Annotated in this window: 53 protein-coding genes and 1 pseudogene (1 of these 54 running past the window's edge); 39 read left to right on the top strand and 15 right to left on the bottom strand. The window is 61.0% G+C overall.

The genetic code is table 11. The features are described 5' to 3' along the window. The 3 genes from HJ536_RS17770 to HJ536_RS17760 all read left to right on the top strand — a co-directional run. Positions 1-432: the 3' end of a GumC family protein gene (locus tag HJ536_RS17770; RefSeq protein WP_177158763.1), read on the top strand. It extends 1,731 nt beyond the left edge of the window; the window shows 432 of its 2,163 coding nt (coding positions 1,732-2,163); the start codon falls outside the window, past its left edge; its stop codon occupies positions 430-432. Positions 433-690: 258 nt separating this feature from the next. Beyond that, the gene (locus tag HJ536_RS17765) at positions 691-1,371 is read left to right on the top strand and encodes a sugar transferase (RefSeq protein ID WP_177158762.1); all 681 of its coding nucleotides are present in this window, start codon (positions 691-693) and stop codon (positions 1,369-1,371) included. A gap of 87 nt (positions 1,372-1,458) precedes the next feature. Then, positions 1,459-2,361 carry a glycosyltransferase family 2 protein gene (locus tag HJ536_RS17760; RefSeq protein ID WP_176854482.1) on the top strand — a complete coding sequence of 301 codons (903 nt, stop codon included), beginning with the start codon at positions 1,459-1,461 and terminating at the stop codon, positions 2,359-2,361. Positions 2,362-2,417: 56 nt separating this feature from the next. Here HJ536_RS17760 and HJ536_RS17755 read toward each other — a convergent pair whose 3' ends face one another. After that, positions 2,418-4,214, bottom strand: a complete 1,797-nt coding sequence (locus HJ536_RS17755; protein ID WP_177158761.1) for a glycoside hydrolase 5 family protein — start codon at positions 4,212-4,214, stop codon at positions 2,418-2,420. Positions 4,215-4,468: 254 nt separating this feature from the next. Here HJ536_RS17755 and HJ536_RS17750 point away from each other — a divergent pair, with 254 nt between their 5' ends. The 10 genes from HJ536_RS17750 to HJ536_RS17705 all read left to right on the top strand — a co-directional run bounded on the left by HJ536_RS17750 (position 4,469) and on the right by HJ536_RS17705 (position 18,408). Further along, positions 4,469-5,893: a hypothetical protein gene (locus HJ536_RS17750; protein WP_177158760.1), complete on the top strand. Its 1,425-nt coding sequence runs from the start codon at positions 4,469-4,471 to the stop codon at positions 5,891-5,893. Between the two features lie 105 nt (positions 5,894-5,998). Beyond that, positions 5,999-7,609: an FMN-binding glutamate synthase family protein gene (locus HJ536_RS17745; protein ID WP_177158759.1), complete on the top strand. Its 1,611-nt coding sequence runs from the start codon at positions 5,999-6,001 to the stop codon at positions 7,607-7,609. A gap of 224 nt (positions 7,610-7,833) precedes the next feature. Next, complete coding sequence (locus tag HJ536_RS21240) at positions 7,834-10,416, top strand: ATP-binding protein (RefSeq protein ID WP_177158758.1); 2,583 nt, start codon at positions 7,834-7,836, stop codon at positions 10,414-10,416. Positions 10,417-10,628: 212 nt separating this feature from the next. Continuing rightward, positions 10,629-11,096 carry a hypothetical protein gene (locus HJ536_RS17735; RefSeq protein WP_177158757.1) on the top strand — a complete coding sequence of 156 codons (468 nt, stop codon included), beginning with the start codon at positions 10,629-10,631 and terminating at the stop codon, positions 11,094-11,096. An 81-nt stretch (positions 11,097-11,177) separates the two neighbouring features. Continuing rightward, complete coding sequence (locus tag HJ536_RS17730) at positions 11,178-12,122, top strand: NAD(P)-dependent oxidoreductase (RefSeq protein WP_177158756.1); 945 nt, start codon at positions 11,178-11,180, stop codon at positions 12,120-12,122. Positions 12,123-12,257: 135 nt separating this feature from the next. Next, positions 12,258-14,834 (top strand): calcium-binding protein, encoded by a 2,577-nt coding sequence (locus HJ536_RS17725; RefSeq protein WP_177158755.1) that lies wholly within the window; start codon positions 12,258-12,260, stop codon positions 14,832-14,834. A 405-nt stretch (positions 14,835-15,239) separates the two neighbouring features. Beyond that, positions 15,240-16,700 carry a calcium-binding protein gene (locus tag HJ536_RS17720; protein WP_177158754.1) on the top strand — a complete coding sequence of 487 codons (1,461 nt, stop codon included), beginning with the start codon at positions 15,240-15,242 and terminating at the stop codon, positions 16,698-16,700. Positions 16,701-17,039: 339 nt separating this feature from the next. Then, entirely contained in the window at positions 17,040-17,288 is a 249-nt protein-coding gene (locus tag HJ536_RS17715) for a PepSY domain-containing protein (RefSeq protein ID WP_228028448.1), read from the top strand. 56 nt (positions 17,289-17,344) lie between these two features. Next, positions 17,345-17,881, top strand: a complete 537-nt coding sequence (locus tag HJ536_RS17710) for a cytochrome b/b6 domain-containing protein (protein WP_176854468.1) — start codon at positions 17,345-17,347, stop codon at positions 17,879-17,881. Next, on the top strand, positions 17,881-18,408 hold the full coding sequence (locus tag HJ536_RS17705; RefSeq protein ID WP_177158753.1) for a helix-turn-helix transcriptional regulator: 528 nt from the start codon (positions 17,881-17,883) through the stop codon (positions 18,406-18,408). Before HJ536_RS17710 ends, HJ536_RS17705 begins: the two co-directional genes overlap by 1 nt. 156 nt (positions 18,409-18,564) lie before the next feature. On the opposite strand, the gene HJ536_RS17700 is transcribed toward HJ536_RS17705, so the two are convergent. Further along, the gene (locus tag HJ536_RS17700; protein WP_177158752.1) at positions 18,565-19,899 is read right to left on the bottom strand and encodes a calcium-binding protein; all 1,335 of its coding nucleotides are present in this window, start codon (positions 19,897-19,899) and stop codon (positions 18,565-18,567) included. Between the two features lie 354 nt (positions 19,900-20,253). Here HJ536_RS17700 and acuR point away from each other — a divergent pair, with 354 nt between their 5' ends. Then, positions 20,254-20,916: an acrylate utilization transcriptional regulator AcuR gene (acuR, locus tag HJ536_RS17695; protein ID WP_177158751.1), complete on the top strand. Its 663-nt coding sequence runs from the start codon at positions 20,254-20,256 to the stop codon at positions 20,914-20,916. After that, positions 20,913-21,908, top strand: a complete 996-nt coding sequence (acuI, locus tag HJ536_RS17690) for an acrylyl-CoA reductase (NADPH) (protein WP_177158750.1) — start codon at positions 20,913-20,915, stop codon at positions 21,906-21,908. The genes acuR and acuI overlap by 4 nt, the downstream gene beginning before the upstream one ends. Before the next feature lie 56 nt (positions 21,909-21,964). On the opposite strand, the gene HJ536_RS17685 is transcribed toward acuI, so the two are convergent. Then, positions 21,965-22,861 carry a LysR family transcriptional regulator gene (locus HJ536_RS17685; RefSeq protein WP_177158749.1) on the bottom strand — a complete coding sequence of 299 codons (897 nt, stop codon included), beginning with the start codon at positions 22,859-22,861 and terminating at the stop codon, positions 21,965-21,967. A gap of 135 nt (positions 22,862-22,996) precedes the next feature. On the opposite strand from HJ536_RS17685, the gene HJ536_RS17680 reads away from it, so the two are divergent. The 3 genes from HJ536_RS17680 to HJ536_RS17670 all read left to right on the top strand — a co-directional run bounded on the left by HJ536_RS17680 (position 22,997) and on the right by HJ536_RS17670 (position 25,285). Next, positions 22,997-23,419 (top strand): DoxX family protein, encoded by a 423-nt coding sequence (locus HJ536_RS17680; protein WP_177158748.1) that lies wholly within the window; start codon positions 22,997-22,999, stop codon positions 23,417-23,419. A 63-nt stretch (positions 23,420-23,482) separates the two neighbouring features. Then, positions 23,483-24,304: a 4,5-DOPA-extradiol-dioxygenase gene (gene ygiD, locus HJ536_RS17675; RefSeq protein WP_177158747.1), complete on the top strand. Its 822-nt coding sequence runs from the start codon at positions 23,483-23,485 to the stop codon at positions 24,302-24,304. 12 nt (positions 24,305-24,316) lie between these two features. Further along, entirely contained in the window at positions 24,317-25,285 is a 969-nt protein-coding gene (locus tag HJ536_RS17670) for a glutathione S-transferase family protein (protein ID WP_177158746.1), read from the top strand. Here HJ536_RS17670 and HJ536_RS17665 read toward each other — a convergent pair whose 3' ends face one another. Next, positions 25,286-25,837, bottom strand: coding sequence for an exonuclease domain-containing protein (locus HJ536_RS17665; RefSeq protein ID WP_228028788.1), 552 nt, complete (start codon positions 25,835-25,837; stop codon positions 25,286-25,288). It lies immediately after the preceding gene. Between the two features lie 175 nt (positions 25,838-26,012). Between HJ536_RS17665 and HJ536_RS17660 the strand changes: the two genes are divergently transcribed. From HJ536_RS17660 to HJ536_RS17635, 6 genes and pseudogenes are all read left to right on the top strand, one after another. Next, the gene (locus tag HJ536_RS17660; RefSeq protein WP_177158744.1) at positions 26,013-26,456 is read left to right on the top strand and encodes a rhodanese-like domain-containing protein; all 444 of its coding nucleotides are present in this window, start codon (positions 26,013-26,015) and stop codon (positions 26,454-26,456) included. Positions 26,457-26,887: 431 nt separating this feature from the next. Beyond that, positions 26,888-27,100 carry a hypothetical protein gene (locus HJ536_RS17655; protein ID WP_176854449.1) on the top strand — a complete coding sequence of 71 codons (213 nt, stop codon included), beginning with the start codon at positions 26,888-26,890 and terminating at the stop codon, positions 27,098-27,100. A 121-nt stretch (positions 27,101-27,221) separates the two neighbouring features. Continuing rightward, positions 27,222-27,419, top strand: a complete 198-nt coding sequence (locus HJ536_RS17650) for a heavy-metal-associated domain-containing protein (RefSeq protein WP_177158743.1) — start codon at positions 27,222-27,224, stop codon at positions 27,417-27,419. A 217-nt stretch (positions 27,420-27,636) separates the two neighbouring features. Then, positions 27,637-28,248, top strand: a pseudogene (locus tag HJ536_RS17645) (MotA/TolQ/ExbB proton channel family protein); the annotation flags it as partial. Beyond that, on the top strand, positions 28,249-28,632 hold the full coding sequence (locus tag HJ536_RS17640; protein WP_177158741.1) for an ExbD/TolR family protein: 384 nt from the start codon (positions 28,249-28,251) through the stop codon (positions 28,630-28,632). A 3-nt stretch (positions 28,633-28,635) separates the two neighbouring features. Next, positions 28,636-29,052, top strand: coding sequence for an ExbD/TolR family protein (locus tag HJ536_RS17635; protein ID WP_177158740.1), 417 nt, complete (start codon positions 28,636-28,638; stop codon positions 29,050-29,052). On the opposite strand, the gene ybaK is transcribed toward HJ536_RS17635, so the two are convergent. Beyond that, positions 29,049-29,516 (bottom strand): Cys-tRNA(Pro) deacylase, encoded by a 468-nt coding sequence (gene ybaK, locus HJ536_RS17630; protein WP_194245726.1) that lies wholly within the window; start codon positions 29,514-29,516, stop codon positions 29,049-29,051. The genes HJ536_RS17635 and ybaK overlap by 4 nt on opposite strands. A 170-nt stretch (positions 29,517-29,686) precedes the next feature. On the opposite strand from ybaK, the gene HJ536_RS17625 reads away from it, so the two are divergent. Beyond that, positions 29,687-30,028, top strand: a complete 342-nt coding sequence (locus tag HJ536_RS17625; protein ID WP_177158739.1) for a hypothetical protein — start codon at positions 29,687-29,689, stop codon at positions 30,026-30,028. Between the two features lie 126 nt (positions 30,029-30,154). Next, positions 30,155-30,886 (top strand): Crp/Fnr family transcriptional regulator, encoded by a 732-nt coding sequence (locus tag HJ536_RS17620; protein WP_177158738.1) that lies wholly within the window; start codon positions 30,155-30,157, stop codon positions 30,884-30,886. Here HJ536_RS17620 and HJ536_RS17615 read toward each other — a convergent pair whose 3' ends face one another. Then, complete coding sequence (locus HJ536_RS17615; protein WP_177158737.1) at positions 30,887-31,513, bottom strand: LysE family translocator; 627 nt, start codon at positions 31,511-31,513, stop codon at positions 30,887-30,889. Positions 31,514-32,161: 648 nt separating this feature from the next. Here HJ536_RS17615 and HJ536_RS17610 point away from each other — a divergent pair. Further along, positions 32,162-32,854, top strand: coding sequence for a metal-dependent hydrolase (locus HJ536_RS17610; RefSeq protein ID WP_177158736.1), 693 nt, complete (start codon positions 32,162-32,164; stop codon positions 32,852-32,854). Between the two features lie 3 nt (positions 32,855-32,857). Here HJ536_RS17610 and HJ536_RS17605 read toward each other — a convergent pair whose 3' ends face one another. Then, positions 32,858-33,754: a LysR family transcriptional regulator gene (locus HJ536_RS17605; RefSeq protein WP_177158735.1), complete on the bottom strand. Its 897-nt coding sequence runs from the start codon at positions 33,752-33,754 to the stop codon at positions 32,858-32,860. Positions 33,755-33,939: 185 nt separating this feature from the next. Between HJ536_RS17605 and HJ536_RS17600 the strand changes: the two genes are divergently transcribed. Then, positions 33,940-34,956, top strand: a complete 1,017-nt coding sequence (locus HJ536_RS17600; protein ID WP_177158734.1) for a zinc-dependent alcohol dehydrogenase family protein — start codon at positions 33,940-33,942, stop codon at positions 34,954-34,956. Between the two features lie 3 nt (positions 34,957-34,959). Here HJ536_RS17600 and HJ536_RS17595 read toward each other — a convergent pair whose 3' ends face one another. Further along, positions 34,960-35,961, bottom strand: a complete 1,002-nt coding sequence (locus HJ536_RS17595; RefSeq protein WP_177158733.1) for an FUSC family protein — start codon at positions 35,959-35,961, stop codon at positions 34,960-34,962. A gap of 236 nt (positions 35,962-36,197) precedes the next feature. On the opposite strand from HJ536_RS17595, the gene HJ536_RS17590 reads away from it, so the two are divergent. Next, the gene (locus HJ536_RS17590) at positions 36,198-37,505 is read left to right on the top strand and encodes a methyltransferase domain-containing protein (protein ID WP_177158732.1); all 1,308 of its coding nucleotides are present in this window, start codon (positions 36,198-36,200) and stop codon (positions 37,503-37,505) included. A gap of 34 nt (positions 37,506-37,539) precedes the next feature. Here the strand turns inward: HJ536_RS17590 and HJ536_RS17585 are convergent, their stop codons facing one another. Further along, entirely contained in the window at positions 37,540-39,498 is a 1,959-nt protein-coding gene (locus tag HJ536_RS17585; RefSeq protein WP_228028787.1) for a YgiQ family radical SAM protein, read from the bottom strand. 314 nt (positions 39,499-39,812) lie between these two features. On the opposite strand from HJ536_RS17585, the gene HJ536_RS17580 reads away from it, so the two are divergent. Both HJ536_RS17580 and HJ536_RS17575 read left to right on the top strand, forming a co-directional pair. Next, the gene (locus HJ536_RS17580; RefSeq protein ID WP_177158730.1) at positions 39,813-40,844 is read left to right on the top strand and encodes a DUF475 domain-containing protein; all 1,032 of its coding nucleotides are present in this window, start codon (positions 39,813-39,815) and stop codon (positions 40,842-40,844) included. 118 nt (positions 40,845-40,962) lie between these two features. Then, entirely contained in the window at positions 40,963-42,141 is a 1,179-nt protein-coding gene (locus HJ536_RS17575) for a calcium-binding protein (RefSeq protein WP_177158729.1), read from the top strand. Between the two features lie 90 nt (positions 42,142-42,231). On the opposite strand, the gene HJ536_RS17570 is transcribed toward HJ536_RS17575, so the two are convergent. The 3 genes from HJ536_RS17570 to cysD all read right to left on the bottom strand — a co-directional run bounded on the left by HJ536_RS17570 (position 42,232) and on the right by cysD (position 45,556). Continuing rightward, on the bottom strand, positions 42,232-42,438 hold the full coding sequence (locus HJ536_RS17570) for a cold-shock protein (RefSeq protein WP_176854423.1): 207 nt from the start codon (positions 42,436-42,438) through the stop codon (positions 42,232-42,234). Positions 42,439-42,706: 268 nt separating this feature from the next. After that, positions 42,707-44,608, bottom strand: a complete 1,902-nt coding sequence (cysN, locus tag HJ536_RS17565) for a sulfate adenylyltransferase subunit CysN (protein WP_177158728.1) — start codon at positions 44,606-44,608, stop codon at positions 42,707-42,709. Positions 44,609-44,650: 42 nt separating this feature from the next. Continuing rightward, positions 44,651-45,556, bottom strand: coding sequence for a sulfate adenylyltransferase subunit CysD (gene cysD, locus HJ536_RS17560; protein ID WP_176854419.1), 906 nt, complete (start codon positions 45,554-45,556; stop codon positions 44,651-44,653). Between the two features lie 86 nt (positions 45,557-45,642). Between cysD and HJ536_RS17555 the strand changes: the two genes are divergently transcribed. Beyond that, positions 45,643-46,698, top strand: coding sequence for a helix-turn-helix transcriptional regulator (locus tag HJ536_RS17555; RefSeq protein ID WP_177158727.1), 1,056 nt, complete (start codon positions 45,643-45,645; stop codon positions 46,696-46,698). Beyond that, a complete protein-coding gene (locus HJ536_RS17550; protein ID WP_177158726.1) occupies positions 46,695-47,741 on the top strand; it encodes an NAD(P)H-dependent flavin oxidoreductase in 1,047 nt (348 codons plus the stop codon). The genes HJ536_RS17555 and HJ536_RS17550 overlap by 4 nt, the downstream gene beginning before the upstream one ends. Here HJ536_RS17550 and HJ536_RS17545 read toward each other — a convergent pair. Continuing rightward, positions 47,738-48,490, bottom strand: a complete 753-nt coding sequence (locus HJ536_RS17545) for a class I SAM-dependent methyltransferase (protein WP_177158725.1) — start codon at positions 48,488-48,490, stop codon at positions 47,738-47,740. The genes HJ536_RS17550 and HJ536_RS17545 overlap by 4 nt on opposite strands. Positions 48,491-48,533: 43 nt before the next feature. Next, positions 48,534-49,409, bottom strand: a complete 876-nt coding sequence (locus HJ536_RS17540) for a LysR substrate-binding domain-containing protein (protein WP_177158724.1) — start codon at positions 49,407-49,409, stop codon at positions 48,534-48,536. A gap of 135 nt (positions 49,410-49,544) precedes the next feature. On the opposite strand from HJ536_RS17540, the gene HJ536_RS17535 reads away from it, so the two are divergent. Next, positions 49,545-50,906, top strand: coding sequence for an NAD(P)H-dependent oxidoreductase (locus HJ536_RS17535; protein ID WP_177158723.1), 1,362 nt, complete (start codon positions 49,545-49,547; stop codon positions 50,904-50,906). Here HJ536_RS17535 and HJ536_RS17530 read toward each other — a convergent pair whose 3' ends face one another. Then, positions 50,907-51,929, bottom strand: coding sequence for a LacI family DNA-binding transcriptional regulator (locus HJ536_RS17530; protein ID WP_176854408.1), 1,023 nt, complete (start codon positions 51,927-51,929; stop codon positions 50,907-50,909). A 176-nt stretch (positions 51,930-52,105) separates the two neighbouring features. Between HJ536_RS17530 and iolG the strand changes: the two genes are divergently transcribed. The 5 genes from iolG (at position 52,106) to HJ536_RS17505 (ending at position 57,284) form a co-directional block, all read left to right on the top strand. Then, positions 52,106-53,098 carry an inositol 2-dehydrogenase gene (gene iolG / locus HJ536_RS17525; RefSeq protein WP_176854406.1) on the top strand — a complete coding sequence of 331 codons (993 nt, stop codon included), beginning with the start codon at positions 52,106-52,108 and terminating at the stop codon, positions 53,096-53,098. Positions 53,099-53,237: 139 nt separating this feature from the next. Then, on the top strand, positions 53,238-54,161 hold the full coding sequence (locus tag HJ536_RS17520) for a sugar ABC transporter substrate-binding protein (protein ID WP_176854404.1): 924 nt from the start codon (positions 53,238-53,240) through the stop codon (positions 54,159-54,161). 64 nt (positions 54,162-54,225) lie between these two features. Then, on the top strand, positions 54,226-55,332 hold the full coding sequence (locus HJ536_RS17515) for an ABC transporter permease (protein WP_176854402.1): 1,107 nt from the start codon (positions 54,226-54,228) through the stop codon (positions 55,330-55,332). A gap of 1 nt (position 55,333) precedes the next feature. Further along, complete coding sequence (locus tag HJ536_RS17510) at positions 55,334-56,113, top strand: ATP-binding cassette domain-containing protein (RefSeq protein ID WP_177158722.1); 780 nt, start codon at positions 55,334-55,336, stop codon at positions 56,111-56,113. 55 nt (positions 56,114-56,168) lie between these two features. After that, positions 56,169-57,284, top strand: coding sequence for a Gfo/Idh/MocA family protein (locus HJ536_RS17505; RefSeq protein ID WP_177158721.1), 1,116 nt, complete (start codon positions 56,169-56,171; stop codon positions 57,282-57,284). Positions 57,285-57,290: the final 6 nt, after the last annotated feature.

Genomic DNA, 57,290 nt, shown 5'->3' with positions numbered 1-57,290 from the left:
GCAGAATTCACTGATGGGCAGCTAGTGGACCTTTCAAATTATTTTAACGGTGAAGTGCCCATTGATGAGGCAATCATCAAAGGTCAGCAAACCCTGTTCGACATTACAGGTGCCAGCCACCAGCATGCTATGATCGCAGACAGCGTGAGCGGCGAACAGTTACGCAAAATGGTCGAGGAGCTGAAGGCCCGCTACGACGTGGTGGTGATCGATGCTCCGCCGATCCTGGCGGTGTCCGATGGTCTTCAGATCGCGCCTGTTGTGGACTGGGTGCTGTATCTGGTGCGCTGGCGGTTCACCTCTGAAAAGTCGGTGAAATACGGTCTTGATACCCTGCAAAACGTGGGTGTTCGGAACATCGGTCTGGTTCTGACGATGGTCGATGTTCGCGAAGATCCTGATGGATATGCGCAGAAATACGATTATCACTGAGCGGAATTCATTTGTGCAAAGTTTTGCGGCATTGAAGTATTGTTGCAGTGCCGCAAATGCAAAAACATTTCTGAAAGATTGCGAATTAATTAATCAAATCGGTGGAAATTTGGTGGAGTTTTTTTCGTAAATATGTAAATTTGTACGCGAAATATCGCTCATACATATTAGTTAACGTATTATTAAGTGACTTGAGTGTGGGTTTGGGCGCTGTTGCCCTGAATTTATTGAACACGACATTCTTTACCGGGGGCCGTTGTGACGAATACTTCTACTTCCGCTAGCAATAACGGTGGCCCTGCACAGCGCTCTAGCGCTGGTGATCTCCTCAGCTATGAGGGTGCTCTTAAGCGGGTCGCAGACATTGTTCTGGCCATTCTCCTTCTTCCGATCCTTTTACCGATTATCGGCGTCTTTTATCTGATCGTCCGTATGGATGGCGGGCCCGGCTTTTACGGCCACACGCGTGTAGGTCGCGAGGGCAAGCCCTTTAAATGCTGGAAACTGCGCAGCATGGTGACCGACTCGCAGACCCGTCTGGCCGAATATCTGGCCAGCAACCCCGAGGCTGCCGCCGAGTGGGAGCGCGACTTCAAACTGCGCAACGATCCCCGCATCACCCGCATCGGGAACTTCCTGCGCAAGTCCAGCCTCGACGAGCTGCCCCAGATCTGGAACGTCCTGAAGGGCGAGATGAGCCTGGTTGGTCCCCGTCCCGTGACCAAAGAAGAGCTGGTCCGTTACGGTGCGCAGCAGTGGGCCTATCTGATGATGCGTCCGGGTGTGACCGGTCTGTGGCAGGTCTCTGGCCGCAACGACATCAGCTATGATGAACGTGTGGCTCTGGATGCGCGCTACTGCCGCGAAGTGTCGCCGGTCAAGGACATCGTGATCCTGTTCAGCACCATCGGCGCGATCACCAATCGCACCGGCGTCTGATCGACGAACACGCCTTTCAAAGCCGGAACAGCGCGGGCGGCTCTTTGCTCGCTCGCGCATACTACATGAGTATGGACCCGCAGTACTATGCGCATTTCAGTCATCATTTGCTCGGTCGGTCGCCCCGAAGCCATCGAGGCCGTGCTGCCCTTTATCGCTCGTCAGACCAAGCGTCCCAGCCATGTTCTGCTGGTGGTCACCAAGCCCGAAGATCTGCCGGACGCCAGCGCGCTGGAACACGATCTGCCGATACAGGTGCTTTACTCTCCCAAAGGTCTGACCAAACAACGCAACACCGGTCTGGATGCCATCCAGAACGAATGTGATGCGGTTTTCTTTATCGACGACGATTATCTGCCCGCCCGTAACGCCCTTGAGGCGATCGAGGCCGGGATGAACGCGTTTCCCTCGGCGGCGGGTGTCACAGGGCGCCTTTTGGCTGACGGGATCAACTCCTCGGGGGTCGAAGTGCCTGATGCCCGCCGCATGATAGAAGAATACGAGGCCAGCAACGACAAACCCTCGGGCAGTGTCGCGCTGCGCCGCAATCTGATCGGGCTCTATGGCTGCAACATGGCCTATCGTTGCTCGGCCATTCATGATTACCGCTTTGACCCGCGCCTGCCGCTTTATGCGTGGCAAGAGGACACAGATTTCTCGAGCCGTCTGCCGGGCGAGAAGGTCAAGATCGACGGCCTTGTCGGCGTCCACTGCGGCACCAAACTGGGCCGCGAAACCAGTGGCCATCTGCTGGGGTATAGCCAGATTGCGAACGTGGTGTACCTGATGCGCAAGGGCTCTATGCCCAAGCTCTATGGCCTCTATCTGATGACCAAGAACTTCTTGGCGAACCACGGCAAGATCTTCACGCCCGAGCCCTGGATTGACCGCAAGGCACGCGCCAAGGGCAATTGGATCGGCATCTCCGACGCCCTCTCGGGCAAGGAAAAGCCCGAACATATCCTGGAAATGATCGCGCGCCGCGCCTGACCCGCACAACAGCAGAATTAAAGAAGCCCGGTGATCATCTCACCGGGCTTTTTGGTTTATTCGGTGGTGGCCGCCGCTTGCTCCGGCTCGGGTGCGCCGTTGATGCGGGGCTCGCCTTCCAGTTCGCAGACATCGAAGTCACAGGCGCAAGTCGGGTTGCGCAGGGTCACGCGGAAGTCACCCAAATACACCTGAGGCATCGCGGTCGGACCAAACATGACCTGAACATCCGCCCCTAGGGGAGCGGCAAAGGGACCGTAGCGATTGGACTGTTTGCCTTCGACCACTTCAGAGACTTTCTTCTCGCCGTCGATCAGGATGTCCAAGGTGACACCGCCAGCGTTCAGCAGGTTGGGGCTGACCTCGGTATCGACATAGAGCAGCTGTTCGCGCTCGGATTCGTAGTCATAGACGACGCGCATGTTGTCCTCGGCGCTGCCGACGATGTTGAAGCTGGCGGGCATCATGCTGAACTGCCAAAATTCTTCCTCGGCAGAGCACAGATAGGGGCGCCACGGAACGCCATTGCGCTGCTGACCGGGGCAGGTCACCAGATCGACAATGCGGCTTTCGTCGCCGACCAGCAGGTAACGGCGGAACCCTTCGACACCGGGGGCGGTGCGGGCATTCTCGCCTTCTTCGGGTCGGTAGAATTCGTGGTAACTGTCCGCCACGACCGGCTGCGGGCAGAAGCTGATATCGGAGCCCAGATCAATCGGCGCGCCATCGGTGTGCAGCAGCACCACGCGGTCGCGGGACAGCTCCTGGTCGCGGTCAAACGGACGCAAATCCCCGCGGCGCAGCGCGATATCCGAGCGGTTCACTTGGAAGCCACGAGGCTCGCCCCAGATCACCGCGTCCTTGCCGTTGAAGACGCAGCCATAGGTAAAGGGATCGGGCTTGAATGCCTCGACCGGTACGCCCTGAACCTCTTTGTGGGCAAAGGCCAGCGCCTGACCCAGAGGGGACAGCGACAGATCTTCTTGCAGAACCGGCGGATAGCCATCGCCGCGCTGCTTGAGCGGATACCAGACCGCGCGTTCGATGCCCGCTTGCGACATGGTGCAGTAGTTCCGCCAGAAGAAATCGGGCGCCAGAGCATGGTCTTGCTGACCGAACTCGGTGACCTCGATTTCCATGTCTGCCATCGCGGGGTGGCGGCGCAGGACGTTCATTTCCGCAGGGATGTGCTCGGGTTCGGTGGTGTAGGTGTGGATCGAGATCGCATCCATGAACTCGGCCCCACCCAAGTCCAGAAGGGCCCAGATATACCCTGCCGCGATCGAGTGCGCAGAGGCCCCGATCACCCGCATGTTGTGGATGTTCTCGAACTTATCCAGCGCCTTGAGGTAGTTGTATTGCACCTCGGCCAGTTGTTTGGACGAGAATTCCTTGATCGGACCGTAGATAAAGCTGGAGGAGTTGAACTCGTTCCCGATCTCGAGCGAACGGATGTTGGGGTAGTGGTCCAGATAGGCGGACACGAACTTGGCCAGCGCCTTGATGCCTGACGGGGTCGTGACGGTGTTGCCATCCTCGTAAAGGGGGTTGTCTGCCCAAATAATGAGCGATCCAGCAAGGCCAGCGCGGTTCAGGGCATCGACGCCACGCTGCTGTTCTGCATCGAAATTGTACTCGCCCTTTTCCGTTTCAATCCACTTCCAGACCGTGTTGTCGCGAAGGTCATTGATGCCAAGATCAATCAAACGCTCCAGAACAGGGGTGGAGGGAACCAGAAAGAACCCTGAATCAATGCCGAGGAGCGGCGCCTTCAGCGTTTCTGCTGATGCTGCAGGTGCATAGAGGCATACCGTCGATGCCAAAGCGGCGGTAATGCTTTTGAAAAAATGCATGGATATACTCAACTAATAAATTGCAGTTAGGAATTATGCCCATAATGTTTTCAATTCGAAATGTTATCAAGGTTATAATGAATTCCACTTGCACCTATTGCGGAAATCAAATTTGCTATTTTGCAAATTACGGTGACCCGAGGGGAAGGTTGGATTTACTGTTGCGGTTTTCTAAAATCACGGTAGATAAAATTTATTGATTTAAAGATTTGCTGCGCCTGCACGGTGCGGTGCTGACAGGCGATTTATTTGCAATGCAGCTTTTGACGACCACGCCTCTGGCGATGTTCATTCTGGTTTATATGTTCGTCCGTGGACCGATAAAGGGACTGTGGCTGCTGTTCTTTACTCTACCTATGGGTGCAGCGGCGGCGGTGAACGTGTCCGGGCTGGGATCCATCTATCTGATCGACTTTGCGGTCATCTCGATGTGGGCGGCGCTTTTGATCCATCCCACCGGACTTCAGCAAATCTTTGCCACTATGCGTCCCTTCCGGCCGGGGTTCACGCTGCTGCTGTTGCTGATCGTGGCGCTGCTCAGCGCCTTTTTCCTGCCGCGGTTCTTCAGGGGGCAGACCGAGGTGATGATGCTGGTTCAGGTGCCTGACTGGGGCATGGCCTTCCGCTTGCGTCCGCTCGAGCCGACCACCCAGAACATCAGCCAGTCGATCCGTCTGATGATCTCGATGTCGTCCTTTGTGATCCTTGCCACGCTGTTCCGCGCGTATGGCAGTGCGGCCCAAGTGCATAAAGCGATGATCCTGGCGACGACGGTGAACCTGATCATCACCATTCTGGACATCGGCTCCTATGCGGTGGGCATGCCCGATCTTCTGGACGCGATCCGGACCTCGACGATGGCGATGCTCGACAACCAGCGTATGCTGGGGGTCAAGCGCGTTGCTGGCGGTTTCTCCGAAGCGTCGGCCTATGGTTTCTACACCGTGGGTCTGTTTGGTTACTGGCTGCGCTATTGGTTCAACGACAAAAGTTCATGGCAGAGCGGGATGGTCGCGCTGCTCCAGATGCTGCTGATCATCCGCTCGACCTCCAGCTCGACCTATGTGGCGATGGGGGCATTTCTGGGGCTGTACTTCCTGTGGCACTTCCGCACGATGTTCAAGGCGCGTCGGGCGATGTTGATCTATGCAGCCGTTCTGATTGCGGTGCCTGCGCTGATGACCATTTTCGTCATGCTGTTTACCCTGAACCCGATGCTCAAGGACTTTGCCGACGAAATCCTGCTGACCAAGATGTCCAGCGACTCGGGCGTCGAGCGGATGGGCTGGAATGCCCAAGCGATGACCGCCATGATCGACACCTACGGTCTAGGGGCGGGGATCGGCAGCGTGCGGGCCTCAAGCTTCCTCTATGCGTGTCTGGGGAATATCGGGATCATCGGTACGGCGCTATTTGTGGTGTTCATCGGGCAGGTTTTGCTGGCGCGCGTACCCAAATCCCAGCGTGGCACCCAGACCGAAGCCGTGGTCGGTGCGCTGCAGGCGTCCTGCGTGGCGTTCTTGATGCAGGCGATGCTGTCGTTCCCCTATCCCAACCTCGAAGTGGTGTTCTTTGCCCATGCGGGACTGGCGATCGGGCTGGTGCGGCGACATGAAATTATCGAGCGTCGGCGCGTGATCGCGCGCCGCACGGACCCTGTCCGAATGGCTGTCGTCTGACAAAATCGGCGCAGTCCCCTAAAATCAGAGGGAAAACAGCGGTTGCACAATGGCAGAAGTTGATCAAATCTAGCATCAACCAGACCAGCTGAGGGGGCTGTCAGGATGTCCAACTGGATCCGTTTCCTAGCGTTTTTCCTCTGTGCGGCGTTTACGGTCGCGTTCGGGCTTGGGGCGATATGGGCGCCTTGGCTGATTATTCTGGCGCTTGTGTTCGCGGCGCTGACGCTGGTTGGCATCCGGGACGTGACCCAGACCAGCCATGCCATTCTGCGCAACTATCCGGTCATCGGGCACCTGCGCTTTATGCTGGAACACATCCGGCCCGAGGTGCGCCAGTACTTCGTCGAAAGCGACGAGGACGAGGTGCCCTTTTCGCGAGAGGCCCGCGCGATCGTCTACCAGCGGGCCAAGAACGTCGAAGATAAGCGCCCCTTTGGCACCAAGAAATCCGTGAATGCGTCGGGGTATCAGTGGCTGACCCACTCGATCCAGCCGCGCAAGATCGAGGACAAGGATTTCCGCGTTCTGATCGGCGGCCCTGCCTGTCTGAAGCCGTATAACGCGTCGGTCTATAATATCTCGGCGATGAGCTTTGGTGCGCTGTCTGCGAACGCCATTTCCGCCCTGAACCGCGGCGCCAAGATCGGCGGTTTTGCCCACGACACCGGCGAGGGTGGGATCAGCCGCTATCACCGCGAAGGCGGCGGCGACCTGATTTTCGAGATCGGCACCGGATACTTTGGTGTGCGCGATGAGCACGGCAATTTCGATCCGGATCTCTTTGCCAAGGTCGCTGCTGACGATCAGGTCAAGATGATCGAGATTAAGCTGTCCCAAGGTGCAAAACCGGGGCAGGGCGGCGTTCTGCCCGCCTCCAAGATCACGCCCGAGATCGCAGCGGCGCGTGGTGTGCCGATGGATCGGGACTGTGTGTCCCCGTCCTCGCACAGTGCGTTCAGCACGCCGCTCGAGATGATGGCATTCATCAAGCAGCTCCGTGATCTGTCGGGTGGCAAGCCTGTCGGGTTCAAGCTGTGCATCGGCCACCGGCGCGAGTTCATGTGCATCGTTCGCGCGATGCTGGAAACCGACATCACCCCCGATTTTATCGTGATTGATGGCAAAGAGGGGGGCACCGGCGCAGCCCCGCTGGAATTTGCGAACCACATGGGGATGCCGCTGGTCGAAGGGTTGACCTTTGCCCACAACACCCTGCGCGGCGTGAACCTGCGTGACCGGATCAAACTGGGGGCCTCGGGCAAGCTGATCCACGCGTTTGACATAGCGCGGGCGCTGGCCTTGGGCGCGGATTGGGTGAACTCGGCCCGTGGGTTCATGTTCTCGATCGGGTGCATTCAGGCGCAGGCCTGCCACACCAACCACTGTCCCACTGGCGTCGCCACGCAGGACCCCGTGCGCCAGCGTGCGCTGGTCGTGCCGGACAAGGCGCAGCGGGTCGCGAACTTTCATCGTAATACGATGAAGGCGCTGGCGGATATGACGGGTGCTGCGGGCATGACCCATCCCTCGTCCTTCCTGCCGCACCACCTGATGATGCGGGAAAAGGACGGCGTGATGATCACCGGCCACGAGGTATACCCCTACATGCCCGAAGGGTTCCTGCTGCGCGAGGATGATGATCGCTTCGGCTATCTGTCCCGTTGGAAGCGCGCCAGCAGTGCCAGCTTCGCCCCGTTCGATCTGGGGATTTGATCAGAACTCCCCGTCCTGCAGGTCAGGGCGGGGAAACATACATCCGAATGGATTATTTAACCGCCAAGGGGCGGCACACTTCAGCCCGAAGATAAATTGAGGCGAGTGTCGTTTTTCCGTTTCTATGTCCACAGGGCGAGGTCTCGCGGACGGGTGCAGTGTGCCACAAGTGCGGCCTGCGCCCCGTCTTCCGCCAAGAGGCATGACAGCGTGTGGGGTATAGTGTGTTAGGTGGCGAACCCGAGAAATTCAAAAGCTTCGGCACGGTGATCAGCCCCGCGCGGGCGGCAGAGATGTCGCGCGATCAGGGTTTTGTGTTCCGCGACTTCGAGATTTCGAAAATCCGCATGATCGCGGACGGGATCAGAGCCTACCCGCTGCGCACCTCGCTGATCTATCTGGCGGTGATCCTGTTCTGGACGGTGTTCATGTCTTATGGCTCGGCGCTGCATGGGCCGAACACCATCGCTGTGAATCTGAGCCCTCAGGTATCGCTATTTACCATCTGCGTGGGCATTCTGGTCTATCCGCGGCGGCTGATGTGGGTGCCGGTGCTGGCGCTTTGTGCGCTCTATTTCGTGCCGTTTGTGCTGCCTTTCACCGGCAAGCCGATGTGGGCCACGATGCCCGAAGTGACGTGGGGCCTGACCCTGTTTCTGTTGGTGGTGAATCTGGCGGCCGGTCTGGTGATCGGCCTGACGTCCCGCGCGGTCTACCGGCGGATCAGCCGAGTATATCGGCCCAACGACACCGATCTGATGCTTGGCTGGATCATTACAGTCAGTTTCGCGCTAGTCTGTTTGGTGCAGGTGGGCGTGGTTAATGCGTTTTCCGACCTGCTGCCGCCCGAAAATCTGGCCGCGCTGGGGTTTGACGAGAATTTCGTGGATTTCGCCGTAAACCGCACGTTCCGGGGCAGTTCGGTGGTGGTCGGGTTCTTTATTGCGGTGCTTTATACCGACCGGCTCGAGGAAGTGGTGCGCTATCTGCCCGCGATGATGGTCTTTCCGCTGCTGGCGGTGATGCATCAGGCCGAGTTGCTGGGCTATCCAATGCTGGATACGGCGATCGTCGGGCTGCTGTTTGCGATGCTGCTGCCTGCGGGGGTTGCGCCGATCATCGTGATCGTCGGCATCACCGTTTATTCCGCGCTGACCGGGCAATACCTGACCGAAACCCCGCCGGGGAGCATCGAATCCGCCCTGTTGGAGAATTACTCGATCGGGGCGCTGTTCCTGATCGTGTTAACCATGGCGCTGCGCGGCCGTGGCCGGCACGAGCGTGAGCAGCGACAGGCCAGCTTGCGCCGTCTGTCGATGGTGCGGGGCTTTGCGGGGGTGGGTCTGTTCGCGGTGAACATCCCGCGCAACACCCTGCGGATCGAGGCTTCGGGTCAGGACATCGTGGGTCTGCCGCGCGAAACGACCTTGGACGCGTTTATCGAGGCCTTCGACATGGAGCATCGGCGCGCCCTGCGAAAGGTTTTCGTGCGCGGCGGGAACGAGGCAAGCACCCATGTTGTTCCCCTGCTCAAGACGTTTTCCGACGGGCAGGAACGGCTGCTCCGCCTTCATTTGTGGGGCGAAAACAGCATCTGGAACGACCGGATCGTTTACGGCCTGCTGATCGAGGTGACCTCGGAATACCGGCGGGAAAAGGAACTGTCCCGCGCGCTCAAGGAACTGTCTTTGCGGCAGGAACGTCAGAGCCAGCTTTTCTCGATCGTCTCGCACGAGGTGCGCACGCCTGCGTCGGTGCTGTCCATGCTGATCGCCGAACTGGAGCGCGGCGAGGATGTTGATGAACTGCGGCCCCAGATGAAAGAAGCCTCGAGCCAGTTGCTGACGGTTCTGGACGACATGCGGCAGGCGGTTAACCCTGAAAAGAACCAGCGCATCAAGATCGCCCCCTTCGTCCCCGAGGAATTGGGCCAGCAGGTCATGTCGACCTACCGCGTGATGGCGCAGGGCAAAGGGATCGAGATCCAGACGAAATTCAGTGACGGATCAAGCCTTGCGATCATGGGGGATGTGTCGCGGATTAAGCAGGTTTTGGGGAATCTGGTGCGCAATGCGATCCTGCACTCCAAGGGGAGCCGCATCTGTATCGGCTATGATCGCCGCACCGATGACGGCCCCGATGGCACCAACCTGACCCAGATTTGCTGGACGGTTAGCGATAACGGCGTCGGCATCCCGCCCGAGGACGTGCAGCGCCTGTTCCAGCCCTTTGAACGGGGCAGCGCGGATGCCCGCAATCAGGCCGATGGCAGTGGGCTCGGGCTCTATATCGCCAAGCAGACGATCGAGATGCTGGGGGGACAGATCGCCTATTTCACGCCGGACTCGGGCGGCGCGGGCTATCGCGTGATCATGCCAGAGGTGATCGCGCCGGATGGTCCCTCGAAATCTGTGGTGACCGAGAATGACGGGCTGGACGAACGCTTGCGGCAGATGCGCGTCGTGCTGGCCGAGGATAACAAGCTGGTCGCCACGATCAGCGTCAAGCAACTGTCCCGCGTTTTCGGCAAGGTCGAGCATTATGAAAACGGCGCCCTCGCGCTGGAGCGGATCAAGGAATGCCCGCCCGATCTGCTGCTGACCGATCTGTTCATGCCCGAAATGCCCGGGGACGAGCTGATCAAAGCTGTCCGCGAGGCCGGATTCGGTATGCCGATGATCGGGCTGACGGCAGCGGTCGTGGGTGACGATACCCGCCGCTTTGACGAGGCGCAGGCGACCGCCTATCTGCCGAAACCCTTGAATATCGAGAAGTTACGGAAAATTCTGATCGGGCACCTGAACTGACGTTCGGGTCACCGACTCTCCCAATTAAGGTTGGGTGACGTTTCGTTTGCCGCCGAAAAACCCGTTGAGTGACACACCTTTGGGTGAGTCTAACGCGGTTCGGGTGCAAGATATGCCACTAATTGCACATTTGTTGACCTAGTGCGCAGGTGAAAATCTTTCACGACTTGTTAGTCTGTATGCAGGAAATAAACCGTGTGAGGTGTGCAATCATGGCTGTATCCCCCCCTCGTGAGGCGCTCGTATCCCGTCTGGAGCAAGAGCTCACAGCCTTTGCCAAAGTCCGCGATCTGTCTGAGGCCGACTATGCCGAGGCGACCGATCTGGCGGACTGGACCATTGTGCACAAGCCCAACGTCATCATCCAGATGTGCGGGATGGTCACGGCAGAGGGTGTCGCGCGGCCCTCGTTGACGATGACTGGACGGGTGCTCCACGTGGATATCGTGCAGCGGATCGTGGTGACCTCTTGCGGGCTGTACCGTCTGGGGCAGCGGCAGGATCGCGACTGCGGCGCCGCGCCTCTGAGTGTTCAGCAAGAGCTTCTGCACCTGCAGGGCATCCTGACCGAATACCGCGAAGATCTGCTGACCGTCCGCCGCTATTTGTCCGAGATGATGTCGGTGACCGACATTTCCGGCGATACGACGATGCAGCCTTTGCGCCGCGCGCTGCACTGATCGGGGTTAACCCTGCCGATTGCATGGCGGCAGGGTTCAAGGCATCCTCATGCCGAAATCGCGGTTAACAGGAGCCTGCACATGCGCATCGCCGTTCTGGATGATTGGTCCGGAGTTGCCGAACAGACGGCCGACTGGGGCTCTTTGGGGGCCGATGTCACCTATTTCACTCAGCCGCTGACCGATCCTGTGGGCCAGTTGCAGCCCTATGACGTGGTGTGCCTGATGCGCGAACGTACGCTCTTTGGCGCAGAGCTGATCGGGGCGCTGCCGAACCTGCGCCTGATCGTGACAACGGGGCCGCGCAACCTGTCCATCGACACCGCCGCCGCGCGCGCCCGCGGGATCGAAGTCTGCGGCACCCGTTCGCGCAAAACCACCACGTCAGAGTTAACCTTGGCCCTGCTGCTGGCCCTGTCCCGCCGGATTATCCCCGAGGCCAGGTCGTTGGCGGATGGCGGTTGGCAAGGCCTTCCGGGCCGCGATCTGGCTGGGCTGAGACTCGGGTTGGTGGGGCTGGGAAACATTGGTCAGCAGATGGCGGCCTTGGGGCAAGTGCTGGGGATGCAGATCGCCGCGTGGTCCCCGAACCTGACCGATGACCGCTGCACCGAAGGGATTGCCCGCGCCGCCAGTCTGTGTGATCTGGCCGCGCAGTCGGACGTGCTGTCGGTGCACATGGTGCTGTCGGACCGGACCGCTGGCCTGATCGGGGCCGAGGCGTTTGACGCGCTGCCTGACGGCGCGATTTTCCTGAATACCTCGCGCGCGGGTCTGATCGATCGGGAGGCCTTGTTCGCCGCCATGCGCGCGAAGGACACCCTGCAAGCGGGGATCGATGTGTTCGAAACCGAACCGCTGCCCTCGGGTGACCCTTGGATGCAGGGCAAGTCCCAATTCGGCGACCGCCTGCTGCTGACCCCGCATCTGGGCTATGTCACGCAGGAAACGTGGCGGCTGTTCTATCAGGATACGGTCGAGGCAATCGCTGCGTTTCAGGCGGGCACTCCGATCCGTCTGCTCTGATCCGATTAACCCTAACTTCACGGGTTTGACTGAAATCCGGCGCAAAGGGCGCAAAGCTGCCCCAATTTGGTGCCTGTCTTGCCGTGGCCCGATCCGACCTTGGCCAAAGGTGGAATTGGGTAAAACGGGTGCGCCATGGGGATCGTCCTGCGGCATATCGGATCGGCTTTCGAGCAGTCCGAGGATCAGGATTTCACGGCTCTGGAAGGGGTGCGTGACATCTATGTCAGCACAGACAGTGGCCGACCCATCGCCTATGTCCTGTCGGGGCCAAACCCCGGTGGTTGGCTGAGCGCATGGGATGTGTCGGCGGATGTGCCCTTGGTCGGGCAGATCGCGCTGACCGGCGCGGGCAGCGGTGGGGTGACGCCGGAACTTGCGCCCTTGGCGGCGAGTGATGGCGAGCAACTGATGGTGTCCGGCCTTGGGGCCGCGAATGTGATCGGCGCCTTGGCGGGGGTTGATCGGATCAGGGGGGTGACGGCTTCGGTCAGCCAGCTAGAGGCTCTGACGGCGAATAGCCGGCAGATCGTGGCCGGGATCAGCGGCGGCGGGGTGGCTTTGTTCGACCTGACCGCCAAGGCTTTGGACCAGATCGGCACCAAGGTGTTCCCCGCGGATATGGCCCCGACCGGACTGGCCGTGAGCGGCAATTTGGTGGTTGTCGGGGGTGTTGGTGAGACGGTTCTGACCGTGTTTCGCGCGGAGTCTGGCGGCGGGCTGACCGCCCTTGACCGGATCGTGGCCGCCGAAAATCCGGGGATCGCGGGACTGGTTCAGGTGGAGACTGCCAAGGTCGGCAGCACCACCTATGTCATCGCCACCGGTGCCCAAAGCAACTCCCTGAGTGTGTTTCGGTTGGGGTCTGACGGCTCGCTCACCGTGACCGACCACCTGAATGATACGGTGCTGACTCGCTTTGCCTCGGCCCGCGTGCTGGAGGTTGTGCCCGCTGGCGATCACGCGTTGGTCATCGTCGGGGGCGATGATCGGGGGCTGAGCGTGCTGCGTCTGCTGCCCGATGGCACCTTGCTGCAAGAAGGCCTGGTCGAGGACACGTTGGACACCGCGCTGACCGGCCTGACCGCGATCTCCGCCTATCGCACCGATGCGGGGCAGGTTGGCGTTGCGGCGTTGAGCGCATCGGAACAGGGGCTGAGCCTGTATCAACTGGCAGGCACGGTGGATCGCCGTACGATCTGGGCCAGCGGCGGTAGCGCCACGAATACCGGCGGTGCGGCGGTGGTGATGGGCAGCTCGGGGAATGACCGTCTGCGGGCCGGTGCAGCGGGCGATATTCTGCGGGACGGGCGTGGGGCGGACACCCTGATCGGCGGTGCGGGTGCGGATGTGTTTACCTTGGTCACCGATGGCTCCCCCGACAGGATCGAGGGCTTTGACCCCGATCAGGATATGCTCGACCTGTCCGGTTGGGCCTTTTATCGTGGGCTGTCGCAACTGCAGATTACTGCGACTGATACGGGCGCGCTGATAACGTTTGCGCTGATTGACGGCACCGAAACCTTAACGATCCAAAGCGCGAACGGCCGCAAAATCCCCTACTCCAAACTGATCACAACCATCATGGAAGGGCCAACGCGCACCCTGCTGGCCTGGGTCGACCCGATCGTCGAGGACGCCGCCAAGTACCAGCCCACCAGCGGGAACGACAGTATCACAGGCACCGACTGGAATGATCTGTTCGACCCCACGGACGGGAATGACTGGATCGACGGGGCGGGCGGGAATGACTCGGTTCTGGGGGGCGCCGGGCGCGATACGCTGATCGGCGGGGACGGGCTGGATACCCTGCGGGGCGGCAATGATACGGACGAATTGCGCGGGATGTCGGGGAACGATCTGCTGGCCGGAGATGCCGGAAATGACCTACTGATCGGCTGGAGCGGCGCAGACCGCCTGCTGGGGGGCGACGGGGATGACACTCTGATCGGCGGATCGGGGAATGATCTGGCCGACGGCGGCGCGGGGGATGACGTCATCAAGACCGGTAGCGGCAATGACACCCTTTTGGGCCGGACGGGCAATGATGTGCTGGTGGGCGGAGGCGGGAATGATGTCGTCAAAGGGGACAGCGGGAATGACGTGATTAAGGGGAACGGCGGGGCGGATACCCTGTCTGGCGGGGCGGGGGCGGACCGGATGCTTGGCGGTGGGAAAAACGACGTGCTGCTGGGGCAGGGTGGGAATGACAGCCTGTATGGAAATGGGGGTGCCGACCGGATCAAAGGAAACGGCGGTGCGGACCTGCTGAATGGAGGTGGAGGCGGGGACTATCTGTCAGGTGGAGGCAAGGCCGACCGCCTGCTTGGCGCCAGCGGCAACGACACCTTGATCGGCGGCGGCGGGAATGACCGGTTGGAGGGGGGCAGCGGGAACGACAAGCTGACGGGCAGCGCGGGCAATGACACCCTGATCGCAGGCAGCGGAAACGATGTCCTGACCGGAGGCGGCGGGCGGGACGTCTTTGTCTTTTCGGGCGGGCGGGACCGGATCACCGACTTTGACCCAGCGCGGGATCGGTTGCTGCTGGATCGGGACATCAAGGCTGATGTGGGTGGCCGCGATCTGGATGATATCAGCTGGAAACCGGCCGATGACGGCTATCTTTTCAAGATGGGGGATGCCGGTACACTTACGGTATTGGGGCGCTTTGATCCCGAAGACCTGCTGGACGATCTGGGCTGGTTCTAGGTCCGATTCTGCGGTGTAGTAACCTGAAATCGCCTTAGAAAATTCAGGATCGGTGCACAATGATTGGTTTCTGCAGAATTTATTTTCACACAACCGGTCATTGATCTGTAATGCATGGTCTCCGATCACCTGCAGGGTCTCTGAATGCGAGCTTGTGCTTTATTTTACACAGGCCCGTGGGACATCGGGAAAACGTCCCTTATCAACACTTTGCAGGTTGAATGAATTGCTCTACTGCGCAAGCAGCGCGAGTCGCTGCGTGTTGGACGTGATATTCTGGTTAACAACTATCAAATAATTGAAACCTTTCACATTTTCGCGTCTCGGATTGGCAGAAAACCGAGTCTCCAATACACTCTGCCCAAAAAATTCCCTAATTTTCCACATTCATAGCGAGAGCACATCGTGGCGACTGAATCTTATATGGGCACAGCGAGCGCCGACAGCATTAGCGGCGGCAGCACTGACGATTACATCGTTGGCTACACAGGCAATGACACTCTGGACGGTAACGGAAACAACGACACCCTGATCGGTGGCGCTGGTAACGATACCCTCAAAGGTGGTGAGGATTCCGATGGCGAGGATACCGATATCCTCGCCTATTACTACGAGGATGGCGGCGAAGGCGTGACCGTCAACCTGTCGACCGGCAAGGCCATCGACACCTTTGGTGACACCGACACCATCAGCGGTTTCGAGGTGATCTACGGCACCGAATATGACGACACCATGATCATCGAGACCGACGAGGCCGATGGTGTGACCGTCTGGACCGCCGAAGGTGACGACACCATCACTGCGGTCGATGGTCTGGTGATTCTGAACTATCTGCGCGACGCGACCCACGGTGCGGATTTGGGCGTGACTGTCGACCTGTCGGCGGGCACTGCGACCGACGGCTTTGGTGACACCGACACTCTGAACGGCGAATTTGGTGCTGTGCGCGCAACCAACTATGATGACCGTCTGACTGCGGACACTTGGAGCGTTGTGTTCGAGGCGCTGGACGGCGACGACACTCTGATCGGCAGCACCAAGGCGGACACCCTCTATGGCGGCAGCGGCGATGACTCGATCCGCGCGCTGGACGGTGATGATCTGGTGACCGGCGAAGCTGGCGATGACACCATCTACGGCGGCGACGGCGATGACACGCTGTCGGGCGGCAACGATGATGACCTCGTTTACGGCGGTGCCGGTGCGGACGAGCTGACCGGTGGCTCTGGCGACGACAAGGTCTACGGCAACTCCGGCGGCGACGCGATCGGCGGCGGTGAAGGCAACGACACCATCTACGCTGGTACGGGCGATGACTCGGTTAATGGTGACTACGGCAACGACATCATCAAAGGTGGCGCAGGCGAAGACACTCTGATCGGCGGCGCGGGCAATGACCGCGTGGCGGGCCATGGTGACGATGACCAGATCATGGGCTCGGCCGGCAACGACCGCGTTTACGGGAACAAAGGCAACGACAACGTGGATGGCGGCTCGGATGATGACCGCGTTTACGGTGGTTCGGGCAATGACTCGGTGATCGGCAACGACGGTGACGACACCCTCTTTGGCGGGACCGGCGCGGACAAGCTGACCGGCGGCGAAGGTGACGACAAGATGCGCGGCGGTGCCGGTGCGGACATCTTCTACTTCAACGCGGGTGATGACGTTGTGGTCGATTTCCAAGACGACGTTGATACCCTTGCGATCGATCAGGACCTAATCGGCAGCTACACGGTCAGCGCGCTGCGGGCTCTGGCGGATCAAGTCGGCGACGATGTGGTGTTCACATTCGACTCGGGCGACACCTTGACGGTGCGCGACATCACCATCAGCAACCTGATCGACGACTGTAACTACTTCTGAGGTCATACCCCTCGGGTTTACGGACAAGGGCGGCAGCGATGCCGCCCTTTCTTTTTTGTGCGTCCCGAATTGGCTGATCACGCTCCCGTTATGGTCGAGCGACGGATTCGGGCGACCTGTCAGCCCGAAATATGAAAATCACGTAAAACCTAGCGTTTTCAGGCATAAACTTCAGGTATATGCGCCTGCAACCTGCCTATCAGGACCCAAGGTGTACAACCTGAGGTCAATATCCCCCACCGCCAGCCGCTGCCAGTTTCGCCTCACCGGTCGCCGAGAGCGGCACCGCGAAACCCTTCTTAGACATCTACGATTACAACCCTACCCAAGGACACTGACATGCTGAAAAACACCCTGACCGCGATCATCCTGGCTTCGACCGTTGCAACCGCTGCTCTGGCTTCGGACGTTGTACTGAACGACGAAAACACCGCCAAAGTCCGCGCTGTTCTGACCGAGCAAGGCTACGAAGTTGCCAAGATCAAACTCGAGGACGGCATGTACGAAGCCTACGCCAAGAAAGACGGCAACAAGTACGAAGTGTTCCTGAACGGCGACTTCGAAGTCGTCATGACCAAAGAAGACTAATCCGATCCGCGGGGGCCACTGGCCCCCGTTTCCCCCTGTGCCAAAGGACAACCGCCATGAAATCGATCAAGGTCTGGGACCCCGCCGTCCGCCTGTTCCACTGGAGCCTTGTCGCGGCCTTTACCGCGAATGCGCTGATCCTCGATGATGACACCAAGCTGCACCAGTATGTGGGCTATGTGGTGGTCGGGCTGATCGCCTTTCGTGTGGTTTGGGGCCTGGTGGGCAGCCAATACGCGCGCTTTTCCAGTTTTCCCCCCAGCGTCACCGGTGCGACCGGACAGCTGGCCGAGATGGCCACGGGGCGCAAACACATCCACGTGGGGCATACGCCTTTGGGCGCATTGATGATTTATAACCTGCTGTTTACCTTGGCGGTGATAACCCTGTCCGGTTATCTGATGACTACGGATATGTTCTGGGGCGTCGAATGGCCCGAAGAGGTTCACAAGATTTCGATCACATGGGCTGAATTCTCGGTTGTGCTGCACATCGCCGCCGTGATCTTTGAAAGTCGCCGGACCAAGGTGAACCTGCCCCGCGCCATGTTTACAGGCGTAAAGGTCCTGCCGGAGACCCAAGGAGGAAACTGATGGCTTTTTCCAGCCGGATATCCCGTCGCAAGGCCGCTGGCCTGCTGATCCTCATGACCGCGCAGGTTTTCTGCGCGGTATTCTTTGTGACGGATGTGATCAGTGATTACCAAGAGGTCGGCGTTGATGCTGTCGCCCACACCCACCTTTATATCGAGACATTGGCAACCCTGAGTCTGGTGCTGGCGATCCTGTTCGAAGGTAACGTGCTGGCCAAGATGCTGCGCCGTCAGGCCCATCTGGAGGCCAGCCTGAACAACGCCCGCGCCGCCGTTCAGGACATCATGGACGAGCAGTTCGAACAGTGGGGCCTGACCCCTTCGGAGCAGGACATTGCCACTTTTTTGGTCAAGGGGTTTAGCACGGCCGAGATCGCAGAACTGCGGGGCAGTGCCGAGGGGACCGTGAAGACCCACCTCAACTCCATTTACCGTAAATCGGGTTCTCGCAACCGGACCGAGGTGCTGAGCCTGTTGCTGGATTGCATTATGGTGACCGGCGACAAGTCTGCCCCGACCCAAGCCTAGGCTCCGCATCCCGCTCGGGTTCCGGCCGGTTTTGCGGTTTGTGATCAGGGGGATCACAGGATTTGGATTGTGGGCGCCGTCGGGCAGGTGCAACCTGGATGCGGGATTTTAACCCCGATTGGGGCGCCCGATTTCGCGGACGCCCCTAGGGATTTCTTAGATATCGACAGACCCGACGTGCAGACCCAGAAGGTCGGCCACTTCGACATTCTCGACGGTCAGGGTGTTGTCCCCAAGCGTGATCACGACATCATCGCCGACTTGCTCCATGCTGTCTTCGAACCAGAGCATGTCCGTCGTCAGGCCGATTTCCTCGGTCCGCATCACGATCGCGTCGACGCCTGCTTCGAAGTCAGTGATCACATCGTCACCTAGCGCAAAGAAGAAGGTGTCCGCCCCCGCGCCGCCGGTCATGGTGTCGTCGCCCGCATTGCCGCGCAGCATGTCATCGCCGTTGCCGCCGAACAGACGGTCGTCGCCTTTGCCACCGACCAGCAGGTCGTCGCCACCGTTGCCGACCAGACGGTCATCCCCGCGACCACCCGCAAGGGTATCGTCGCCAGTGCCGCCGATGAGCGTGTCTTGACCCTGATTGCCTTCGAGCAGGTCATCGCCTTGGTTGCCGCGAATAAGGTCTTTGCCCGCGCCGCCGTGGATCTCGTCGTTGTCCGAAACACTGGTGTCACGGCCCATGCCATTGCCCCAGATCACGTCATCGCCTTGGCCGCCACGCAGGACATCATCCCCCAAGCCGCCGGTCATGTAGTCGGTATATGCGGAGCCTCTGAGGGTATTGGCGTCGTCGTCCCCTTCGGACGCGTAGATCGGATCGTCTACATAGGTAGTATAGTCCGGGTGCGGAACGACTGGCGTACCAGTTTCGACCGGATACAGTTCCCCTTCGTAAAGGATATAATAAGCAATGTCGTCCGAGCTTTCGATGCCGGAATCCTCGACCGAGACCTCCATGTCGTAGGTAACGGGGACGGTGACTCCGTCGAGAGTGATCAGGTAATCATAATCGACGCTGTCATCGATGTAGGTCGCGTAGGTGACCGTGACCTCCTCTGAAGTGACAGTGACATCGATTTCGCTATCGTCGAACACGGGGTAGTATGTCTCGTCGACCAGTACGTAGAACAGGACGTTCTCATCGCTCTCGAGGTCGACGTCCTCGACTTCATAGACCATGTCGTCGGTATAGGTGATCAGCGTACCCTCATAGGTGAAGGAATAGCTGTAGGTTTCGATAAGCTCGACGCTCTCTACGATTTGGCCGGTTTCGTCTACGACCTCACCGGCGATCGCGGTTTCTTCTTCTGCCTCGACGCCCTCTACGATCTGATCGGTTTCGTCCACGACCTCACCAGTGACAGCTTCTTCTTCATCTGCCTCGACACCTTCTAGAATCTGGCCAGTTTCGTCTACGACTTCACCTGCGATCGCGGTTTCGTCTGCTTGGATTTCTATTTCTGTGGACTGATCCGACATCTATAATGACCTATTATTAAAGTGAAATTACATTATGTTTTGCAATATTATAGGTTGAATTTCATTTAGCCAATATGGTGCAACCTGCGGCGACCAATTGTTCCTTAGGTGTCCAGAGGGTCATTGATAGAAAACGATAAAGTGTGGTTATTCGGTGTGTTCTTCGCGAGAAAACCGGTTTGAAGCTCTGTCCGTTCTGGTGAGCGCAAGCTTGGGGCGCGTCGGCGCGACTCGCCTTTTGGGTGTGTGCTGCGCAAGCAAACTAACCGTATACACATGCGTTAAATTGCGTTGAATGCTCTGTGTCGCTGCGTTGGTATTGATTGCTAGACGGACTAGTCTAATAAATAGGGTATGACCGATTCACGCAGTACTACCCAAGACCTCGACACCCCCAGACGCAGGGGGCGCCCGCGCCGCGATCCAGCAGACGCCGAGGCCCGCACGCGCCTGATCCGGAGTGGCCTGATCCACCTGACTGAGCGGGGCTATTCGGCCATTGGCGTGGACGAGGTGCTGCGCCATTCCGGTGTGCCGAAGGGCAGCTTTTACCACTATTTCCCCAGCAAAGAGGCCTTTGGCCTGGCGCTGGTTGACGCCTATCACGCTTACTTTGTCGAGATGCTGGATGGCGCGCTGACTGGCACCAGCCTGCCGCCGCTCGACCGGATGTGCCTGTTCATCGACCGCGCCTCCGAAGGGATGGCCCGTCACGGGTATCGACGTGGCTGTCTGGTGGGCAATCTGGGCCAAGAGATGTCGGCCCTGCCCGAAAGCTTTCGTGCGCGTCTGATTGCCGTTTTCGACGACTGGCAAGAGCGCACCGCGCGCTGTCTGGAACTGGCGCGGGAACAGGGGCAGATCGCCTCGTCCTCGGACTCCGCCGCATTGGCGCAATTCTTCTGGATCGGATGGGAGGGCGCGATCCTGCGCGCCAAGCTCGAACAAGGCCCCGCGCCGATCCACGCATTCACTGACCTGTTTTTCAAACTGCTCGAGGGGGAGCCCAACAGATGACCCAAGCCGTCGTCATTGACAAAACCGAGGATCAACAGACCGTCGCCTTGCGTGACATCACCACCGCCGATCTGCCCGAGGGCGACGTGCTGGTGGATGTGGCGTGGTCCACACTGAACTACAAAGATGCGCTGGCGATCACCGGCGCGGGCCCCGTGGTGCGCAGCTTTCCGATGGTGCCGGGCATCGACTTTGCCGGTGTAGTCCGCGAGAGCAGCCATCCTGATTTCACAGCGGGCGACAAGGTTGTGCTGAATGGCTGGGGCGTCGGGGAAAAGCACTGGGGCGGTCTGGCCGGTCAGGCGCGGGTTTCGGGCGATTGGCTGATCCCTTTGCCCGCCGGAATGACTGCGCGGCAGGCGATGGTGATTGGCACTGCGGGCTACACCGCGATGCTGTGCGTTCTGGCGCTTGAGGCGCAGGGGATTACGCCCGACAGCGGCGAGATTGTCGTGACCGGCGCGGCGGGCGGTGTGGGCAGCGTGGCGACCATGCTGCTGGCGGCGCGCGGCTATAACGTGGCGGCGGTCACGGGGCGGGCGAGCGAAGAGGCGTATTTGCGCGACCTTGGGGCGACCTCGATCATTGATCGGGCGGAACTGTCGGGCAAACCCCGTCCCTTGGCCAAGGAACGCTGGGCCGGTGCAGTAGATGTTGCGGGCAGCACCGTGTTGGCGAACGTTTTGGCGGGCATGAAATACGGCGGCGTTGTTGCGGCGTGCGGTTTGGCGGCGGGGATGGATCTGCCCACCAGCGTGGCGCCCTTTATCCTGCGCGGCGTGACATTGGCCGGTGTGGACAGCGTCATGGCGCCCAAGGCAAAACGCATCGCCGCCTATGATCGTCTGGTCAGTGATCTGGATTTGAGCCGCCTAGAGGTGATCGCAACAGAGGCATCACTCGACAAAGTTGTTGAGATAGCACCTAAGTTCTTGTCGGGCGAAGTTCGGGGTCGTATGGTTGTCCCCGTCAATCCTACGCTGGACGCCTGACTGCCACTCACGGGACGTCTGCATCGAGGGGGTCGCTGCGGCGACCCCCGTTTTATTTATAGAACATCGGCAGTTCTGATATCCGCGACCGCAAAGTCGATCAGGGCGCGGACCTTGCGGGGCAGGGTGCGTCCCTCGAGGTAAACCGCACTCAGAGCGGCCGTTTCGCTGGCATGATCGGGCAACAATTTTGTCAGCTCGCCGCGCTCAACCGCCCCGCATAATGCAAACCTTGGGGCATAGGCGATGCCCACCCCATTGGTTGCCAGTTGCACCGCCGCGCGGGCGGAGTTCACCTGAAACCGTCCCTGCACCTGTACCACCGTTTCCGCGCCATCCCGCAGGAGCACCCAGCGCCGCGGGTTCTGGCGGTTGGTGTCCACGATGCAGGAATGGCGCGCCAGATCTTGGGGCGTTTCTGGGGTGCCGTGGGTCGCCAGATAGTTGGGGCTGGCCACCAGATCCGACCCGAACATCCCCAACCGCCGTGTCTTGAGCGACAGCATGTCCGTACGGCCCATGCGGAATGCCAGATCAATCCCTTCGGCCGCGAGGTCGGTGAACTGGTCGGTCAGGCGCAGGTCAAAGGTCAGCTCGGGGTTGCTTTGGCCGAAACGCTCCAACATGCCCGCCACATAAACCTCGCCAAAGGTGACGGGCGCGGACAGGCGGATCACGCCCGAAAACCCGCGCGACCCTTCGGAAACGTCGGACAGCAAGTGATCCAGATCGTCTAGCAGGGCAGGGGCGCGGGCCAAGAGGTCCTCTCCGGCGGGGGTCAGACCGACCTTGCGCGTGGTGCGCTGGAACAGCCGCACGCCAAGCCGCGCCTCCAACTCTGCCACGTATTTAGAGGTCAGCCGGTTCGACACCCCCAGTTGATCCGCCGCGCCCGTGAATGATCCGGTCTGCGCGGTGGCCACAAAGGCCCGCAATTCATCGACAAGGTCCATCCGATATTCCGAACAAAATGTGGAAAGTCATCCAACAAAGTCGCCATTTTATAGAAAGACGTCAAGGCGTAGGTTCCTCTCAGACAACAGAACATCGCCGCCGCAGACTGGCGGCCCCGAATTGGAGAAATGACCATGAACACCCGCATCACCACCGATATCGCCGCCCTGATCCTGCGCGTTGCCAGCGGCGCCCTGTTTCTGGCCCATGGCTGGATGAAGGTTACCGTTTTCACCATCCCCGGCACTGTCGGCTATTTCGAGAGCCTTGGCCTGCCCGGTTTCGTCGCCTATCTGACCATCTTTGCCGAACTGGCCGGTGGTCTGGCGCTGATCCTTGGGGTTGGGACCCGTCTGGTGTCGCTGGGTCTGATCCCTGTGTTGCTGGGGGCCACTTGGGCGCATAGCGGCAATGGCTGGACCTTTTCGAACACTGGCGGCGGCTGGGAATTCCCGCTGTTCTGGGCCGTCGCCCAAGCGGTGATCGGTCTGCTTGGGGCGGGCGCCTATTCGGTCCGTATTCCGGTGCTGAACCGTGCCCTTGGCCAATTCGCCTGATAGCAACCAATATTGAACGGGTCGTCCATCACGGGCGACCCCTCCGCCACAGGAGACATGAACATGAGTACCATCCAATCTTTGAATGCCCTGCGTGACCGCCTGTCGCCGTCGGACCGGATGCCTCTGGTCTTTCTGGGGCATGGCAGCCCCATGAACGCAATCGAGGATACATCCTATAGCCGCGCGTGGACTGAACTGGGCCGCAACCTGCCGCGCCCCAAGGCGATCCTTGTGGTGTCGGCGCACTGGATGACCAAAGGGACCACGCTGGTGGACGTGTCCGCCATGCCCCGTACCATCCACGATTTCTACGGCTTCCCCCAAGAGCTGTTCGACCAGCAATACAAAGCCAAAGGCGAGCCCGCTCTGGCACGGGAGGTCGTTAGCCTGCTGTCCAGCCACCACGCCGAAGAGGACGACACCTGGGGTCTGGACCACGGCGCATGGACGGTGCTGAAGTTCCTCTACCCCAACGCCGACGTGCCTATGTTTCAGGTCTCGATCGACATGACGCAGGACCTGTCCTACCAGCTGGAAATCGGCAAAACCCTGTCCGAGTTGCGCGACCGCGGCGTGCTGATCCTTGGGTCCGGCAACGTGGTGCACAACCTGCGCGCCCTGCAATGGGGCGGCAAACCCCAAGACTTCGCGCTGGAGTTTGACGCCTTGTTCAAGGACCGTCTGAACGACCGCGATCTGGTTGCCCTGACCGACCGCGCCGCGCTGGGGAACCTGCTGCGCATGGCGCACCCGACGGTGGACCACTATCTGCCCGCCCTGACGATTGCGGGGGCCTCTGACGCCCGCGACCAACTGACATGGATGACGGACTCGATCGACCTTGGGTCGGTGTCCATGCGGTCCTTTGTGTTTCACGCCTGATAGGAGGCTCTGATGCTTGTCGATGGAAAATGGAGCGCCAACTGGCAGCCCGTGCAAAAAGCCGACGCCGACGGCCGGTTCGTTCGCCAAATCTCGGGGTTCCGGAACTGGATCACCCCCGACGGCAGCGCCGGTCCCACCGGCACCGGTGGGTTCAAGGCCGAGGCGGGGCGCTACCGCCTGTATGTTGCCTTCATCTGCCCTTGGGCGTCGCGCACCCTGATTGCCCGCAAGCTCAAGGGGCTTGAGGGGATCATCCCCGTCACCGTCGTCAATCCGGTGCTAGAGGATCAGGGCTGGCAGTTCGGCGGCTATGAGGGGGCCGATCAGGACCCGCTGTTCGGGTCAGAGTTCCTGCACCAGATCTACACCCGTGCGGACCCGCACTATTCGGGCCGTGCCACGGTGCCAGTGCTGTGGGATGCCAAGCAGAACGTCATGGTCAGCAACGAAAGCGCCGACATCGTGCGCATGTTCGACACCGCGTTCGAGCATCTGGTGCCCTCGGACCTGCGCCTTTATCCGGCGGATCTGGCGGCCGAGATCGACGATCTGAATGCCCGCATTTACGATGATCTGAATAACGGGGTTTACAAGGCAGGCTTCGCCAGCAGCCAACTGGCCTATGACGAGGCGAACGCCGGCGTCTTTGCTATGCTGGACGAGCTAGAGGGTCGCTTGACCGGCGACTACCTGTTCGGCGACCGCCTGACCGAGACCGATATCCGGACCTTTGTGACGCTGATCCGGTTCGATGCGGCCTATCACGGGTTGTTCAAAACCAATCGCCGCCAGATCGCAGACTATCCGCGCCTGTCCGCCTATATGGAGCGTATCCTGCGCCTGCCCGGAGTGATCGACACGGTGAACATGGACCACATCACGCGCGGCTACTACGCGATCAAGGCCCTGAACCCCAAGCGCATCCGTCCCGAAGGCCCCGCGCATATCACCGCCCTGCTGGACAGCGTGCGCGGTTAATCAAGCCCCTGCATGCCGGCGTTCGGCGTGCAGGACCACTTCGGCGGCGGCGCGGGCGTCCTCTTCGGCGTCGTGATGCTCGAATTCCAGCTTCAGATAGGTTTTCAGCGACGCCAGCCCATGCCCCCCGTTGCCCCGCAATTCGGGCCATGCGCGGCGGGCCACAATCAAACTGTCCATCCATTTCCAAGCGGGCGGCACCAGACCAGCCTCGCCGCAGGCCGAGTTGATCGCGCCCTTGTCGAAATGGCTATGTTGGTAAACGGTCAGCCCCCGCAGCATCCCGTCCAGCACCGGCACAAGCTGCGGAAACAAGGGCGCCCCGATCACCGTCCGTGCCGTGATCCCGTGGATCCGGGTGCAAGACCAGTCATCGGTCACGGGGTCCACATAGGTGCTCCATGTTTCGATGCTGTTGTCGGGCCGAACCCCAGCGATCCCGATCTGGCAGATGCTGCTGCGATTGCGGTTCGCCGTCTCTACATCTAGCGCGAAAAAGCGGAACTCTCCGGTCAGAGGGGCGTTCGCGGCGGTGCGGTTGGCTAGGGTCATCGGCTGTCCTTGGGGCTTGGGTGGGACCGGAATTCCAGAAAAGTCCGCGCAGTAAAAGTGCTGATTTCCCCAGTGGGGCCCGTGTGCCGCGCATTTCTGCATTACTCTTGAATGCATTCCAATAATGGAATACATAAGCTGCACTGTTGAACGACGCCCACAAAGGAACATCACCATGAGCAAACTCTTTGTCCTTCTTCCGGTCATTCTGATTGCTCTGGCCTATGTGTTCTGGGCCTCGGGCCAAGGCGCGAAGGCCGAGAATGTCGAACTGGCGGCCTTGTCCGGCCCTGCGCTGGAACAGAGCGAAGACATGTTGGTGGTCGATATCCGCACCCCCGACGAATGGAAGCAGACCGGCGTCATCAAAGGCGCTGCGCTGGTGACCTACACCTCGGCCGAGGCGTTTCTACAAGCCATCGGTCCGCGTCTTGCGCCCGGTCAGAATGTGGCTTTGGTCTGCCGGTCGGGGAACCGTTCGGCGCGGGCGGCCAACCAGATTGCGGATACCTTTGCCGGTCGGGTGATCGACGTCGAAGGGGGTATGAACCGCATCCTCAAAGAAGGCTACACCCCCGTGAAACCGACCCGAGCCATGGGCTGCGCTGTCTGCAACTGACCCTGAAAAACCTATGATTTTGCCGCAGGTTAGGGCGGTTTCGAGAATCATTGGTCCGGTGATTGGTGTCGCATAACGCCCTCCAAAACACCGCTTGCTGCCTCATTGCACGGTTTAATGCTAAATTTATTCCGCATCGCGTTATCGAAGGGACGGGGTAAAGGGGCCTTTGTCGTGGGGGGACCTTCTGAATTATGGCCGGTTTTCAAACGGTCAGTTCAGGCGGCTGTCGGAAAAAATATAGTAAAAACCGCAGATGGGGCGTAAAATGCGGTATGTTTCACAAGTCCCCAGAATAATTAAATAAAATTGATTTATTGATGCGGCGGGCTATCGCAACCCAAGGTGTGGCCCCTACGGCGCAAAGATATGTTTCGGATTTAAGCCAATAGGTTCAGAGCTTGTTAAGTGTTCCAACAAGGAGCGTGACGATGCCAATTCAGAAACTTCTAACCTCAGACGAGCAGTGGAAAAAGTTCTGCGATCAGATCGCTGGCAACCTCCGCAGTGTGAAAGACCGCAACCAGCGGCTGCGCCTGTTGATCGAGTTGAGCCAGATCGAAGAGCGAGAGCACGCCCTGTTCAACACCTCGAAAAAAGACACCTCGCGGAGTGAAGCGGAGCACGCGTTCTACGCCCACTGAGACCGAACGAGGATAAAGCGCGGCCTTGGGGAGGGGCCGCGCTTTTTTATTTGGGGCCTTGACCTTCCACCTGCTGGAAGCCCTATCTGATCGGGAAAACCCTTTGCCAAGGAACCTGATTATGAAATTCAACGTCCCTGACATGAGCTGCGGTCATTGCACCAGCGCCATCGAAACCGCCATCAAATCCGCCGACACCGCTGCGAATGTGGCCTGCGATCTGCCGTCGCGCACTGTGGCCGTCGGCAGCAGCCTGAGTGTCGAGCAGGTCTCTGAAATCCTGAAGAAAGAGGGATATGAGGCTGTTCTGGCGGGCTGATCTGCGCTGTCTATTCGGTGCTACGAAGAACGGCCTGACCGGTCAATGGTTGGGCCTTTTTCATTTTCTGTTCCTGATTTATTTACTCAGGATATAGTTGACAGAAAAAGTAGGTTAATCTATCCGACTCCTGAATGGCATCTTAGAAGGGGCCCACAGGATGGACGGACTGACCCTCTCCCCATCGGGGAAACTGGCCGAAGTGCTGGAGATGATTCGGCTCGGTGGCCCTTCGATCTGGGCAATCGCGGCGCTGTCGGTGCTGACCCTCGCGCTGATCTTGTGGAAGGTCTGGCGGCTGGTCCGTGGCGGGGCTTGGGCTGGTCAGGCCAGCGCAGATCGGGCCTTGGGGATGTGGGCGTCGGGGAATGGCCCCGAGGCTGTGCGCTCGCTCGTTGGGCGGCGGGCCTATGGGCCGCAGTTGGTGCGGGCTGCGATGCTGGCGCGGCAGGACACCAGCCTGACCGACGATGCAGCCAGAGAGGAAACCGAACGCGTGGCGCGTCAGATGTTGGCCGACCTGCGGTCCGGCCTGCGCCCTCTGGAGTTGATCGCGACGATTGCGCCTTTGCTGGGGCTTCTTGGGACCGTGTTGGGCATGATTTCGGCCTTCCAAACCCTGCAAGAGGCTGGCGGCGCGGCCGATCCGTCCATGCTGGCCGGCGGCATTTGGGAGGCACTGTTAACCACGGCGGCGGGCATGGCAGTTGCGATCCCAGCCTCGGTCGCCCTGACCTGGTTCGAGGCAGTTGCTGATCGCGTGCGCCTGCAACTCGAGGATGGAGCAACCCGCGTTTTCCTGCGCACAGACGCGATCGCGGCCGAATAGATGTTCCGGTTTGCGGCTCCGGCGCGCCGCCGTTCCCCCAGCCTGACGCCTATGATCGACGTGGTTTTCCTGCTGCTGGTGTTCTTTATGCTGGCGTCGCGGTTCGGCACTGACATGCATATCCCGCTGCGGATGGCGGGGCAGGGGGCCTCTGCGCCCTACAGCGGGCCGCCGCGATTGGTGGACGTGACGCCGGATACGCTCAGGGTAAATGGAGTGCCGATGGAGGACACGCGCGCCTTGGCAGAGGTGGAACGCCTCACCTCCAACCCGCAGGACACCATCATTCTGCGCGCCCAAGACGGTACGGATATTCAGGCGATTGTGCGGGCGATGCAGTTGCTATCCGGCGCGGGATTTACCAACCTCGTTCTGATCGAGTGAGCCATGAAGTTTCCCGAAGCTCCGCGCAAACCCGCCCCCGAAAGCGTTGTACCCATGATCAATGTGGTGTTTCTGCTGCTGATCTTTTTCCTGATGTCCGCGCAGATCACCCCGCCCGCCCCGTTCGAGGTTACCCCGCCGCAAGCGCAGGCTGACCAACCCGCGGATGGGGAATTTACGCTCTATATGGATGCCTCGGGGCAGGCCGGATTCCAGGACCAAACGGGCAATAGCGCCTTCGCGGCGCTGAGTCGGGCGCGGGACGACTATTGCGGCAAAGCCGACTGTACCGCCACTCCGCCCACGCTCATGGTAAACGCTGATGGCAGCGCAGGGGGCGCAGCCCTAGCAGAGCTCATCCGGTCCTTGGGGCAGGCCGGCTTCGGCGCTGTCCAACTGGTGACGCGCCCCGGCCCCTAGTCGATCAGGTCCACGCGCACGGCCCCCAGCAGGGTCGCGCCTTTATCCGGGTCCAGCTCGACCATCACACCCCGCTGCCCGCCGTTCAGGATCACCCGCGCGTGCTCAAAGGCGGTGATATCAATCGCCACGGGAACGCGCTTTTTCTGGCCAAAAGGGCTGATCCCGCCCACACGAAAGCCTGTCAGCCGCTCGGCTTTGACCGGGTCCATCATCTGGGCCGATTTGCCGCCAAAGGCACTGGCCGCCTTCTTCATCTTGACCGAGGCCGCAACGGGGATCGCCACACACGCGGGCTTGCCGTCCACCTCTAGCATCAGGGTCTTGAACACGCGATCGGGGTCCGCGCCGATGGCATCGGCGGCGTGTTCGCCGATGTGGTGCCCGCCCTCGTAATCATAGCTGTGCAGGTCATAGTTGATGCCGGCTTTGTCCAATGCCTTGGTCGCGGGGGTGGCGGTCATGATCTGCTCCTCGGGTGGTTTGCCCCTATATGACCCAACCTGCGCCCCAAGGCCAAGGACCCACCCCGCCAGCGCGATAATGCCACACTGCGGCACGCGGTCGCCGTGCGGCATGTTATCGCCTTACACCTCTGATAACGCGATGTTATTTCTGCGCTATGACGTATTGGTTGCACAGATTCCGTGTTGGTTTTTTTGTCGTTCTGCTGGCCTTCGGGCTGGTCGGAACGAGCTATGGCCATCACTTCGCTACGGCGAAAGAGGAGTCCCTGCTGACGTTCTATGCCGCCCTTGGGGCGACCACCGATCTGTGCGGTGACGATCTGGAAAGCAGCAAATCCAGCTGTAACGCCTGTCGTCTGGTTTCTGCCTTTCTGATGCCGGACCCTGTGGGCCATCTGGTGCCTGTGGAACTGGCCTATGTGCAGCGGATTGTGCTGCCCGATCTGGCCCGAGCCGCCGGACTGACCGTTCTGGGCCATCCCCCCAGCAGGGCGCCGCCGGTCGCCTGATTGCCTTGGCCGTGGCGCGTGCCCTCAGCCGCAGCACCGGCCCATCCCATTTTTCCAAGACCCTTGGCTGAACCGTCCATTTTCGTGACGACGCCATAGCTCCATGTTTTTACGGAGAAATCCAGAATGAACGCTCTGACCCCGATGTCCGAGGCGACCGCAGTCCTGTCTGACCGACCTGTCCTGCCCGATCATCCCCTGTTCGCGGGCCTGACCCGAAGCGAGGCCGAAATCATCGCAGCGACCCTCGTGCCCCATGTGTTCAAGGACGAGGAGATCATCCGCTTCGACGGCACTCCCGACCAGTTGATCGGCATCGTCAGGTCGGGCGCAGTGGCCCACGACATTCGCGCCGGGGACAAGATCACTACCGTCGGCCTGCATCTGGCGGGCGATTTACTAAGTCATAGCGGGCCGCGTACAGCGTCGGTTATGGCCGTGGCTGTGGACCGGACCGAAATTCTGGGCTGCACCATGCAGGAGTTCAACGCGCTCTTGGCGCGCTTTCCGCGGCTGCAACTGAACTACTTGGACCTTGTCACGGCCGAGCTTCAGGCCACCCGCGACTGGTACACCCTGCTGGGGCGCAAAACCGCGACCGAACGTGTGGCTACCCTGATCTTGCGCTTGTCTCGCCAGCCCCGCGCGCCCGAAGATCCGGTGATCGACCTGCTGCTGACCCGAGAGCGGATTGGCAGCCTGCTCGGCATCAAGATGGAGACCGTGTCACGCCAGATCCGCGCCTTTGCCAAGGCGGGTGTGATCGCGCTGTTCAGCCCGACCAAGATCGCCGTGTTGGACCCGACAGCCTTGGTTGACGCTACGGGCGATATCTGGCGCGAGAATGCGGCGCTCTGATCAGCGATTGGCGGTCACCAGCTTGACCGCCAACCCGACAAAGACCAGCCCTGCCACGCGGTTCAGCATGATCTGCCCGCGGGGCGAGGCGCGGAGCCAACGGCTCAGCACGCCCGCCATCAGAGAAATCGTGGTGAACGACGCAAAGGCGCACAGGATGAACAATCCCCCCAGCATCAGCATCTGAACGGCGATGCTGCCGCGCGCCGCATCGGTGAACTGGGGCAGAAAGGCCAAGAAAAAGATCGCGACCTTCGGGTTGGTCAGGTTCATCACCACACCGCGCAGCACCATCGCCGAAGCGGGGCGACGGCTTGCCCCTGCCGTATCGGGATTTTCGGGGCCCGCTCGCAGGGCTTTATACGCCAGATAAACCAGATAGGCGGCTCCTGCGTACTTCAGCGCGTCAAAGGCGAACTGCGACTGCTGGAAGATCACCGCCACCCCCAGCGACACGGCAATCGAATGCACGACCAGCCCCAGACACAGGCCAAGCGTGACCAGCACGCCCTCTTTGGGACCGAAAAGTGCGGATTGGGTCAGGACAAACAGATTGTCGGGCCCGGGGACCCAGGCCAGCAGTGTCGCAACCCCGATGAAAGTCATAATTACGTCGATCGTCAGCATGGGCGGACAGTTTCATCAAACAACCAAAACCGCAAGCAGTGTCGGATTTGATCATAAAATACAACCTTGGGGATGTGCTCTCCGATTCTGCTGATGCTGCGCTTGCAGAATCGCCTATGGTGCGTGGCTTCTATTTTGGTGCGGAAAGTTGACCTGCGTTGCCCTTACGTCAACTTTTGGTGCTCGGAATGTCTGCGTTGTCATCAAACTGTCATTTATTTGGTCAGATTTGAAACAGGTCCAGCCCGAACCCGCAGGGCTGTTAAACATAGTTAATTTCCTCATGTTATTGAAGAAATTCGTAAAAATGCATTCGCGGAAATGATGCGGTATGGAAAACCTTACTATCCGCTTAGGTAAGGGAAAGTTATCGAAAGATTAATTGCTGTTGTGGTGCGTAACTTTTTAAGCGCCGGTAATTTTCAGCTGCTTGATGTGTTCGCCTCGTCCTTTGGTGTTCCTCGGGCGTCTATTTAAGTGCTGCGGGCCGGTCGTTAGGGGGACTTTCGACCGGCCCACTTAATTTCAGACAGCTTCCATTAACGAGATGTGTATTCACGTTCTGCGTGTGTTTTGACGCACAGCAAATGCCGTTGCAGGACCGGTTTGCTGCGCTACCTTGGGCGCAGGTAACCAACGGAGGGTGCAATGGAAATTACATGGCTTGGGCATTCGGGATTCCGCATCGAAATCGGCGGCGAGGTGCTGCTGGTCGATCCTTGGCTGCGGGGCAACCCCTCGTTTCCCGAGGATCGCTGGGATGAGGCGGTCGCGGGCGTGACGGCGGTGCTGCTGTCCCACGGACACGGGGACCATGCCTCGAATACGATCGAGATTTCCCAGAAGACCGGCGCGAAAATCTACTGCATCCACGAACTTTCCGGCTGGCTGTCGCGCCAAGGCGCCGAAGTCGTGGGCTTTGGCAAGGGCGGCACCGTCCGCATCGGCGAGGTCGCGGTCAGCATGGTGACGGCGGTGCATTCGTCCTCGGTCGATTTCGGCGATGGGGACCCGATCTATGCGGGCGGCGAGGCCGGTTTCATCATCCGCGCCGAAGGGCGCAGCATCTATTTCTCGGGCGATACGGATGTGACCATGGAGATGGACGTGATCGCCGACCGGTATGCCCCCGACATCGGCATCCTGTGCGCGGGCGGCCATTACACGATGGATATGGAGGGCGCGGCCTATGCGGCCAACCGGTTCTTTGACTTCAAGACCGTGATCCCCTGCCACTATGGCACCTTCCCGATCCTCGAGCAGTCGATCGCGCCGCTGGTGCAGGCGCTGCCCGATGCGGACGTGCTGGAGCTGACGGTGATGGAGCCGATGAGCCTGTAACGCTCAGGTGGGCCGGTGTCGCAGCCGGTCCACCAGCAACCGGAACGCGCTGCTCATTTGACGGCGCGAGGAATAGCACAGGTGGAACCCTTCGAACGGATCGCACCAATCGGCCAGAACGCGCTGCAGCTTACCGGTATCCAGATCGGGCTGCACCTCGGGCAGGCCGACAAAGGCGATGCCGTACCCCTCTCGGGCGGCCTGAACGCAGAAATCCGCGTCGTTAAAAGTGAACGGCCCGTTGACCTTGCGCACCAGCGTTTCGCCGTCTTTCTCGAATTCCCAGTCATAGATCGGGGCGTTGGGTCCGAAGCGCATGTTCAGGCAGGCATGCCCGTCCAGATCGCGCGGATGCAGGGGCACGCCTCGCGCAGCGAAATAGGCGGGCGAGCCCACAGCGGCCATCTGCAAAGGGCCAGTGACGGGCACGGCGATCATGTCGGGCGGCACCCCTTCGGCCAAGCGCAGGGCGCAGTCGAACCGCCCCTCGGCCAGATCGGACAGGGCGGGGTTGGTGTTCACTTCAATCTGGATGTCGGGATAGTCGCGGACCAGATCGCGGATCACCGGCCACAGGATCGTGCGCGCCGCAGTGGCCGAGGTCGTGATCCGCACCAAGCCCGACGGAGTGCCCCGCAGGCTGCGCAACTCCTCGATCCGGTTTTCGATCTGGCCAAGGTTGGGGCGCAGCGATGCTAGCAGTTTGTCCCCCATCTCGGTGGTCGAGACAGAGCGGGAGTTGCGGTTGAGCAGCCGGAACCCGAGCGAAGCCTCGAGCCGCCGCATGGTGTGACTGACCGCCGACTGAGAAATGCCCAGATGGGCGGCGGCGCGGGTAAAGCTGCCTTGTTCAGCGACAGCCAGAAAGACTGTCTGGTCGGCCAGTTCTTCGCGTTTCATTCATGGTCCATGAGGGTTGGGTGGCATCATTTCACTAAATCGAGATTTGTTACGCAAAGATCAATGAATTTTATTCATTGATTGGATGAACCGAAGCGCCATGGTTCGCCCTTGGGAACGGGCCTAGGTTTCGGGGCATAAGGGCGGCCGCCCGCGCCGCCCCAAAGGTTCCAAGGAGTTTTCCCATGTACGCAACCGTTATGCACGGGCCCGGCGATGTCCGTTACGAGCAGGTCAATGACCCCGAAATCCTGAAGCCCACCGATGCCATCATCCAGCTGTCCGCCACCTGCATCTGCGGGTCGGACCTGTGGCCCTATCGCGGGGCGAACGCCTTTGATCAGCCGATGCACATGGGCCACGAATACTGCGGCGTGGTGATCGAAGTCGGCGCTGACGTGAAAACCATCCGCCCCGGTCAGTTCATCGTGGGCTCGTTCGTGCTGTCCGATAACACCTGCCCACATTGCCAGTTCGGCTACCCGTCCTCGTGCGAGCAGCGCGAATTTATGACCGGCGCGCAGGCCCCCTATGCCCGCGTTCCGCTGGCGGATGGCACGCTGGTCGCCACGCAGGACATGCCGACGGACGAGCAAATCCCCCACATGCTGGCCGTCTCTGACGTTCTGGGCACCGGCTATTACGCGGCCGAAGCGGCGGGCGTCCGCGAGGGCAGCACGGCCGTTGTCGTCGGTGACGGCGCGGTGGGTCTGATGGCGGTTCTGTCCGCGAAACTGCGCGGGGCCGACCGCATCATCGCCATGAGCCGCCACGAAACCCGCCAGAAGCTGGCGCTGGAATATGGCGCGACCGACATCGTGTCAGCGCGCGGTGAAGAGGGCATCGCCGAGGTGCTGGAACTGACCAAGGGCATCGGCGCCGATGCGGTGCTAGAATGCGTGGGGATGCAGCAGTCGATGGATCAGGCCATGGGTGTGTGCCGTCCGGGCGGGGCTGTCGGCTTTGTCGGCGTGCCCCATGGGGTGACGTTCGACGGGCAGGGGCTGTTCTTTCAGCAGAAGCGCCTGTTCGGCGGGCCCGCGCCCGTGCGCCGCTACCTGCCCGACCTGATGGAGCGCGTTCTGCGTGCCGAAATCCAGCCAGGCAAGGTCTTTGACCTGACCCTGCCGATCGCCCAAGTGGCCGAGGGCTACAAGGCGATGGACGAACGCCGCGCGATCAAGACGATGCTGCGGGTCTGACCCTTAGCGGCTGAATGCCATCAGAACCTTGCGATGGCCTGTCCCGCGATAGGCCATCGACACACCGGTTGCGGCGAAGATCATGGCCAGACCGGCCTCGGCGGTGATGGGCAGGGGATGACCCGTCGCGCCGACCTCGGCCGCCAGCAGGAAGCACATGTTGCAGTCGATCCCCGCAGGCGCGGTTTTCGGGTGGGCGCGCATCACCGCCCCCGCCGCGATAAAGGGCAGGGCCAGCAGCACCAAGTCCACGCCGCTCAGGCCAAAGGTCTGCACGATCCAGCGATAGAGGATGGCCGCAACAATCCCGAGGGCCGCACTGGGCACCAGATTTTCCAGAATGGCCGCCGAATGGGGGCTGCCCCCCACGATCGAGGCAAAGACACACAGCGACAGCGCCGACGCGATCCCGATTGCGCCCCCGATATAAATCACAAGTAGCGCCGCAATCACGCCCGCAACAGCGGCAAACGCCCCGCGCCGGATACCGCGGCTGAGCCCGTGGTCAATGCGGATCGGCACCGGCTGTTCGCGCTTGGGCGTAAAGGCAAAGGTCAGCGCCGTCACCAGTGTTACTCCGATCAGGGTGCAGACCAGACGCTCGACCGCATATGCCTCGCTGTTTACGGGATGATCCAGCGCGGGCAGGGCCACGACACCCACAGTGATCGCGGCCATCAAGGAGCCATAGCTGTGCACCGTCCCGATCCAGAAGCTGACAAAAGTTCCCGCCCCGATCAGCGCACCAATCGCCAGTGCTTGCAGCAGCGGATCGTGCAGTTCGGTCAGCACCAGCCACGCCAGCGCGCCCCCCACAACGGTGCCCACCAATCGCAGGATCGCACGGATCACCAGATCCTGACGGAACGGCTGCGCAACAACCCACACCGGCATCGCCGCCCAAAAGGGGCTCTGCACCCCCATCCCGTAGGCAATCCCCAAAGAGAGTGCAGCGGCCAGAAACAGGATGCTTGCCCTTAGGGCGGTAGAACGGTCAGGGGACATGGAGCTTTTCGACTTGGGGCTTTTGACCCAGCGTAAGCGCCCCGCCCGCAATTGTCAGCGGCCCATTTGCACAACCGCTCTGCATGGATGCGGGCCATAGACGGGGAACAAAACGCGGTTCCCAAAGGCGCGGCTTCGCTGTACACAGGCCGTCACTGCCCAAAGGCTGCCAGTGCCCCGCACGCAGCCGCCGGTGCAAGCCGCCCTTCTCTTGAGATTTGCCAGAAATAGCTGCCGTGACCCCAACCGCTCGACTGCTCGCCACCCTTGATCTTTTCTGTGCCGTTGACGGGGACAAGCGCCCTGTCGATGCGGTGACTTCTGGCTGGTTCCGCAACCGGCGCGACATTCCCGATCAGGACCGTGGTGACATTCTGGAGCGTCTTTATGCGCTGCTGCGCCACCGCGCGCGACTGACCTGGTGGCTGGACAAACACGGCCGCGATCATAGCCCGCGCCACCAGTTTCTGGCTTGGCTGGCCCTAATGGAGCGCAAATCCCCCGAGGATGTGAGCCGTCTGTTCAGCGGCCCCAAAAATGCGGCCACCGCCCTGACCAAGCCCGAATACAATCTGGTCCTGCGCCTGAAAGGCTGCACAATCGAGCACCCCGATATGCCTGAAGCCGTCCGGCTGGAGTGTCCCTCGTGGGCCGAACAGTCGCTCCGCGCGCGGTTCGGCGGGGCCTTTGCGGCGGAAATGGCGGCCACGCTGACGCCCCCGCCCGTCGATCTGCGGGTCAATCCGGTGAAAGCCACGCGGCAGGACATATTGCAGGCCCTGAGTGATCTGAAACTACAGGCCGAAGCCTCGCCCCTGGCACCCTATGGCATCCGCGTGTCGGGACGGTTCAATTATGCCCGCTTCCCCGCGCTGAAAAGCGGTGCGGTGGAAATTCAGGACGAGGGGTCTCAGTTGGTGGCCTTGCTGGTTGACGCACAGCCCGGTGACCGCGTGGTGGATTTCTGCGCCGGTGCGGGCGGCAAAACCTTGGCGATTGCCGCGCAGATGAACAACAAGGGCCGGATTATTGCCTGCGATGTCAGCGAAGGGCGGCTCAAGCGTTGCTCTGAACGGCTGCGGAACGCGGGGATGCACAACACCGAGACCCGCCTTCTGGCCAGCGAGACCGACAAGTGGGTCAAGCGCCACAAGCTGGGCTTTGACCGCGTTCTGGTCGATGCGCCGTGCAGCGGCACAGGTACTTGGCGGCGCAATCCCGACACCCGCTGGCGCGCGCCCGAAGAGAACGGATTGGAGAACCTGATCGCCCTGCAAGGCCGCATTCTGGCCAGTGCTGCGCGTCTGGTGAAACCGGGCGGGCGTCTGGTCTATGCCACATGCTCGATGCTGACCGAAGAGAACGAAGATCAGGTCACTGCCTTCCTGGCGGCCAATCCTGCGTTCCGGTTGGTGCCGCTGGGGGATGTCACGCCCGATCTGGCGGCCAAGGCCCAAGGGGACACGCTGTCGCTGACCCCCGCGCGCCATGACACGGACGGGTTCTTTGCCGCCGTGTTGCAGCGCGAAGCCACCCCCGAATAACGAAAAAGGCGCGGTCATCTCCGCGCCTTTTGTTTTATCGTTGTTTCGGCAGCTTGGACAGCGGCACGCCCTTGGTGGTGAACTTCCGCGCCCGCGAGTTCGGGCGTTTCAAGGATTTCACCCCGTCTTTCTTGGGCAGGCCAGCGGGCTGGTGCGCAGGGATCAGCTGGTCGGGACGCGGCCCGATCAGATCGGCGCGGCCCATTTCCTTGAGCGCCTCGCGCAGCAGCGGCCAGTTGTCCGGATCGTGATAGCGCAGGAACGCCTTGTGCAGACGGCGCTGACGGCCCCCGCGGACGGTCTCGACCTTTTGCGTGGCACCGCGGCGCACGCCCTTCAGGGTGTTCACGCCGGTGTGGTACATCGCGGTCGCGGTCGCCATGGGCGAGGGCAGGAAAGTCTGCACCTGATCCGCGCGATAGCGGTTCTTTTTCAGCCAGATCGCGAGGTTCAGCATGTCCTCGTCGGTGGTGCCGGGGTGGGCGGCGATGAAATACGGGATCAGGTAGTACTTCTTGCCGGCCTTTGCGGCGGCGGCGTCGAACATTTCCTTGAACCGGTCATAGGTCCCGATGCCGGGCTTCATCATCACGTCCAGCGGGCCGCGTTCGGTATGCTCGGGCGCGATCTTCAGGTAGCCGCCCACGTGGTGGGTGACCAGTTCCTCGATATATTCGGGGCTTTTCACGGCAAGGTCATAGCGGACGCCGGACGCGACCATGACCTTCTTGATGCCCTTGGTTTCGCGCACCTTGCGATAGAGGCTGATTAGCTCGTCATGCGAGGTGTTCAGGTTCGGACAGATATCCGGGAACACGCAGGACGGCAGACGGCAGTTTTTCTCGATGTTCGGGTCTTTGCAGGCCATGCGGTACATGTTGGCGGTCGGGCCGCCAATGTCCGAGATGACACCGGAGAAACCGGGGGTTTTGTCGCGGATCAGCTCGATCTCGCGCAGGATCGACTTTTCCGAGCGGTTCTGGATCACGCGGCCCTCGTGTTCGGTGATCGAACAGAAGGTACAGCCGCCAAAGCAACCGCGCATGATCGTGACCGAGGTTTTGATCATGTCATAGGCGGGGATCTTCGCCTCGCCATAGGAGGGGTGCGGCAGGCGCGAATAGGGCAGGTCATAGACCGCGTCCATCTCTTCCGAGGACAGCGGGATCGGCGGCGGGTTCAGCCACAGATCACGGTCGCCGTGGCGCTGGACCATGGGGCGCGCGTTGCCGGGGTTGGCCTCGCGGTGCAGAACGCGGCTGGCGCGGGCATAGGCGTCTTTGTCGGTCTCAACCACCTCGAAGGAGGGCAGGCGGATGACGGTATCGCCGGGGTGACGGGTCGCAGCCTCATCGGCCGAGTCCAGATCGTCGGCGGGCAGCTCGGTGTATCCCTCGGGGACAGAACGGAACAGCGCCACGCCGCGCACATCGTCAATCTCGCGCGCGGGGGTGCCAGCGGCGATGCGGTGCGCAACCTCAACAACGGCGCGCTCGGCGTTGCCATAGAGCAGCAGGTCCGCCTTGGCGTCCGCCAGAATAGAGCGGCGCACTTTGTCCGACCAGTAATCATAGTGGGCGATGCGGCGCAGGGACGCCTCGATCCCGCCAAGGATCACGGGCACATCCTTGTAGGCTTCGCGGCAGCGCTGGGTGTAGACGATGGTGCAGCGGTCGGGGCGTTTGCCGCCCTCGCCACCCGCCGTATAGGCGTCATCGCGGCGCAGCTTGTGGTCCGAGGTATAGCGGTTCACCATCGAATCCATGTTCCCGCCGGTCACGCCAAAGAACAGGCGCGGCCGACCCAGTGCACGGAATGCATCCGCAGAGTGCCAGTCGGGCTGGGAAATGATGCCAACGCGGTAGCCCTGCGACTCCAGCAGGCGCCCAATCAGCGCCATGCCAAAGCTGGGGTGATCCACATAGGCGTCACCGGTCACAAGAATGATGTCACACTCCGTCCACCCCAGAGCCGACATTTCCTGACGGGTCATAGGGAGAAAAGGCGCTGCGCTTCCGCTGGAAGACTTTTGGGCGGTCATCTGGTTCATGATTTTTTCGGGGAGTGTGCAAACATGTATTCCGCGTGCGCATAACACAACGTAGCAGGAAACTCAACGAGGGGTGCCCCGCCCGCGATCACTAACCTGTAACTATTTGGGCGATGTGCGGCGCCAGCCCCGCCCAAGAATTATTGCGCCCCTGTCTTACATTGGTGCCACTTGCACCCCACCTTGAGACTCGTGCAATACGCTGCGGACGGAACGGGACACTTGCCGCCCCGCCTTCCGGGGGAAAAGGACCCGAAATGACTGCGATCAAGTACTTCCGTTGGCCGTTTATCGTGACAGCGCTCGGCCTTGTTCTGGCCTACTGGCTGGGGTGGCAGATAACGGGTACGGGCGCGGGGGCGCTGTCCTTTTTGGTGATCGGGGCCATTCTGGCGGTGCTAGAGATCAGCCTCAGCTTCGACAATGCTATCGTGAATGCCAATAAACTCAGGGATATGGACCCGCTCTGGCAGCGCCGGTTCCTGACATGGGGGATCATTGTGGCGGTCTTCGGGATGCGGATCATTTTCCCGCTGGCCGTCGTGTCCATCGCCGCCAGCATCGGCCCGATCGAGGCGATCCGACTGGCCATTCACCATCCGCACGACTACGCCCACATCATGGAAGGCGCGCACCTGTCCATTTCCGCGTTCGGCGGGACGTTCCTGATGATGGTTGCGCTGAACTACTTCATGGACTCGGACAAGGACGTCGACTGGGTCCGCACCATCGAATGCCGCCTGCGCAGTTGGTCCGCGATCAAAGGGGTCGAGGTCGCCTTGGTCCTGATGCTGGTCATCGGTTTCACGGTTAACCTGCCCGCCGCCCACAGCGCGACCTTCTTGTTCGCCGCGATTTGCGGGCTACTGACCTATTTGGCGGTTGAACTGGTCGGCCACGTTCTGGATGCCCGCGAGGCGGTCAACTGCGCCGCCGCCCGAGGGGGGCTTGGGGCCTTTCTGTACCTCGAGGTTCTGGATGCCAGCTTCTCGTTCGACGGGGTGATCGGGGCCTTTGCGCTGACCCAGAACCTGTTCCTGATCGCAATCGGTCTGGGGATCGGCGCGATGTACGTCCGCGCCATGACCCTGATGCTGGTCGAGCGCCAGACCATGACCCAGTTCCGCTTTCTCGAACACGGGGCCTTCTACTCGGTTCTGGTGCTGGCGGTGATCATGTTCATCCAGTCGATGACCGACATCCCCGAGGTTATCACAGGCCTGCTTGGCGCCTGTCTGATCGGTTTGTCGCTGATTTCATCGATCCGGTATAATCGCACAGCGAAATGAGGCGTTAGCCTAGGTTTTTGCAATTATTTCTCTCAGGTCGGGAATTCTCGCCTTTGAGGGCATATCCTTTCGGATACCATCCTCGAAGATTTCAGAACAAATTTTCGAGGAAATTCAGATGGCTCAAGAGTACACCCTAACCGTCGATGGGGTCTATTACATCGGATATTATATCGTCGCGGGAATGACCGAGGTTGACGGTTATTACGAATACGACGCTGAAAACGATCAGACCTATATTTACGTCGATGAAACGTTTTCTGACGATGATCTTCCCGCGGACACTCTGGTTTATATTCTGCCCGACGAGCCGGTGATGGAAGACGGCCTCAGCTATGATGGCGACGCATTGCCCGTACCCGGGATCGGTTCTGAAGATGATGACCTCTTCGAAGGAACGGCAGATGTGGACATTTACGCCGGTGCCGCAGGGGATGACACCATTCTTGGCTTTGGTGGGTCTGATACCCTTGATGGGAATGATGGCTGGGATGTGCTTCGCGGGATGGGCGGAGCAGATGTTCTGCAAGGCGGCGATGGCTACGACCGGCTGTTCGGCGGGGCCGGAAATGACACCATGTATGGTGGCAACGACTATGATCGTCTCGAAGGCGGTTTAGGCAATGACCGCATGTTCGGCGGCTCTGGTGGTGACTACATGTGGGGCGGGGCAGGCAATGACCGTATGTGGGGCGGCGTCGGCTATGATGACATCTATGGCGGTGCCGGAGATGACACTCTGCATGGCGGAGAGGACGGAGATTGGATCTACGGAGAGGACGGGAACGACGTTGTCTACGGAGATGAAGGGGGCGACTGGCTATGGGGCAACGCTGGTCATGACGTGATCTATGGCGGCGAGGGTTTCGACGATCTGTTCGGTGGCCAAGGCTCGGACACCCTCTATGGCGAGGACTATATTGACCGGCTCTATGGCGGGCGTCGCGCCGATTATCTGTTCGGTGGAGCCGACGACGATACCCTGCGTGGCGGCGGCGGCGCAGATTATCTAGATGGCGGTGAAGATGACGACATGCTCACTGGGGGCGCCGGTGCAGACACCTTTGTCTTTAGCGCGGGCGATGACGTTGCGCTCGATTTTGACGTCACCACCGATATCCTTGGCATCTATGGCGCATCGCTCGAAGACTACCTGGCGGATGCCGTCCAGAGCGATACCGATGTCATCCTGACCGATATGGATGGAAACACACTGACGCTGCAGGACTTCTCGCTGGATGATGTGGACAGCATCATGTGGGAAAGCCTCGCTATGGCAGGCGAGATCGTCGAGTAACCCGCAAAAAGAAAACCGGCGCTCGCGGATGCGGCGCCGGTTCGAATGCTTGGGGCCTAGGCCCCGCAGTCATTCAATCCTGAGATCGAATTATGCCAGCGCCAGGTTGGTCGCCGACTCACGACCGTTGCGGTCTGCTTCGATGTCAAAGGTCACTGCCTGACCGTCGTTCAGCTGGCGGATGCCTGCGCGCTCGACTGCAGAGATGTGTACGAATACGTCTTTCTTGCCGCCTTCGGGTGCAATGAAGCCGTAGCCTTTGGTGGTGTTGAACCATTTCACGGTGCCGTTAGCCATCGTGTTAATCCTTGTATAAGTTCCGCCCACGGAATGCGGCGGTCCGGCAAAGCTGTAGATCGTAAGCTGTGCCGAGTAGGACAGGTCCGAAAAAAGATATGCACGCCTCATATAGTACGATTTGCCGCACATTGCGAGGGGGCACGTAAAGTTTCCCTGCACAACCGCCTAACAGAATATTGCAGCATAAACAAAGGGCGCCAAACCCTTGGTTCAGCGCCCCGAAAATCTGTTTTTGCCCTGCGGCGTACCGCAGGGAGGCCCGAAATTACGGGATCAAGCGTGCGATAATCGCATCTGCCGCCTGCTCGGCCGTCATGGCGGTGGTGTCGATGCGGATCTCGGCGTTCGCCGGAGCCTCGTAGGGCGAGTCGATGCCGGTGAAGTTCTTCAGCTGGCCCGAACGTGCCTTGGCATAAAGACCTTTGACGTCGCGCTCCTCGGCAACTTCCAGCGGGGTGTCGACAAAGACTTCGACGAACTCACCGGGCTGCATCATGCTGCGGACCATGTCGCGCTCCGAACGGAAGGGCGAGATGAACGCAGTGATCACGATCAGACCTGCGTCGGTCATCAGCTTGGCCACTTCGCCAACGCGGCGGATGTTTTCGATCCGGTCCGCTTCGGTGAAGCCGAGGTCCTTGTTCAGGCCGTGACGCACGTTGTCCCCATCCAACAGGAAGGTGTGACGGTTCATACGCGCCAGTTTCTTCTCGAGGATGTTGCCGATGGTCGACTTGCCCGAGCCCGACAGACCGGTCAGCCACACAACTGCGGGCTTCTGGTTCTTCATCGCCGCGTGGTCGTCACGGGTGATGTCGGTGGCCTGCCAATGGACGTTGGTCGAACGACGCAGCGCAAAGTGGATCATGCCCGCCGCAACGGTGGCGTTGGTGATCTTGTCGATTAGGATAAAGCCACCCAGATCGCGGTTCTCGGTGTAGGCCGCGAACGGAATTTCACGGTCGGTGGTGATGTTGGCCACGCCGATCGCGTTCAGGTCCAGCGTTTTGGCTGCCAGATGTTCCTGAGTGTTCACATTCACTTCGTATTTGGGGTGCTGCACGGTGGCCGACACGGTCTGGGTGCCGATCTTCAGCCAGTAGGCGCGACCGGGGACCATTTCATGCTCGTCCATCCACACGATGGTGGTTTCGAACTGGTCGGCAACCTCGAGCGGCGCCTGAGCGGCAACGATGACCTGACCGCGCGAACAGTCGATCTCGTCCTTCAGGGTCAGGGTGATCGATTCACCTGCCACGGCCAGATCGCGGTCGCCGTCAAAGTTGACGATGCGCGCAACTTCCGAGGTCTTGCCCGACGGCAGAACGCGAACCGCGTCGCCGGGGCGGATGGTGCCGGTCGCGACCATGCCCGCGAAACCGCGGAAGTCGAGGTTCGGACGGTTCACCCACTGCACGGGCATCGAGAAGGGCTGTTCCTGCTCGGCGGTGTTATTGACCTCTACCTCTTCGAGGTGGGGCAGCAGGGCAGGGCCGGTGTACCAAGGCATCGCATCGCTGCGGCTGGTGATGTTGTCGCCTGCCAGACCCGAGATCGGGATCGGAACGAATTCCTGAATGCCGATGGTGCGGGCAAAGTTGGTGTAATCCTCGATGATCGCGTCGTACTTGGCCTGATCGTAATCGACGAGGTCCATTTTGTTGACGGCCAGCACCACGTTCTTGATGCCCAGAAGCTGCACAAGGTAGCTGTGGCGGCGGGTCTGGGTCAGCACGCCTTTGCGGGCGTCGATCAGGATCACGGCCAGATCGGCGGTCGAGGCGCCGGTGACCATGTTGCGGGTGTACTGCTCGTGGCCGGGGGTGTCGGCAACGATGAACTTGCGCTTTTCAGTCGCGAAGAAGCGGTAGGCCACGTCGATGGTGATGCCTTGCTCGCGCTCGGCGGCCAGACCGTCGACCAGCAGAGCAAAGTCGATGTTGCCGCCCTGGGTGCCAACGCGCTTGGAGTCAGCTTCCAGAGTGGCCAGCTGGTCTTCGAAGATCATCTTGCTATCGTACAGCAGGCGGCCGATCAGGGTCGATTTGCCGTCATCCACCGAACCACAGGTGATGAAGCGCAGCATGGTCTTGTGCTGGTGGGCCTCCAGATACGCGTCGATGTCTTCGGCGATCAGGGCGTCGGTTTTGTAAATCGGGTCAGTCATTTATAAAATTCCGTACTGGCGTGGGGGTCCAAAGAAGGGGGCTTAGAAGTAGCCTTCCTGCTTCTTCTTCTCCATCGAGGCGGCCTGATCGTGGTCGATTGCGCGGCCCTGACGTTCCGAGGTGGTGGTCAGGAGCATTTCCTGAATCACTTCGGGCAGGGTTTTCGCGGTGCTTTCCACAGCGCCGGTCAGCGGGTAACAGCCCAGCGTACGGAAACGGACCGAGCGCATAACGGGCTCTTCGCCGTCTTTCAGCGGGAAGCGGTTGTCGTCGACCATCAGCATCAGACCGTCACGGATCACGGTCGGGCGGGGCTCCGAGAAGTACAGCGGAACGATTTCGATGCCTTCGAGGTGGATGTACTGCCAGATGTCCAGTTCGGTCCAGTTCGAGATCGGGAACACGCGGACGCTCTCGCCCTTGGACTTGCGGGCGTTGTACAGGTGCCACAGTTCGGGGCGCTGGTTCTTGGGGTCCCAGCGGTGGTTGGCCGAGCGGAACGAGAATACGCGCTCTTTGGCACGGGATTTCTCTTCGTCGCGGCGCGCGCCGCCGAAAGCCACGTCAAAGCCGTACTTATCCAGCGCCTGCTTCAGACCTTCGGTCTTCCACATGTCGGTGTGCAGAGAGCCGTGGTCGAACGGGTTGATGCCGCGCTCGACAGCTTCGGGGTTCTGGTAGACCAGCAGTTCCATGCCTGCATCGGCAGCGGCCTTGTCGCGCAGCTTGTACATGTCCTGGAATTTCCAGGTGGTGTCCACGTGCAGCAGCGGGAACGGCGGGGGCGCAGGATAGAACGCCTTTTTCGCAAGGTGCAGCATCACTGCGCTGTCTTTGCCAACCGAATACAGCATTACGGGGTTTTCGGCTTCGGCGACCACTTCGCGCAGGATGTGGATGCTTTCGGCTTCGAGGCGCTGAAGGTGCGTCAGTGTTTTCTGGGTCATACTCGAATCATCTCATTGAACGTTCCATGACACATAGCTTTGCGAAATCGCTGGCGGACCTCCCATATGGGAGGTATCATGCTGCTATGCAGTATGTGGGCGATCAAACATCCTTGATCCAAGGGCTTTTTTCGGCCTCGACGGGGGCTGGCGGCGAGGCGTGGCTTCCGTTTCTGGAGCTGCTGCGACGCGTCACGCGGGCGGACGGGGCGACAATTTTCCTCGATCGCGGGCGGGAGGAGGCCGAGGTCTGGACCGACGGGATCAGTTGCGCGGACGCCGCCGCGAACCGCAGCGCCCTGCGTTTTGACCGAGTCTATGACCAAGAGGGGCTGCCCGCTGGCGTCATCCCCGAAGGGTTCGTGCGGCTGGTCAAAGTGCGCGCGGGCGGGGCGACAGCGACCCTCTGCATCAAGCGTCTGGACATCCGCAAAGATTTCCGCAGCACCGACCGGCAGTACCTGACCGCGCTGACACCCTTTCTAGGGCAGGCGGTCGAGACATGGTCGGGGCTAGAGCGGCAACGGTCGATGGCGGCGCTGACAGGGGGCTTGGCGGGTGGGCTTGGCGCGGCGTGGGTGATCATGGACCTGACCGGCATTGTGCAAGAGATGTCTGCGAATGCTCGCGATCTGCGCCTGCTGGCGGGTCAAACCGTCCGCAGGCGGCTGGAATTTCCCGACGGCGATTTGGCGCTGACCTTTCGCACGGGGTTTGCGGCCTGCATCGCCGCGCCCGAGGTGCCTCAGGCCCTGTTTGATCCAGAAACCGGCACCGATCTGGTGCTGCGCCGGACCCATCTGGCGGGCGATCCGGTGGTCGTTGCAACCTTCCGCGCGCCGGCCGAACTGCCCGATCCGGACCACTTTGCCGCCCATTTCGGCCTGAGCCGAAGCGAAAGCCGCCTTGCCGCGCTGATCTGCGAGGGGCACTCGATCAAAACCGCCGCCGCCGATCTGGGCTGGACCGAGGAAACCGCCCGCACCTGCTCCAAAGCGATCTTCACCCGTCTCGGCGTGCAGGGCCAAACGGGCCTCTTGCGGCGGGTTCTGACCAGCGCGGTGACGTTGGGTTTGGGCAATTGCCAAGCGGGCAGCGCACAGGCACAGTTCCCGCGACCCGCTCCGAAAGGCCAGCCATGACCGATACACTGCGCGACCTGTTCCACATCGACCTGCCGATCTTCCAAGCGCCCATGGCAGGCGTGTCGACGCCCGCTTTGGCAGCGGCGGTCAGCAAGGCTGGCGGCCTTGGGGCGCTGGGGCTGGGGGCCGCGACCGACGCCGGAGCGCGCCAAATGGTGCAGGAGCTGCAGGCCCTGACCGACCGCCCGATCAACCTGAATTTCTTTTGCCACGAGGCCGCGCAGCGCGACTCCGCCAAGGAATCCGCGTGGATCGACCGCACCCGCCCCCTGTTCGCGGAATATGGCGCCGAACCTCCGACGCCACTCGAGGAAATCTACCCCAGCTTCCGTGCGGATGATCGGCAACTCGCCATTGTTTTGGACACGCGCCCCGCGGTGGCCAGCTTTCACTTTGGCCTGCCCAAACCCGACCAGATCAGCGCGATGAAGCAGGCGGGCATCACGCTGACCGCAACGGCCACCAGTCTGGCCGAGGCTCATCAGATCGCGGCCGCGGGCTTTGACGCGATCATCGCCCAAGGCTGGCAGGCGGGCGGTCATCGGGGGATTTTTGATCCCTTCGGGCCAGATGAACGCCTGCCCACCTGGGATCTGCTCAAGCAATTGGTCGGCGCTACTTCGCTGCCCGTCATTGCGGCGGGTGGCATCATGACGGGCGCGGATGTCCGGCACGCTTTGTCGCTGGGGGCGGTGGCCGCGCAACTGGGGACGGCGTTTGTCGGGTGCCCCGAAACCTCGGCGGACGGGGCATATCGTGCGCGGCTGCCCTTGGGGGGCACGCAGATGACCAGCGTAATTTCCGGTCGCCCTGCGCGGTGCCTGACCAACCGTTTTACCGATTGGGGCCAAGAGGTTACGCCCGATCACATCCCCGCCTATCCCTGCACCTATGATCTGGGCAAATCCCTGAACGCCGCAGCCAAGGCCAAAGGCGAAACCGGTTTCGGGGCGCAATGGGCGGGCGATGGGGCCGCGCGCGTGCGGCCCATGCCTGCGGCTGAATTGATGGCGCTGCTGATCGCAGAACTAGTGGTTTAATCCACCCGACCGATCCGCAGGTTCAGGGGCCATGTGATCCGCACGGTTTGGCCGGTGGGCCAAAGACGGCTCAGGTCTGCAGCAAAGGCGTTCAACAGTTGCGCCTTCCCCGCCTCGGAGGCGCGGCGGGTGGCGGACCATGTGGACAGATAGCCCAAAAAGGCCTGCTCGTCCCAGTTCAGGCTGATTCTAAGGTCCGGCGAGGGGAGTTCGGTCAATGGCATGGCGATGTTGCGATACCCGTCGTCCACCATCTTGCGCTCTGGCGGCCAATAGGGGCCGATTTCGTCATAATAGAACTGTTTGAAACGGGCGTTCAGGGCCTCATCCTCCAGCCGCAACACGCCGTAACTGATCAGGGCGACGATGCCGCCGGGGGCCGCAACGCGCCGCGCTTCGGTCCAAAAGGCAGGCAGGTCGAACCAGTGCGCGGCCTGCGCGGCGGTGATCAAATCCGCCGAGTGGTCGGGCAGGGGCAAAGCCTCGGCAGGGGCCACGCCATAGGTCACCCCGTCCACAGACACCGCATTCCCGAACTGGTCCGCGCTGGGGTCAAAGCCCAGAACCGTGTCGAACCGGCCAGCCAAAAGTCGGGTCAACTGGCCCGTGCCGCAACCCACATCCACGGCGCAGGCGCGCGCCGGGGCAAGTGCCGCCAGATAGTCCGCCATTTCTGCGGGATATTCGGGGCGGAATTGGGCATAGGCGCTGCCGCCCTTGTCGAACCAGTTGGTGCGGGTGTTGGTCATGGGGCCCTCCTGCCCGTCAGGGTGCAATGGCGCGGGCGGCGGTTCAAGCGGCCAGTTCGCGCCGCAGCCAGTCGATAAAGCGCCTTGGTCGGCGGCGTCCGAAATGCAGGGGCGGGCCGACGATCCACAAGGACCGCTGGGTCAGATCGGGCGGATTTTTCACCGGACAGACCAGCGCGCCCGAGGCGATCTCGGCCGCTGCGGTCAGCGTGCTTTCCAACGCTATGCCTGCGCCTGCCTTGGCCAAAGCGATCGACATATGGGCGCGGTCGAAATGGGCGCGCTGCAGGTCCGGTTTCGGGGCCACCCCGACGGCGGCGAACCAATGGCTCCAGCCGGTCAGGTTCTTGATGGAATGCAGCAGGCGGTGGTCCTGAAGGCTGTGCGCATCCAGTGATCCCGCCGCCGCAAGGTCGGGCGAGCACAGGGGCAGCATCCGCTCTTCGGCCAGACTTTCGACGTGCAGACCGGCCCACGCGCCGTTGCCGTGGCGGATCTCCAGATCAATGGCCTCGCGCTCGAAATCGGGTGGGTCGTTGGTGGCGTCCACGCGTAACTCGATCTCGGGGTGGTCCTGCATAAAGCGCGGCAGGCGCGGCAACAGCCATTGAACGGCAAAGGTCGGGGCGACCCGCAGGTTCAGCACTTGGGCGGCGCTGATCCCGCGCATCTGCTGGGTGGCGCTGTCGATGCGCTCGACCTCTTCGCGGATCAGCTCGAAATAGCGCTCTCCGGCCTCGTTCAGGATGATCCGGCGGCCGACGCGGGCAAACAATCGCGTGCCCACATGGGCCTCAAGCTGCTGGATTTGCTGGCTGATGGCCGATGGCGTCACCCCAAGGCGATCGGCAGCCTGCACCATCGACCCAAGCTGGGCCGTGGTCACAAAGGCATGGATGGCACGCAGGGGCAGGGTCATGATTGCTTAGATTTCCTAATCCAAATGGCCTGAAAACTAGTTTGTCCTAATCTATCCTGCCCGTCTAGCCTGTCCGCAGACGGCCCGCACAGGCCGCGTCCGGCAAGAGGAGGCCGGACCCAAGGGAGGAAAAACATGAACCTGTACACCAAGCTTCTGGCCCGTCAGGCCGAGGGCAATCCCATCCGCGTGGGCCTGATCGGCGCGGGCAAATTCGGCTCGATGTTCCTGAGTCAGGTGCGCCATATCCCCGGCATGCACCTGATGGGGATCGCCGATCTGTCCGCCCCCCGCGCCAAGGCCGCGCTGCACAATACCGGCTGGGACACCGACGCCGCCGTCTGCGGCACCTTTGCCGAGGCGCTGGCCACTGGCCGTACCTGCATCACCGAGGACAGCGCCGACATGATCGCCCAAGGCGCGATGGACGTGGTGATTGACGCCACTGGCAGCCCTGCGGCGGGCATCCGCCACGCCTTGCTGGCCGCCGAGCATGGCAAGCACATGGTCATGGTGAACGTCGAGGCCGACGTGCTGGCCGGTGCGCTGCTGGTCCAGAAATTCGATGCTGCCGGTCTGGTCTATTCGATGGCCTATGGCGACCAACCCGCTCTGGTCTGCGAGATGATCGACTGGGCCCGTACGTGTGGCTTCAAGGTCGTCGCGGCGGGCAAGGGTACCAAGTATTTGCCCGAATACACCGCCTCGACCCCCGATACGATCTGGGACTACTACGGTTTGACCGCAGAACAGGCGGCAGCGGGGGGCATGAACCCGCAGATGTTCAACTCTTTCCTCGATGGCACAAAGTCGGCGCTGGAAATGGCGGCGATCTCGAATGCTTCGGGCCTTTTGGCGCCGCGGAACGGCCTGCTGTTCCCGCCCTGCGGCACCCATGATCTGCCCGAAGTCCTGAAGCCCAAGGCCCATGGCGGCATTCTGGAAGAGGCCGGTATGGTCGAGGTCGTTTCCAGTCAGGAACGTGATGGCCGGAACGTCGTCGGCGATCTGCGCTGGGGCGTCTATGTGACGCTTGAGGCCAGCGATGCCGAAGGGCGCGGTGCCGACTATGTTCGCCGCTGTTTCAAGGAATATGGCGTCACCACCGACCGCTCTGGTCGCTATGCCACCCTGTTCCGTCCGTCGCATCTGATCGGGCTTGAGTTGGGGATTTCCGTCGCCAATGCCGTCCTGCGGGGCGAACCTACGGGCAAAACCTGCGGCCTGCATTCGGACGTGGTCGCGGTGGCCAAGAAAACCCTGAACCCCGGCGATACCTTGGACGGCGAGGGCGGCTACACCGTTTGGGGCCGCATTGCCCGCGCCGAGGATTCCTTGCGCGCTGGCGGTCTGCCCATCGGTCTGGCCCACGGGATGAAGCTGAAGCGTCAGGTGCCTTTGGGCCAGATGGTCACGTGGGACGATGTCGAAATCGCCGATACCCAAGCCGTCCGCGTCCGCCGCGAGATGGAGGACATGTTCAGACCGGCGACCTGATCAGGCGCTGGTGCGGGGGACGATGTGGCCTTTGAAGCTGCGGCTCAGGTCCTCGTCCTTCTGGCTTTCCAGAACGGTGACCAGATATTCGGCCATCGCCGTTAGCGGCTGGCGATAGGTGGTCAGGTTATAGTTCGGCCCCTGAATCTGGGGGACATCGTCGAAACCGGTGACAGCGATGTCCTCTGGCACCCGCAGGCCCAGATCGTGGCGGATCACGTCGATCGTGCCCATGGCCAGCGCGTCATTCTCGCAGACGATGATGTCGGGCAGGGCGTCGCGCGGACGCCCCTTGAGGGTGTCGGCCATCACGCGGGCGGCCAGAACGGGGTCATAGGCCTCGACTTCGCAGGTCTCGGGCTCGGACCCGAAATGCTCTTTCCAATAGGCCAGAAAAGTCTGTTTGCGCGGCAGGTGGGCAGACACCGTGCGGGGACCGGCCAGAAACATGGGGCGCTGGTAGCCCTTGGTCCGGACGTATTCGGCGATCTCCAGCATCGCGTGCACATCGTCCACCGCGATCGAGATCGTGTTCGGGTTCTGGGAGACCCGCGCGAAAATGATTAGCTTCTTGAAACGCCGCGCGTGCGAGGCGGTGCGCAGAACCTCGTCGTCGAACTGGATGCCGATCAGGATCACCGCATCCACCCGCCGCTGGCTGGCGTTCAGCAAGGCGTCATTCGCATCATCCCGCCCCAGAGTGTTCACCAAGAGCGTATCCCAGCCATGCTTGCGCAGGATGCGGGTCAGACGCTCCATCATGACCAGTTTGTGGGGGTTGGCAAAGTCATCGACCAGCAGCGCCACCAGATTGGACCTGTCCGACGCCAGCGATGCTGCGCGCAAATCGGGGACGTATCCCAGCGCTTTTGCCGCGGCCATGACCTTTTCCCGCGACTTGGCCGAGATCGACGCGTCCTTCTTGAAGGCCCGATTCACCGTCCAGCGGGACACGCCTGCGGCTGCGGCCACATCGTCTGCGGTCACGTTTCCCATGGGTTCGCTGGTAGTGTCTTCGGCCATCCGGTCCTCCTGAAACCAGTCTTAAATCGGATGTCAGGTAAATAATAGCGTGAAGAGTCCGAGGGTTGCTCGATCACTTTGCTCTCGCGTGCAAATAATTCTTGCACGCGCGTGCAGGATTCGGCATGGTCCACACAACTCAGCGGCGCATAACGTCGCAGCACTGGGAGGAATACATGCTAAGAGTTGGTTTGCTCGGCGCGGGCCGTATTGGTCAGGTGCACGCCGTCAACATCGCGGGCCACATGGGCAGCGAACTGGTCGCCGTATCGGATGTGAACATGGATGCCGCCACCGCGCTGGCCACCAAGTTCGGCGCAAAGGCTTGTTCTTCGGAAGAAATTCTGGCCGATGACAGCATCGACGCGGTTCTGGTCGCGACCTCGACCGACACCCATTCGGATTTCATCGAAGCGGCGACCGCCGCTGGCAAAGCTGTCCTGTGCGAAAAGCCCGTGGACCTGTCGCTGGCCCGCGCCAAGGCGTGTCTGGAGAAATCCGCAGCCACCGGCAAGCCGGTCATGATCGGCTTCAACCGCCGCTTTGACCCGAACTTTGCGTCGGTGAAATCGGCCAGCCTTGCGGGCGAGATTGGTAAATCCGAGCTTCTGTCGATCACCTCGTTCGATCCGGCGCCGCCCCCCGTCAGCTACATCAAGGTTTCGGGCGGTCTGTTCCGTGACATGATGATCCACGACTTCGACATGGCGAACTTCCTGATGGGTGATCTGCCGAAAACCGTGCGCGCTGTCGGCTCCTCGATCGTGGACCCCGCCATTGGCGAGGCTGGCGACGTGGACACCGCTGTTGTGACCCTGACCTATGCGGACGGCCGCATCGCAGTGATCAAGAACAGCCGCCGCGCCGTGTACGGCTATGACCAGCGCGTTGAACTGCTGGGGTCCGATGGCCTCTTGTCGGCGGCGAACATGCTGGAAAACACCGTTTCGAAGTCCACCGTTGCAGGCGTCACCAGCGCCAAGCCGACCTACTTCTTCCTTGAGCGTTACATGCCCGCCTACGCGGCAGAGTGGGACGCCTTTGTGACCGCGCTGGCCGAAGGCAAGCCCATGCCCGTCACGCTCGAGGATGGCATCGCCGCACTGGCGATGGCCGAGGCCGCCACCGAGTCCGCCAAAACCGGCGCCGCGGTCGAGGTCGCTCTCTGAACATAGCGGGGTTCGCTCGCCGGACCCCGACCAAGAATAGCGGCGCGTGTCAGAGGGGGCACGCCCGCGATCAGATCCGGATCCACCCGATCCGGTGCACGAAGAGGCTTTGCCTCTGACTTTTTACTGGGAGGAAGATATGAACAAATTTTTCGCAACCGTTGCGACTGCAGCCACTATTGCTGCCGCAGCACCTGCCTTTGCCGCCGACATCATCGTCGTGGCACACGGTCAGGCCAATGACCCGTTCTGGTCGGTCGTCAAGAACGGCGTCGAGAAAGCGGCCGAGCACACTGGCGCAAGCGTTGATTTCCGCTCGCCCGAGACCTTTGACATGGTCGCGATGAGCCAGCTGATCGACGCCGCCGTCAACCAGGAGCCCGATGGTCTGGTTGTGTCGATCCCCGACGCGGATGCGCTTGGGCCGTCGATCAAACGCGCTGTCGAAGCCGGTATTCCGGTGATCTCGATGAACTCGGGTTCGGACGTTGCCCATGAACTGGGTGCTCTGCTGCACGTCGGTCAGTCGGAATACGACGCCGGTCTGGCTGCAGGCAAGAAGCTGGCCGAAATGGGCGGCACCAAAGGCATCTGCGTCAACCAAGAGGTTGGCAACGTCTCGCTCGACCTGCGCTGCCAGGGCTTTGCGGATGGTTTCGCGCACGAAGTCACCGTCATCCCCACCCAGAACGACCCCGCCGAAGTTGAATCCAAAGTCCGCGCGGCTCTGGAATCCGATGGCGACGTAGACACTGTTCTGGGTCTGGGAGCGAGCCTTGTGGGTGAGCCCGCAGTCAAAGCTGTCGAAGCTCTGGGCCGCACCGATGTTCTGGTTGCCTCGTTCGACCTGTCGGCAGGTTTCCTGAAGGCCGTCTCCGAAGGCAAAGCTGCCTTCGCGATTGACCAGCAACAGTTCCTGCAGGGCTACCTGCCCGTCGTCTTCCTGGCGATGAACGCTGAATACGGCCTCGTGCCCGGCGGCGATGTTCCCTCGGGTCCGAACCTTGTGACCCAGGACGCAGCGGCCAAGGTGATCGACCTGTCGGCACAGGGCATCCGCTAATTCAATCTTGCCGGATCGCGCAATTGCGCGCGGTTCGGCGTTTTTATTCTGTGGGAGGAATAAAATGCCAACGGACGCCACGGTACAGGCGGACGAACGGATCAAATCCGAGTCCTTTGCAACCAAACTTATGAAACGTCCCGAGCTTGGCGCCATTGGTGGCGTTATCCTCGTGACCCTGTTTTTCCTGATCACTGCCGATAGCGCGATGTTCACCCTGTCGGGGATTATGAACTTCATGACGCCCGCGGCGCAGCTTGGCATCCTCGGGATTGCTGCAGCGATGCTGATGATTGGCGGGGAATTCGACTTGTCCATCGGCTCGATGGTCGCTTTTGCCGGTATGATCTTTGGCGTCTTTACCGTGAACCTCGGCCTGCCGCTGATTGTGGCGATCCCCTTTACCCTTGGCTTTGCAGCAGCCATCGGGGCCGTGAACGGGATGGTCGTCATTCGCACCGGTCTGCCCTCGTTCATCGTGACACTGGCCGGTCTGTTTATTCTGCGCGGCGCGTCTTTGGTTGGCCTGAAGCTGTTCACCGGCGGCTCGACCCAGTTGCGCGGTGTCCGCGAGGCGGTCGAAGGCGACTTCCTGACCCCCCTCTTCTCGGGCGAGGCGTTCGGCTTCATCTTTAACGCACTGGCGCAAATGGGCGTGGTCGAGACCTTCAAATCCGGCGCCCCCAAGGTTCCCGGCATCCCCGTTGAAATCCTGTGGTTCATCCTGTTCGCCCTGATCGCGACCTATGTTCTGCTGCGCACGTCGATCGGCAACTGGGTGTTCGCAACTGGCGGCGACAGCAACGCGGCGAAAAATTCGGGCGTGCCCGTTACCCGCGTCAAGGTTTCCCTGTTCATGCTGACCGCGATGGCAGCGGCTCTGGTGGCGATCATTACCGTCATCGACGCAGGCTCCACCGACGCCCGCCGCGGCTTTATGAAGGAGTTCGAGGCCATCATCACTGCGGTCATCGGCGGCTGCCTTCTGACTGGCGGCTATGGTTCGGCGATCGGTGCGTTCTTTGGCGCGATCATCTTCGGCATGGTGACCATCGGTCTGACCTATACCGACTTCGATCAGGACTGGTTCCAGGTGTTCCTTGGCGGGATGCTGCTGCTGGCCGTGGTCTTCAACAACGTGATCCGCAAGCGCGTGACGGGAGAACGCTGATATGACCAGCCCCATCATTCACATGGAAAACATCAAAAAGCACTTTGGTAACGTCATTGCGCTGAACGGTGTGACCTTTGACGTGACCCCCGGCGAATGCCACTGCCTTCTGGGTGACAACGGCGCGGGTAAATCGACCTTCATCAAGACGATGTCGGGCGTGCACAAACCGACCTCTGGCTCCATCACCTTCGAGGGCAAGCCGATGTCGTTCGACAGCCCCCGCGATGCGATGGAAGCCGGGATCGCCACAGTGTTTCAGGATCTGGCGATGATCCCCCTGATGAGCGTGACGCGGAACTTCTTTATGGGCCGCGAACCGCAAAAGGGCTCGGGCCTGATGAAGCGCTTCGACCTCGAGCACGCCAACGAGGTCTGCATGGAAGAGATGCGCAAAATGGGCATCAACCTGCGCGCACCGGACCAAGCGGTCGGCACCCTGTCGGGTGGTGAGCGTCAGACTGTCGCGATTGCCCGCGCGGTGTATTTCGGCGCCAAGGTGCTGATCCTCGACGAACCGACCTCGGCCCTCGGGGTGCGTCAGACCTCGAACGTGCTGTCCACCATTGCGCGGGTCCGCGAACAGGGCGTCGGCGTCGTGTTCATCTCACACAACGTGCGGCACGCGATGGCCGTGGGTGACCGTTTCACGGTTCTGAACCGTGGCCAGACCCTTGGCACCGCCCGCAAAGGCGAGATCACCGCATCCCAGCTGCAGGACCTGATGGCCGGCGGTCAGGAACTGGCCGAGCTGGAAGGCTCGCTCGGCGGTACGATCTAAAGGCAAACGGCTCGGGCGCGGTGGTGCCCGGGCCATGTCACTGGGAGGGGACAGAATGGTTTATCCGATGCCGCAGAAGCCGCTTGGCGTTGCCCTGATTGGGACAGGCTTCATGGGGAAATGTCACGCGATGGCGTGGCGCAACGTGGCGACCGTGTTTGGCGGCGCCCATCCGAAATTGCAGGTCCTGTGCGATGTGACGCAGGAACAGGCGGACCGTTTCGCCGCCCAATTCGGGTTCGCGCGTGGGTCCGCCGACTGGACCGATGCCGTGACCGATCCCTCGGTCGATGTGGTGTCGATCACCGCGCCCAACGGGGTGCACCGCCCCATTGCCGAGGCCGCCCTGAAGGCTGGCAAGCACGTCTGGCTGGAAAAGCCGATGGCCCTGACCTTGGCCGATGCGCAGGCGTTGGCCGATCTGGCCACCGCGCACCCCGGACAGATGACTATTCTGGGCTACAACTACCTGCGCAGCCCCGCGTTCCAAGCCGCCAAAGCCATGATCGAAGGCGGCGAGATCGGAACACCCGTGGCCTTCCGCGGTGTCTATGACGAGGATTACTCTGCCAACCCCGACCTCCCTTGGAGCTGGCGGATGACCCACGAGGGGGGCGGCCTTGGCGCTTTGGGCGATCTTGGCTGCCACCTCGTGAGCCAGATGACGGCCCTGATGGGGCCGGTGGCGGAACTGACCGCGATGACGCAGATTGTGGTGGCTCAGCGCCCCTCGCCCGAGGGGTCCAAAGCTGTCGAGAACGAAGACAGCGCGATGGCCCTGATCCGGTTCGCGTCCGGTGCGCAGGGCAGCTTTGCGACTTCGCGCGTCGCCCGTGGCCGTAAATGCCGTCTCCAGTGGGAGGTGCATGGCACAGGCGGAACCATCCTGTTCGATCAGGAAAACATGAATGAACTCTGGGTCCATCGCCAAGGAGAGGCCGGTTTCACCCGCCACCTGACGGGCCCCGACCAACCGGATTTCGCGGCCTTCTGCCCTGCGCCCGGTCACAACTTTGGCTTCAACGAGCAAAAGGTGATCGAAGCCCGCGACCTGAGCCGCGCCATTGCGGGCGGGGTGCCTTGCGGGCCGGATTTTGCCGCGGGTTTGCAGATCGAGCGTGTGATCCACGCGATGGCCGCCTCGGGTGGCAAAGCTGTGCAACTGAATTGAAAGCGC

Source organism: Donghicola mangrovi (genome assembly GCF_013377535.1).
GTDB lineage: Bacteria > Pseudomonadota > Alphaproteobacteria > Rhodobacterales > Rhodobacteraceae > Donghicola > Donghicola mangrovi.
The sequence above is the reverse complement of the archived record's forward strand: the minus strand, read 5'-3'. Positions and strand labels throughout refer to the sequence as shown.

Coding starts and splice junctions, on each gene's coding strand:
- HJ536_RS17585 (WP_228028787.1), bottom strand. CDS start 39,498: ATGACCCGTCAGGAAATGTCGGCTCTGGGGTGGACGGAGTGTGACATC.
- ygiD (WP_177158747.1), top strand. CDS start 23,483: ATGAGTACCATCCAATCTTTGAATGCCCTGCGTGACCGCCTGTCGCCG.
- HJ536_RS17635 (WP_177158740.1), top strand. CDS start 28,636: ATGAAGTTTCCCGAAGCTCCGCGCAAACCCGCCCCCGAAAGCGTTGTA.
- HJ536_RS17735 (WP_177158757.1), top strand. CDS start 10,629: ATGGCTGTATCCCCCCCTCGTGAGGCGCTCGTATCCCGTCTGGAGCAA.
- HJ536_RS17580 (WP_177158730.1), top strand. CDS start 39,813: ATGACTGCGATCAAGTACTTCCGTTGGCCGTTTATCGTGACAGCGCTC.
- acuI (WP_177158750.1), top strand. CDS start 20,913: ATGACCCAAGCCGTCGTCATTGACAAAACCGAGGATCAACAGACCGTC.
- HJ536_RS17540 (WP_177158724.1), bottom strand. CDS start 49,409: ATGACCCTGCCCCTGCGTGCCATCCATGCCTTTGTGACCACGGCCCAG.
- HJ536_RS17575 (WP_177158729.1), top strand. CDS start 40,963: ATGGCTCAAGAGTACACCCTAACCGTCGATGGGGTCTATTACATCGGA.
- HJ536_RS17680 (WP_177158748.1), top strand. CDS start 22,997: ATGAACACCCGCATCACCACCGATATCGCCGCCCTGATCCTGCGCGTT.
- HJ536_RS17705 (WP_177158753.1), top strand. CDS start 17,881: ATGGCTTTTTCCAGCCGGATATCCCGTCGCAAGGCCGCTGGCCTGCTG.
- HJ536_RS17670 (WP_177158746.1), top strand. CDS start 24,317: ATGCTTGTCGATGGAAAATGGAGCGCCAACTGGCAGCCCGTGCAAAAA.
- acuR (WP_177158751.1), top strand. CDS start 20,254: ATGACCGATTCACGCAGTACTACCCAAGACCTCGACACCCCCAGACGC.
- HJ536_RS17600 (WP_177158734.1), top strand. CDS start 33,940: ATGTACGCAACCGTTATGCACGGGCCCGGCGATGTCCGTTACGAGCAG.
- HJ536_RS17530 (WP_176854408.1), bottom strand. CDS start 51,929: ATGGCCGAAGACACTACCAGCGAACCCATGGGAAACGTGACCGCAGAC.
- HJ536_RS17660 (WP_177158744.1), top strand. CDS start 26,013: ATGAGCAAACTCTTTGTCCTTCTTCCGGTCATTCTGATTGCTCTGGCC.
- HJ536_RS17555 (WP_177158727.1), top strand. CDS start 45,643: ATGCAGTATGTGGGCGATCAAACATCCTTGATCCAAGGGCTTTTTTCG.
- HJ536_RS17605 (WP_177158735.1), bottom strand. CDS start 33,754: ATGAAACGCGAAGAACTGGCCGACCAGACAGTCTTTCTGGCTGTCGCT.
- HJ536_RS17685 (WP_177158749.1), bottom strand. CDS start 22,861: ATGGACCTTGTCGATGAATTGCGGGCCTTTGTGGCCACCGCGCAGACC.
- HJ536_RS17700 (WP_177158752.1), bottom strand. CDS start 19,899: ATGTCGGATCAGTCCACAGAAATAGAAATCCAAGCAGACGAAACCGCG.
- HJ536_RS17730 (WP_177158756.1), top strand. CDS start 11,178: ATGCGCATCGCCGTTCTGGATGATTGGTCCGGAGTTGCCGAACAGACG.
- HJ536_RS17550 (WP_177158726.1), top strand. CDS start 46,695: ATGACCGATACACTGCGCGACCTGTTCCACATCGACCTGCCGATCTTC.
- HJ536_RS17745 (WP_177158759.1), top strand. CDS start 5,999: ATGTCCAACTGGATCCGTTTCCTAGCGTTTTTCCTCTGTGCGGCGTTT.
- HJ536_RS17570 (WP_176854423.1), bottom strand. CDS start 42,438: ATGGCTAACGGCACCGTGAAATGGTTCAACACCACCAAAGGCTACGGC.
- HJ536_RS17515 (WP_176854402.1), top strand. CDS start 54,226: ATGCCAACGGACGCCACGGTACAGGCGGACGAACGGATCAAATCCGAG.
- HJ536_RS17520 (WP_176854404.1), top strand. CDS start 53,238: ATGAACAAATTTTTCGCAACCGTTGCGACTGCAGCCACTATTGCTGCC.
- HJ536_RS17640 (WP_177158741.1), top strand. CDS start 28,249: ATGTTCCGGTTTGCGGCTCCGGCGCGCCGCCGTTCCCCCAGCCTGACG.
- cysN (WP_177158728.1), bottom strand. CDS start 44,608: ATGACTGACCCGATTTACAAAACCGACGCCCTGATCGCCGAAGACATC.
- cysD (WP_176854419.1), bottom strand. CDS start 45,556: ATGACCCAGAAAACACTGACGCACCTTCAGCGCCTCGAAGCCGAAAGC.
- HJ536_RS17650 (WP_177158743.1), top strand. CDS start 27,222: ATGAAATTCAACGTCCCTGACATGAGCTGCGGTCATTGCACCAGCGCC.
- HJ536_RS17620 (WP_177158738.1), top strand. CDS start 30,155: ATGAACGCTCTGACCCCGATGTCCGAGGCGACCGCAGTCCTGTCTGAC.
- ybaK (WP_194245726.1), bottom strand. CDS start 29,516: ATGACCGCCACCCCCGCGACCAAGGCATTGGACAAAGCCGGCATCAAC.
- HJ536_RS17655 (WP_176854449.1), top strand. CDS start 26,888: ATGCCAATTCAGAAACTTCTAACCTCAGACGAGCAGTGGAAAAAGTTC.
- HJ536_RS17615 (WP_177158737.1), bottom strand. CDS start 31,513: ATGCTGACGATCGACGTAATTATGACTTTCATCGGGGTTGCGACACTG.
- HJ536_RS17710 (WP_176854468.1), top strand. CDS start 17,345: ATGAAATCGATCAAGGTCTGGGACCCCGCCGTCCGCCTGTTCCACTGG.
- HJ536_RS17725 (WP_177158755.1), top strand. CDS start 12,258: ATGGGGATCGTCCTGCGGCATATCGGATCGGCTTTCGAGCAGTCCGAG.
- HJ536_RS17750 (WP_177158760.1), top strand. CDS start 4,469: ATGCAGCTTTTGACGACCACGCCTCTGGCGATGTTCATTCTGGTTTAT.
- HJ536_RS17510 (WP_177158722.1), top strand. CDS start 55,334: ATGACCAGCCCCATCATTCACATGGAAAACATCAAAAAGCACTTTGGT.
- HJ536_RS17665 (WP_228028788.1), bottom strand. CDS start 25,837: ATGACCCTAGCCAACCGCACCGCCGCGAACGCCCCTCTGACCGGAGAG.
- iolG (WP_176854406.1), top strand. CDS start 52,106: ATGCTAAGAGTTGGTTTGCTCGGCGCGGGCCGTATTGGTCAGGTGCAC.
- HJ536_RS17755 (WP_177158761.1), bottom strand. CDS start 4,214: ATGCATTTTTTCAAAAGCATTACCGCCGCTTTGGCATCGACGGTATGC.
- HJ536_RS17610 (WP_177158736.1), top strand. CDS start 32,162: ATGGAAATTACATGGCTTGGGCATTCGGGATTCCGCATCGAAATCGGC.
- HJ536_RS17535 (WP_177158723.1), top strand. CDS start 49,545: ATGAACCTGTACACCAAGCTTCTGGCCCGTCAGGCCGAGGGCAATCCC.
- HJ536_RS17715 (WP_228028448.1), top strand. CDS start 17,040: ATGCTGAAAAACACCCTGACCGCGATCATCCTGGCTTCGACCGTTGCA.
- HJ536_RS17505 (WP_177158721.1), top strand. CDS start 56,169: ATGGTTTATCCGATGCCGCAGAAGCCGCTTGGCGTTGCCCTGATTGGG.
- HJ536_RS17595 (WP_177158733.1), bottom strand. CDS start 35,961: ATGTCCCCTGACCGTTCTACCGCCCTAAGGGCAAGCATCCTGTTTCTG.
- HJ536_RS17760 (WP_176854482.1), top strand. CDS start 1,459: ATGCGCATTTCAGTCATCATTTGCTCGGTCGGTCGCCCCGAAGCCATC.
- HJ536_RS17545 (WP_177158725.1), bottom strand. CDS start 48,490: ATGACCAACACCCGCACCAACTGGTTCGACAAGGGCGGCAGCGCCTAT.